The sequence below is a fragment of the Vibrio qingdaonensis genome (genome assembly GCF_026191675.1).
GTDB classification, from domain to species: Bacteria; Pseudomonadota; Gammaproteobacteria; order Enterobacterales; family Vibrionaceae; genus Vibrio; species Vibrio qingdaonensis.
In genome coordinates, this window is the sequence record NZ_JAKRRY010000044.1 from 1 (window position 1) to 43,666 (window position 43,666).

The 43,666-nt window shown below is 45.4% G+C and carries 24 protein-coding genes and 2 pseudogenes; 11 read left to right on the forward strand and 15 right to left on the reverse strand.

The window, feature by feature from the left end; genetic code table 11:
- From MD535_RS22020 to MD535_RS22045, 6 genes are all read right to left on the reverse strand, one after another.
- A partial coding sequence (locus MD535_RS22020; RefSeq protein ID WP_265677239.1) for a VCBS domain-containing protein occupies positions 1 to 3,174 on the reverse strand: 3,174 nt, incomplete at its 3' end.
- Between the two features lie 299 nt (positions 3,175 to 3,473).
- Positions 3,474 to 3,965: an Lrp/AsnC family transcriptional regulator gene (locus MD535_RS22025; RefSeq protein ID WP_265677241.1), complete on the reverse strand. Its 492-nt coding sequence runs from the start codon at positions 3,963 to 3,965 to the stop codon at positions 3,474 to 3,476.
- A gap of 170 nt (positions 3,966 to 4,135) precedes the next feature.
- Positions 4,136 to 4,369, reverse strand: coding sequence for a hypothetical protein (locus MD535_RS22030; RefSeq protein ID WP_265677242.1), 234 nt, complete (start codon positions 4,367 to 4,369; stop codon positions 4,136 to 4,138).
- A 339-nt stretch (positions 4,370 to 4,708) separates the two neighbouring features.
- On the reverse strand, positions 4,709 to 7,765 hold the full coding sequence (locus MD535_RS22035; protein WP_265677243.1) for an efflux RND transporter permease subunit: 3,057 nt from the start codon (positions 7,763 to 7,765) through the stop codon (positions 4,709 to 4,711).
- Positions 7,762 to 8,826: an efflux RND transporter periplasmic adaptor subunit gene (locus MD535_RS22040; protein ID WP_265677244.1), complete on the reverse strand. Its 1,065-nt coding sequence runs from the start codon at positions 8,824 to 8,826 to the stop codon at positions 7,762 to 7,764. Before MD535_RS22040 ends, MD535_RS22035 begins: the two co-directional genes overlap by 4 nt.
- Positions 8,826 to 9,899 (reverse strand): efflux RND transporter periplasmic adaptor subunit, encoded by a 1,074-nt coding sequence (locus MD535_RS22045; RefSeq protein ID WP_265677245.1) that lies wholly within the window; start codon positions 9,897 to 9,899, stop codon positions 8,826 to 8,828. Before MD535_RS22045 ends, MD535_RS22040 begins: the two co-directional genes overlap by 1 nt.
- A 244-nt stretch (positions 9,900 to 10,143) precedes the next feature.
- Here MD535_RS22045 and MD535_RS22050 point away from each other — a divergent pair, with 244 nt between their 5' ends.
- Positions 10,144 to 10,863, forward strand: a complete 720-nt coding sequence (locus tag MD535_RS22050) for a TetR/AcrR family transcriptional regulator (protein ID WP_313897284.1) — start codon at positions 10,144 to 10,146, stop codon at positions 10,861 to 10,863.
- Between the two features lie 100 nt (positions 10,864 to 10,963).
- Here MD535_RS22050 and putP read toward each other — a convergent pair whose 3' ends face one another.
- The 3 genes from putP to putA all read right to left on the reverse strand — a co-directional run bounded on the left by putP (position 10,964) and on the right by putA (position 16,367).
- Positions 10,964 to 12,457 (reverse strand): sodium/proline symporter PutP, encoded by a 1,494-nt coding sequence (gene putP / locus MD535_RS22055; RefSeq protein WP_265677247.1) that lies wholly within the window; start codon positions 12,455 to 12,457, stop codon positions 10,964 to 10,966.
- An 83-nt stretch (positions 12,458 to 12,540) separates the two neighbouring features.
- Complete coding sequence (locus MD535_RS22060) at positions 12,541 to 13,230, reverse strand: aldehyde dehydrogenase family protein (protein ID WP_265677248.1); 690 nt, start codon at positions 13,228 to 13,230, stop codon at positions 12,541 to 12,543.
- Between the two features lie 11 nt (positions 13,231 to 13,241).
- Positions 13,242 to 16,367 (reverse strand): bifunctional proline dehydrogenase/L-glutamate gamma-semialdehyde dehydrogenase PutA, encoded by a 3,126-nt coding sequence (gene putA, locus MD535_RS22065; RefSeq protein ID WP_265677249.1) that lies wholly within the window; start codon positions 16,365 to 16,367, stop codon positions 13,242 to 13,244.
- Between the two features lie 607 nt (positions 16,368 to 16,974).
- Between putA and secD the strand changes: the two are divergent.
- From secD to MD535_RS22090, 5 genes and pseudogenes are all read left to right on the forward strand, one after another.
- Positions 16,975 to 18,267, forward strand: a pseudogene (gene secD / locus MD535_RS22070) (protein translocase subunit SecD); the annotation flags it as partial.
- Between the two features lie 2 nt (positions 18,268 to 18,269).
- Positions 18,270 to 19,172: a protein translocase subunit SecF gene (gene secF, locus MD535_RS22075; RefSeq protein ID WP_265677250.1), complete on the forward strand. Its 903-nt coding sequence runs from the start codon at positions 18,270 to 18,272 to the stop codon at positions 19,170 to 19,172.
- A complete protein-coding gene (locus MD535_RS22080; RefSeq protein ID WP_265677251.1) occupies positions 19,169 to 20,260 on the forward strand; it encodes a calcium:proton antiporter in 1,092 nt (363 codons plus the stop codon). Before secF ends, MD535_RS22080 begins: the two co-directional genes overlap by 4 nt.
- A gap of 62 nt (positions 20,261 to 20,322) precedes the next feature.
- Positions 20,323 to 20,976 carry a DedA family protein gene (locus MD535_RS22085; protein ID WP_265677252.1) on the forward strand — a complete coding sequence of 218 codons (654 nt, stop codon included), beginning with the start codon at positions 20,323 to 20,325 and terminating at the stop codon, positions 20,974 to 20,976.
- Between the two features lie 265 nt (positions 20,977 to 21,241).
- A complete protein-coding gene (locus MD535_RS22090) occupies positions 21,242 to 21,919 on the forward strand; it encodes a hypothetical protein (RefSeq protein WP_265677253.1) in 678 nt (225 codons plus the stop codon).
- A gap of 89 nt (positions 21,920 to 22,008) precedes the next feature.
- Here MD535_RS22090 and MD535_RS22095 read toward each other — a convergent pair whose 3' ends face one another.
- The 3 genes from MD535_RS22095 to pdxH form a co-directional block, all read right to left on the reverse strand.
- The gene (locus tag MD535_RS22095; protein ID WP_265677254.1) at positions 22,009 to 22,674 is read right to left on the reverse strand and encodes an HAD family hydrolase; all 666 of its coding nucleotides are present in this window, start codon (positions 22,672 to 22,674) and stop codon (positions 22,009 to 22,011) included.
- A 205-nt stretch (positions 22,675 to 22,879) separates the two neighbouring features.
- On the reverse strand, positions 22,880 to 23,680 hold the full coding sequence (locus tag MD535_RS22100; protein ID WP_265677255.1) for an AraC family transcriptional regulator: 801 nt from the start codon (positions 23,678 to 23,680) through the stop codon (positions 22,880 to 22,882).
- A gap of 286 nt (positions 23,681 to 23,966) precedes the next feature.
- Positions 23,967 to 24,605 (reverse strand): pyridoxamine 5'-phosphate oxidase, encoded by a 639-nt coding sequence (pdxH, locus tag MD535_RS22105; protein ID WP_265677256.1) that lies wholly within the window; start codon positions 24,603 to 24,605, stop codon positions 23,967 to 23,969.
- A 357-nt stretch (positions 24,606 to 24,962) separates the two neighbouring features.
- Here pdxH and MD535_RS22110 point away from each other — a divergent pair.
- The 4 genes and pseudogenes from MD535_RS22110 (at position 24,963) to MD535_RS22125 (ending at position 31,120) form a co-directional block, all read left to right on the forward strand.
- Positions 24,963 to 26,354, forward strand: a pseudogene (locus MD535_RS22110) (HlyD family type I secretion periplasmic adaptor subunit).
- Positions 26,355 to 26,401: 47 nt separating this feature from the next.
- The gene (locus MD535_RS22115) at positions 26,402 to 27,073 is read left to right on the forward strand and encodes a transglutaminase-like cysteine peptidase (RefSeq protein WP_265677270.1); all 672 of its coding nucleotides are present in this window, start codon (positions 26,402 to 26,404) and stop codon (positions 27,071 to 27,073) included.
- A gap of 6 nt (positions 27,074 to 27,079) precedes the next feature.
- On the forward strand, positions 27,080 to 28,990 hold the full coding sequence (locus MD535_RS22120; protein WP_265677260.1) for a bifunctional diguanylate cyclase/phosphodiesterase: 1,911 nt from the start codon (positions 27,080 to 27,082) through the stop codon (positions 28,988 to 28,990).
- A gap of 15 nt (positions 28,991 to 29,005) precedes the next feature.
- Positions 29,006 to 31,120: a type I secretion system permease/ATPase gene (locus MD535_RS22125; protein ID WP_265677261.1), complete on the forward strand. Its 2,115-nt coding sequence runs from the start codon at positions 29,006 to 29,008 to the stop codon at positions 31,118 to 31,120.
- Between the two features lie 117 nt (positions 31,121 to 31,237).
- Here the strand turns inward: MD535_RS22125 and MD535_RS22130 are convergent, their stop codons facing one another.
- Both MD535_RS22130 and gltS read right to left on the reverse strand, forming a co-directional pair.
- Positions 31,238 to 39,748: a tandem-95 repeat protein gene (locus MD535_RS22130; RefSeq protein ID WP_265677262.1), complete on the reverse strand. Its 8,511-nt coding sequence runs from the start codon at positions 39,746 to 39,748 to the stop codon at positions 31,238 to 31,240.
- 250 nt (positions 39,749 to 39,998) lie between these two features.
- Complete coding sequence (gene gltS, locus MD535_RS22135) at positions 39,999 to 41,225, reverse strand: sodium/glutamate symporter (protein WP_265677263.1); 1,227 nt, start codon at positions 41,223 to 41,225, stop codon at positions 39,999 to 40,001.
- 346 nt (positions 41,226 to 41,571) lie between these two features.
- Here gltS and MD535_RS22140 point away from each other — a divergent pair, with 346 nt between their 5' ends.
- Entirely contained in the window at positions 41,572 to 42,348 is a 777-nt protein-coding gene (locus tag MD535_RS22140) for a DUF4344 domain-containing metallopeptidase (RefSeq protein WP_265677265.1), read from the forward strand.
- A gap of 112 nt (positions 42,349 to 42,460) precedes the next feature.
- Here the strand turns inward: MD535_RS22140 and MD535_RS22145 are convergent, their stop codons facing one another.
- Positions 42,461 to 43,336: an NAD(P)-dependent oxidoreductase gene (locus MD535_RS22145; protein WP_265677267.1), complete on the reverse strand. Its 876-nt coding sequence runs from the start codon at positions 43,334 to 43,336 to the stop codon at positions 42,461 to 42,463.
- Between the last annotated feature and the right edge of the window lie 330 nt (positions 43,337 to 43,666).

Here is a 43,666-nt window from a genome sequence, read left to right on the forward strand (position 1 = left end):
CTCTGTACCGTCAGCAGAGGTCACAATAAAGGACTCAACGAAGGTGTCACCCACATCGAGGGCTTGCACCTGCGTTAAGGTGTTATCGATGGTGTAGGTCCAGGTACCGTCAGCAAGAATAGACAGGCTACCTAACGTGGTGCCCACAGACGTCCCCGCGCCTGCATTAAAGACGTTTTCACCCGCGTCTTCGTCGCTGATAATCAGTTGCTCAGTCGCAGTTAGATTATTGCCCACAACCGCAACGTCTTCGGTGAGTTCCGCAGATTCACCACTGACGATGGTTGCTGAATCATTGCTACCCGTAATCGTAATCACGACGTCTTGGCTAGTGACGGCTCCTTTATCATCCGTCACGCTAACCGTATAAGTAACGTCCTGAACTTGTCCGTCTTTCAAGGCTTGAGTCGCATCAGAATCGTTATCTAGTGTAAATGTCCAGTTGCCAGACACGGGATCAATCACAAACGTCCCAAAGTCACTATCACCGCTGTATGAGAAACTGGCTACTGAGTCCGCATCAACGTCAGTTGCAACAATGTTACCCGTGGCAATATCAACACCAGAAACATTGTCATCACCCGCTTCGATGACAGACCCAGTTACGACACTGGAATCTTCAATCACTGGAACATCATTCGTACCCGTAATGGTAATGGTGACTGTTTCGGTATTCACCGCACCAAACTCATCGGTGACTTTGACCGAAAAGTTAACGTCTTGCTTCTGTCCTTCTTTTAAGGCTTGAGTCTGTACTGAATCATTATTGAGTGTGAATAACCACGTACCATCAGAAGCCACGCTGAGGTCACCGTAATCACTGCTGCCATCATCGGTTGAAAACGTTAGCAATGCATCGCTATCAACGTCAGAGCCAAATAGAGTCCCTGACGCAGTCGGGGTTCCGGCGACTTCGGTTCCGTCATCATTATGACCGGCTTCTGTCACTTCACCAGTAAACGTGCTACTGGAGGTAAATACTGGCTGATCGTTGGTGCCTGTGATAGCGACCGTGATTGTTTCCGTATTCACGGCGCCAAACTCGTCACGCACCGTTACGGTGAAGGTCTCGTTATGCACCTCACCCTCTTTGAGAGCCTGAGATTGGGCGGTATCGTTATCTAACGTAAATACCCATGCACCATCAGGGTCAACCGTCATCGAACCATAGTCGCTACTGCCATCTTCAATAAAGAATGTCAGATTTGCACTGGCATCTACGTCCGAGCCAACAAGCGTACCTGTCGCGGTAGCAACGCCATCCACCAACGTGCCATCATCAAGATGGCCGGACTCTGTCACGGAACCTTGTAAATCACTACTTGATAAAATGGTGGGCTGATCATTGGTGCCAACAATCGTAATTGTCACGGGTTGGGTGACTGACGCACCGACTTCATCCGTCGCAATAACATCAAACACCACAGAGGTTTCTTGTCCCTCACGCAATGCTTGGGTATAAGCAGAAGCATTGTCGAGCTGAAAACTCCAAACTCCAGTTTGAGCATCTATTTCAAAAGAGCCAAAATCACTTTGTCCTTGGTAGGTAAACGTAACGGTACCGTCAACGTCTGATGCGTTAATGGTGTCACTCGCTGTCGAAGTTCCAGTGACCACCGTGCCATCATCTAAATGACCAGCCTCAGTCACTAGCCCCTTTGTCCCGGTCAAATCATCAATAACAGGCGTATCATTGGTGCCTGTAATCGTAATCGAGACGACTTCTCGGCTTACCGCGCCAAACTCGTCAGTAACCGTGACGACAAAATCCAGTTGCTTGGTTTCGCCTTCCGTTAACGCTTGAGTCGCATTCGATTCATTATCGAGGGTAAACGTCCATTTACCTTCACCATCAAACGTCATTTCTCCAAAATCAGTAATGCCATCGATAACTTGATAATCTAATATCGCATCGGCATCGACATCCGTCGCGACTAAAGTACCCGTCGCGACTGAATTACTTGCTGCACCATCACCAGATTCAGTGACCATTCCCGTTGTATCGCCACTCGCACCAAACGTTGGCACGTCATTTGTACCTTCAATAGTGATAGGCAGCGTTTGAGTAACCTGCGCGCCTTTATCATCAGTAACCGTAATGGTGAAGGTTGTATCAACAGAATCCCCTTCTTTAAGGGCTTGTGTTGCAGGAGCACTATTGTCTAAGGTAAACAGCCATTCACCCGTCAACTCATCAACCGTTAATGTGCCGTATTCGTTACTCGCGTCTTGGACACCATACGTAAGCACAGCATCGGTATCATCGTCGGTTGCTATAATTTGACCTTCGGCTGTCGCAAGACCATCGACATTAGTGCCGTCATCCAAACTGCCCGCTTCCACAACATCAGCAGAGCCTACATCGATAATATCGGGGATATCGTTGATTGGGTTGATTGTCAGTAGAACACCGCCCGTCTGAACTGAGTTTTCGGCACCTCGTCCATCGTCCACGGTATATAAAATCTGACCCGCGTCATCGCCGGAAGTGTATTCTTGGGGCGCATCATATTGAAGGGATTCGAACTCAGTTTCAGTGAGCACTTGACCCACTTTTACTGGTGTGCCATCGGCAAGGGTGAGCACACCAAGCTTAGGTAGCTCGGTAATAATAAGCGTTAACGTGTCATTGTTAGCATCAGTGGGAAAGCTTAGATTTAGATCGCCATCTAGTGATTCTTCGTCAAAATTACGAGCATCAAAAACGGTAACAGGTGCGGAGTTTGCGAGAATATCGAGTAACGTATCAGTTTGAGGTTGGTTGAGGTCTTGACTATTCAGTCCAGTAGTTTCAAAAAAGGTTGCCGCTAAAACTTGCTCTTGAGTTGCTTCTACCGTTGTTGCCTCAGAAATACTTGAACTGACAGCGTCGCCTGCCGCAGTGGCTTGGTCTTCATTTTGGGTTGGATCTTGGCCCGTTTCAATTTGCGAAATAATATCCGCAATCTCTTGATTATCCGATGAGTTCAACCGCGTTGATTTAACAACTTGCCCATTTTCTCCGATGACATCAATGCCAGCAAGCTCACTAGAATCTTGACCGTCGACGACTGACAGAACCGCTTCACCAGGCTGAGGTTCAACCCCCTCGGCCAAGACCTTTAGCTGACCTTTTTTATCAAGAACTAAGGTTCCCGTAACACTTGCAAGCCCCAAAAATACCGCAAAACCCATAGCGCGCTCCTTTACACCAAACTCTCGGACAAGAGATCATCGGACAATCAATAACAAAGCAATTAATCAGCTGAAAAACAACGATTTGCCCATGTCGAACTACATGTTAGTTAGTATAGGTAGATCGAATGTCATTTCTAATATATATAACCTTAAATACCAGATTTAGTTACAAATATGAATCAAAGAGTCAGGCTTTCTTATAGGATTCTCAAAAAAGAAATACTGAGTAGCGATAGGCGGAAAAAAAGATCGCGTCCTAATAATTACAAGCGGAGAGAGGTATGGATTTGTATGGACTATGTATTGAGCGTATCAAGTAATTCTGGGTTAACACCAAAACCTGTTTTATGTTCTTCAATCACCACTTCACTGCGTGTTTGAATGACACCGGGCAGCGTTCCCAGCTTAGTCGACATAAAGGATTGATAGGATTTCATATCTTTTGTTCGCACTTTAATCATGGTGTCGAAGTCACCAGAAAGAGAATAGCATTCTTCTATTTCAGGCATTAAATCTACAGCTTTAGCGAATTTATCAAAAATAGAGAAACTGGTCTGATCGAGACGAATATGGATAAAAACTTGGACATCCAACCCTAATTTCTCGGGGTTCAATTCAGCATGATACCCCTGGATAAAGCCTTCTTTTTCAAGTCGCTTTACACGGTCGGAGCATGGGGAGGTAGTGAGATTGACTTGCTTTGCCAATTCCACGATCGGCATACGACCTTTGAGGGTCAATATCCTAAGTATTTCTAAATCAATTTTATCTAAAGCAAGCTGAGCCACGATAACATCTCAAGTAAGTAATTGTTACTTGATTGTAAATCAAATGCTAGCAGGTTAAAAACACCACGGATCACACTCTGCGACTAATCCAATTTAACTACGCTTATTTTTGACAAACGCAGATAGTCGCAAAAGTATGATTGATTTTACAAATACCTTAGCCGTTAACGCTACGCAAGGTTAGCTTGTTGGTTCATCACAGGTTTAGCTTCCACCTGATTTTCTTGGTTGCATACTCGGCAAATAATGCGACGTTCCAATTTGTAATATCCACTGCCATTCACTAGTTGTGACATCAGCTGCTGAAAACTTTGTAAGATAGAGGCACTGTCATTTGGGCTACGTTTCATCACCGCTTTATGTGCCGTTTTCTTTTTGCACGCCGCACAGTAGTTCGTTGGCATTTTGCTGTTCTCCTAGAAGTCTGATCATTTGCTGACCATATTGTGTTCAAGGTCAGCGTGTATAGAAAACGATCATTGCAGAAAATGAGGCATACATTCAAAATTCATGTCATTTATTTGCGAATTTTTGATCAAGATGCCGAAACTTACTTACATATTGCCCGATCTCAACGCTCAACTCTCGAGATAGACGACCAAGTGCGGTGTCGGATTCTGAATCATTCACGCGCTAAATAGCAAAGAAAACAGCTAACCGCCCATCATGTATGATCTGAGAACATAAAAAAGCCCGCGACATGCGGGCTTTGGAATCCAGACAATATTAATACATCATCAATTTTACTGAATCGGCTTAATGTTGAAGAAAATGGCAAAAAGCACTGGGACAACAATCAATGTCAATATGGTCGCAAAACCAAGCCCAGCCATGATCGTCACTGCCATTGAACCAAAAAATGCATCAAAGACTAATGGGATCATACCTAATATGGTCGTTAGAGCAGCCATACTCACTGGCCGCACGCGACTTACCGCGCTATCGATGATGGCCTGATACGGATCCTTACCCGTTGCTAACTCCAAATTTATTTGATCCATCAAGACGATCCCATTTTTTAGGATCATTCCGCTTAGACTTAACAAACCCAGTAATGCTGTGAAACTAAACGGCATCCCAGAAAGCAGTAAACCAAATGCCACACCAATAATGGATAATGGCACGGTCAACCAAATCACCAGTGGCTTCTTAAATGAGTTAAATAGCAACATCGTGATGATAAACATCAGTAAGTAACCCATAGGTAGAGATTTAAACATGCCTTCTTGCGCATCTTTTGATGACTCGTATTCGCCGCCCCATTCTAATGAATAACCTTCTGGCAGCACAATGGCTTCAACTTGTGGTTGAATACGAGCAAACAATGTCGCCGCCGTTTCATCACCCAATACGTCATGATCAGCAAGAACGGTAAGCGTACGCTTTCTATCACGACGTTGAATCAAAGGCTCGCTCCAATCTAACGTGACATTATCCACCACCTGCTCAACCGGAACGTACGTCTGAAGCATCGGACTCCAGATAGAGATATTTTGTAGGGACGAATAATCCACCCGTTCTTCTTCCGTCAAACGGGTAACAATCGGCAGGCGCTGCGTACCATCTCGAAACACACCAATGGCGTTGCCACCAAACGCTAACTGTAAGGTATTCGAGAGATCTTCTTTTGAAATACCAAGCCGACGAGCTTTTGATTCGTTAAATTGAGGCACGAGTTCTTTCGTGCGCTCTCGCCAGTCATGACGAATATTACGCGCCCCTGAATCAGCGAGAAGAATATCTTCAACTTGAACGGCAACATCACGCAATATTTGTGGATCGGGCCCGATGATTCTCGCTTCTATTTTGGAAGCAGGAGAAGGTCCAAATTCCATTAAACGCAGCTGGAACGATGGCGCGGTAAACTCACTCGATAGGGTTTGATCCAGCTTGTCCAATAACGTAAACATATCGTCGCGATTCGTGGCTCGAACCTGCAGCTGAGCATACGCTTCATAGCTCTTTTCTGGTTGATAGGTCAACATGAATCGCTGTAAGCCTTGCCCAACCGATGTCGACACAAAATTCACATCTTCTTGCGATCGAATATAGGCTTCCACTTTTTCAGTTTGCTTCAATGTTTGTCTGATATCCGTGCCTTCTGGCATCCACATATCAACAAAAAACATAGGCGTATTGGAGGCTGGGAAAAACGACTGTTTCACCATGCCAAACGCCATAACAGCAGAAATAAGTAACGCGACCATTCCTATAACGGTCAACCAACGCAGTTTTAACGCCAGCTCCAATGACCAACGAAATACGGTAAATAAAATACCTTTATACGGTTCTACCGGCTCTGAGCCGACCATGACAGTCTCCTCTTTAAGCATTAGGCTTGCTAGAAAAGGCGTTAGTGTCAGTGCTGTAATCCAACTTAAAAATAGTGAAAAGCAGAGCACCCAAAACAATGAGCCCATAAACTCACCCGTTGCATCTTGAGAAAGCCCAATCGGTGCAAATGCGGTAATAGCAATAACGGTTGCGCCGAGTAGTGGCCACTGCGTTTGCTTGGCTATCGCTTTCGCTGCTTCTGTTTTCGTTTTGCCCTGTTTTAACCCAACTAGTATCCCCTCGACCACAACGATGGCGTTATCCACCAGCATCCCCAAAGCAATAATCAAAGCGCCAAGGGAAATTCGATGCAGTTCGATATTATTAATACTCATCAAAATGAAAGTACCAAATACCGTCAAGAGCAATACGATTCCAATAATCAGACCGCTGCGTACCCCCATGGCAAACAGTAGTACAACAATGACAATGGCCACGGCTTGCGCCAAACTGACGACAAAATCTTTTACCGATTTATCGACTTCCGTCGATTGGTTGTAAAAATAATCTAAATTTACGCCCGCTGGTTTAATATTCTCAAGCTCGCTCAATTTCGTATCAATCACGTGACCAACGTCTACAACGTTCACCCCAGATGTAAACGAAATTGCTAAATTAATCGCAGGTTTACCATTAAAGGTAATCACGTTTGATGGCTTTTCTTGGATACCTTTCGATATCTTTGCGACGTCTTTTAATCGAATCAAATTGCCGGTATCTCGGCCATGAATAATGAGGTTTTCCAGCGATTCTACTGAGTTAAGGCTCCCGTTCGGACGAATGGCTAGGTTGTCACCATTAATCATGATTTCCCCAGCAGACTGAACGCTGTTTTGTTGATTAAGCAATCCCGCTACGGTGTTCATGTCAAGGTTAAGCGCCGACAAGCGATTAAGTGAAAGCTCAACAAACAACATTTCTTGCTGATCACCAGAAATCGCGACTTTACCCACGCCATCAACAAGCTCGATTTCTCGGCTTAAATAATCCGCATAACGTTTAAGCTCTACGTAATCATAGCCGTCTCCCGTCAACATAATCATCACGCCGAACACATCGCCAAAGTCATCAATGATTTGCACCGAGTTCACACCACTTGGCAAGTTCGGCTTTAAATCGTTAATCTTGCGGCGCATTTCATCCCAAATTTGTGGCAGCTCATCTGGGCCATAATCCATCCGCATACTGACCATGATTTGCGACATTCCGTCTGAGGATGTTGACTTAATATTATCGATGTATGGCAACTGTCGAATCTGTTTCTCTAATGGATACGTCAGTTCTTCTTCAACTTCCGTTGACGTGGCGCCTGGGTAGGTAGAAATAATCATGGCATCTTTAATCGTAAATGCCGGGTCTTCAAGACGCCCCAGATCCATAAACGATGTGATACCACCGACGGTTAAAATAACGATGAAAAGCCAGCTAATCACTCGGTTCTTAATTGAATATTCCGTAAGACTCATTTCTCTTCACTCCCTTTAAGCGTCACTAACTCACCATCACGAAGCTTTCTCAAACTCGAAATAATCAATACATCCCCTTCCATCACGCCCGAATCGACAATGACACCAAAGCTATTAACCTGATCCACATGCACCAAACTGCGCATTGCCTTGCCATCAATGTGCTTCCACACATAAAACTCAGAAGCAGACGTGCCAGGCTCAAGTGCCGTCATCGGCAATTGATAACCTTGAATTGAACTCAAGCCAGCGGCCACCATGTCAACATGCACACTCACGCTTGCGCCAGGCAATATGGTTTGTTTAGGTTGCGGCATTTGCAGCCAAAGCTCATAGGCTCGAGACTGTGCATCGGGCTCACTCGAGTGCTCTAGATATTGCATCGTAAAGCCATTGTCTCGGTCGGGGAAAAAAGCCAACGGTTGATAGTTATTGCGTTGAGCGTCTGGCGTAATAGACGCCAAGATGTAATCAGAGAGACTTATTTTCACGTAGACTTTGTCAGCCTGGTACACGGACACGATGGTTTCACCCGGGCTGGTATTTTCAAAGCGCTCTTTCAATACATCCGCTACAACGCCAGTAAAAGGCGCTCGTAAGCTGGTGTATTGCAGCTGATGCTGCATGTTCTGATACTTCGCTTTGGCTAACTGCTTATTTGACGTCAACTCATCAAGTTCAGAATTGGAAATCATATCTTTAGCAAACAATTCGGCCCCCCGACGCAGTTGCTTCGTCGCCAATTCAAATTGAGCTTGAGCATCTCGATATTGTTGCTGCAGTTTTTTATCATCTAATTTAGCAACAACCTGTCCTTTCTTAACGGATTGACCGGGTTTAACGAGAAGGTGAGATATTTCACCACGAATACGAAAAGCCAGATTGGTTTGCTCTGCCGTCACAACTTGACCACGAAACTCCCGAAACTGCTTCGACACTGGTTGAGAGACATGGAAAGACGCCACCATTGTCTCCGCGGCATTGCGTGTCGTCACATCGGAGTTGCAGCCTTGTAGCGCAAGTAACGCTAAACCCAGTGTAATGAAAAATACCTTTCTCATTAGATGCCACCCTCGCGAGTCCATAGTTTAACTTGCTGACCTTCCATCAAATTTCCAGCGCCAGCGATCACAACCTGATCACCATGTTGAAGGCCTGCGGTAATTTCACCCAGCTCATTAAGCACCAATTTAATTTGGTGGACCTCTTGCGTCGCAGGTTCAAATATCCAAACTTGGCCTTCACCCTCTTGTTGCGTTATCCAGGCACTTTTAGGAAGCGATATAGCACGGTGAGTGAGTTCACTTTGAATATGAACCTGTCCAGACATCCCGGATAAAATATTAATATTTACTGGCTTGCGTATCGAAACCGACGCCGTATAACTGTTGGTATCTACATCCGGCTGCATCGCAATTTCACGAAATGAGGCTTCAATCTGTTGATTACGGTGACTGTCTAACGTTACAAAGAATCTCTGCTGCTGCAGTTCATCAAATGACATCGATTTCACAACAGGAACGGGAATTGAAAACGTGACATCCAACTCATCACTACTGATTAAATTGAGGATTGGCTGTTTTTCTCCAACCACCTCGTACGCTTTGTGGTAAGTCATTGAAACAACACCATCAAACGGAGCAATAATCTGGGTATAGCCAAGATCAGATTTGGCTTGCTCAAGTGCCGCTTCCGCCGCCTTATATTGAGTTTCTTGCTGATCAAATCTATCGGCGCTAATCAGCTTTTTCTCGACCAGTTGCTGTGCTCGTTTGAGCTGTGAATTCGCCAAGTCAAACTCTGCCTGACGAGCGTCTAGCGCGACTTGGTAATCGGTAGGATCCAGTGTTGCAAGAATTTCTCCCGCTTTCACCGACTCGCCCATTTTGACATCAATTGACGCCACTTGACCGCCTACTTGGAACGATAACTGTGCGCGATCGGTTGCATCAACTTGCGCTAAATAACTATTGATTGGAGCAAAGTTTAGCGCTGGAACCTCAAGCACCTTAACAGGCTTAATGACCGGTTCATGGATTTCAGATTGAGCTTGGTTACATCCCGACAGACTCATGGCTGCCAATACAGGTAACGCAATCAAGGCACTTCGTTTGAATAGACGATAAGTGTTCATAGTATTTATCTCTGATATTGTAATTATACTTTACAGTTGTGCAGTATATGTATAATTTACATCAGATCAACAGTTACTGCACAGTCGTATAGTATAATTTTTTATCGCAGTATCATTCACTTTGGTTATATGAGCATCGTCACCCACGCTCATTAATCATCAGCGCTCATTTATGAACACCTTGTCGGTGAACAGGAAAGTGCAGTACCCTATACCAGTACATCGAAAATAAAAAAGGTATCGAGTGGAGAAGAAAAAAGGGCGTCGTAGTGCCATGGCGGCGGAAGAGACAAAGAATTTAATCATGACCGTTGCCGCAGAAATGTTCTGTGAATTAGGATATGAACGCGTGTCTATTCGCAACATCAGTGAAAAGGCTGGGGTGTCACATAGCCTAATTCGTCACCACTTTGGCAGCAAAGAGAAAATTTGGTATTGCATCAGTGACCATTTGCACGCCTATATGCAAAAATACATCCTACATCTACTCGATGAACTACCAGAAAATACGCCTGCCAACGTTAAGCTTTACCGCTTTTCCGTCGAAATGCTGGCCCATATCATCGTCATAAGACAGCCAATCCAGCTCATTGCTGACGCCATGCGACAAGAAAATGAGTTCTTCGACTATTTTATCGATAGTCATGGAGAAATTGAGAGTGTTGTCAATAAGTTAGTCGATGCTTATAACGTCAGCCATTCTGAAACACCGCTCAACATGGTTGAGTTAAAATGGCAGATGATGATGTACGCCCACGGCGCCGCCTGCATGCTACCCATGCTTAAAGCGACATGGGCTGAAGAAACCCAAGATTTGGATGCATGTTTGGTGAAGCACTGGTCGATGTTTGAAAATCAAGTCGCCTGCCGGTTTGACATCGCTGCGGCCGATCGTCTCACGCCGAGTAAATTGGAAGACCTAGTACACAAAGTAGAATGTGGCTGGAAAGAAACCCCACTTTAAGCGTTGTTGGTTTAGAACTCCCACATCAATACACTAGATACGATCAAAAAAGGCTCCTCTCATTCTGCGATGAGTAGGAGCCTTTTTGTAGAAAGAACGGTTAGTCTAGTTCAACTAAGTTCTTTTCAAAGACATCATGTTGATCTTGTACGTCTTTCGAAGGACCACCTGTTAGCGCACTCACTACGACGATGGCGATTGCTGACAAGATAAATCCTGGAACAATTTCATAAACGTCGAAGATGCCACCGGTGATTTGTTTCCAAACCACGATGGTAATACCACCAACCAAAATACCGGCAATCGCACCATTACGGTTCATACCCGCCCAATACAGGCTTAGCAGTACTGCAGGGCCAAACGCTGCACCGAAACCTGCCCATGCATAAGAGACAAGACCAAGAACCGAGCTATCTGGCGTCATGGCTAGCACCAAAGCAACAATCGAGATAACCACAACCCCAACACGACCAACCGTAACCACTTGCTCTGAAGTGGCTTCTTTATTGATCACTTGCTTGTAGAAATCTTCCGCTAGTGCTGAAGATGACACCAATAACTGAGAATCGGCTGTACTCATGATGGCAGCCAAAATAGCCGCTAGTAAGATACCGGCAATCACAGGGTGGAACATCGCGTTCACTAGCAGCATGAAGATTTTTTCACCATCAGCGAGCACATCCCCACCCGAATTTGTCACATACAGCAGGCCAATCACACCAACCAGCATTGCACCGACCATAGACAGAGCCGACCACACCACAGCAATACGACGAGCCGTTGTTAAGTCTTTATTACTGCGTGTCGCTTTAAAACGGGCAAGAATGTGTGGTTGACCAAAGTAACCCAGACCCCAAGCCACAAGCGAAATAATTGCGATTGCAGATAACGGCTGACCTTTGGTGTCGTTCCATAGGGTAAGTAGTTCAGGATTGATCGCTCTAAGATCGCTGACTACTTGCCCAAATCCACCTTGCATCGCAGCAACTGGGACAATCATTAACGCCGCAGCCATGAGCAGGCCCTGTACTAGATCCGTCCAAGACACCGCAAGGAAGCCACCAAATAGCGTATAAGACACAACACATACCGTGCCAATAATGACCGCTGTGGTGTAGTCCAAACCAAAGACCGTCTCAAACAGTTTACCGCCCGCCACTAAACCAGAGCTGGTATAGAAAAGGAAGAAAAGCAAAATAAAGAACGCAGAAATTACCTGAATCATTTTCGAGTTGTCATTAAAACGACGAGAAAAATATTCCGGTAAGGTTAGCGCGTCAGTAGTAATACTGTAAGTACGAAGGCGTTTAGCACACAGTAGCCAGTTCAGCCATGTGCCTAACAGCAAGCCACCAGCTAGCCAGAATGCTTCAATACCAGCGGCATAAGCGTAACCTGGCAGACCCAGCAATAGCCAGCCACTCATGTCAGACGCACCTGCCGACAAAGCCGCAGGCCATGGTCCTAATGAACGTCCGCCCAAAAAGTAGTCACTTGAGTTTGATGTGCGCTTATAGGCAATCACACCAATGGCAAGCATCATCGCTAAATACGCGATAAAAGTTGTGGTAATAGCAAAGCTATTTTGAATCATTATTATTTCCTCATCCTAGAATTCAGCCTTCACTCTGAATAGTCAAAGTGAAGGCTGATAGGGGGCATTAGCAAAAATACCGTTTAACTACCGAGTTCTAACAAGGTAGCGTTCCCCCCCACTGCTGTAATATTGATCGTTCGGGTTCTTTCTGTAATGAACTTCAATACTAAGTTTGGATCGTGTGACGTTGGCATTGACGTCAGATCCGTTTCAGACACCAACAAACCAATCGCACTAGTACGACTTGCCAATTGATGATTGACCTGCCATAACGTGTCTTCAGAGCCGACCAATCCTACGACTCGAACATCTAAGTCGATAAAGGCATTGGCTTCTTCTAAAGGAACGATATGAACAAGCTGTGATGGCAATTGAGAACGCTCAACCGCCGAAACTAAAAGTTGATTAAAGGTCGTATTGTTTGAGCTAACAATAACGCCATTACCTGCAATTAACGCGGCTGTGATCTGAGCAATGGCCGCAATACTCGCTTGTGCATCTTCGCTTTCAACAATAATAAGCACCACACCACGACCCGCCGCATAGAGCTCATTGGTTTCACCCGTTGGTCCCGGCATTAAATGAGGCGCGCCCAATAGTACATTCGCCTGCTGGATGTGGTACGCCATGACACTCGCTAACGTCCCATTCACTTCATTCATATTACGTTGCAGTGACAGTACGCACTCTCGCTGCTCGGCAAACTCAGTGATGTTCCATTGCTCCCAAGCACTAAAAACATCAGAGAAAATTGTTGTGTTATTGACCATGATTTTTCTCCTTATTTCGATACTTGAATAGCATCAGTAAAACGGTACAAATAGTGTGGTCCACCCGCTTTAGGCCCGGTTCCAGATAAACCTTGACCACCAAATGGTTGCACGCCCACCACCGCACCTACTTGGTCACGGTTGATGTAACTGTTTCCGACACGAGTATGTTTTTCTATCCAACGGTAAGTGGATTCGTTTCGACTGTGGATACCCAAGGTGAGTCCAAAGCCAGTCGCATTAATGCGCTCAACAACACTGGGTAACTCGGCGGCTTTAAAGCGAACAATATGCAGAATTGGACCAAATTGCTCTTCTTTCAAAATAGAAATATCATCAATTTCAAAAGCACTTGGTGCCACAAAGTCCCCTTCCGCACACTCACTGTCTAACGACAATTGCGCCACTTTTTTGCCATGGATTTGCATCGATTCAATATGACTAAGAAGCTTTTCCTTCGCTTTTGTATCGATGACAGGTCCCACATCGGTTGCATGTAAGTAAGGCAGTCCGACCTTTAGCTCCGCCATCGCACCTTGAATCAGGTTAACAACACGGTCGGCAATATCGTCTTGCACGAACAGCACACGTAGGGCTGAACAACGTTGCCCCGCAGAGGCAAACGCGCTGCGTACCACATCACGTACCACTTGTTCCGGTAGCGCGGTAGAATCAACAATCATGGCATTTTGGCCACCGGTTTCCGCAATAAAAGGAACCGGGGCAACTTGACGAGCAGCGAGCGTACTGTTGATACGTTGCGCCGTCGGTGTTGAGCCCGTAAATGCCACACCCGCAATCGCATCGTGAGAGGTCAATGCATGACCAACATCTGCGCCATAGCCGGTAATAAGCTGAATCGTATTCGCGGGGAAGCCCGCTTCAAGCATCAACTCAACAGCTTTAACTGCAATCAAAGACGTCTGCTCAGCAGGTTTCGCGACCACCGTATTACCGGCGACTAATGCCGCTGAAATCTGACCTAAGAAAATCGCCAATGGGAAGTTCCAAGGGCTAATACAAACGAAAACACCACGTCCCTGACGAGTAAAGGTTTTCGATTCACCGTCAAAGCCAAGTAATGATTGAGGCTCAAAGACCTGCGGCTGTTTCGCGTAATAGCGACAAAAATCGACCGCTTCACGCACTTCATCAATAGAGTCGTGAATGGTCTTACCCGCTTCTTGGTGACAAAGTGCAACCAACTCATGCAGGTTATCTTCCAGTGCATCCGCAAGCTTCAACAAACACGCGCTGCGTTCTTGATAACTCACCTTAGACCATGAGGCATAACCTTGATCAGCGATCCGGATCGCTTCGGAAACATGATCATGGTTTGCCATCGCCACCTGACCCACGACAATACGACGATCATAAGGCGCCGTGATCGTATCCAGTGTCGCGCCTTCCTTGATCATGCTTTCGTATAATGAGACGCCATTGATGATCGGCGCCCCTTTCCAGTGCTTACTCAAGAAGGCTTCAACTTTGTGTTCGTACTCTTTCGCTTCCGATTCGATATCGACATTGACGCCTAGGGAGTTCTTGCGATCGGCAAAAATACTCGGCGGCAACTCAATCTGATCATTATGTAGGGTAGTATTGGCATTCAACGCATCGACAGGATGAACCGTTAACGTTTCTATTGGGCAGCGGGCATCCACTAAACGATGAACAAAGCTGCTGTTCGCGCCATTTTCCAACAAACGACGAACTAGATAAGGGAGAAGATCTTTATGGCTGCCAACCGGGGCGTAAATACGAACCGGCTGTTTATGCGTTTCCATGACGTGATCATAAAGGGAGTCCCCCATGCCATGCAGACGCTGGAACTCATAGTCGGTGTGCGGTGCCATCGTGGCAATCGCTGTCACCGTATGCGCATTGTGGCTAGCAAATTGCGGGAAGATATTGCCGCGGACATTGTCGCTTAAAAGAAACCTTGCACAGGCAAGATACGCCACATCTGTCGCTTCTTTACGAGTGAACACCGGGTAAGCATCGTAGCCCGCTTGTTGAGACCACTTCACTTCGCTGTCCCAGTACGCGCCTTTAACTAGACGTAAGGGAACAAGGTCTCCTTGCTGCTTCGCCAATGCGTTAATCCACACCAGTACTGGCAAAGCACGCTTTGAGTAGGCCTGAATCACTACGCCAAATTTTCCCCAACCTTTCGCGACATCACTGCGATAAACTTTTTCAAACAGTTTTAACGACAATTCCAGACGATCGGCTTCTTCTGCGTCGATGGTAATCGCCACATCAAGCTCACGTGCTCGTGTTAGCAATTGCGTGAGCGTGTCACACAACTCGGTCAATACTCGTGCTTCATTCGCCACTTCATAACGCGGATGTAGCGCCGATAACTTAATAGAGACTGACGGCGCTGGGCTAGTATCAAGTCCATACTTATCGCCGCCTACGGCCTCAATCGCCATGAGGTAGTCTTTAAAATACTTGTCTGCATCGGCTTTGGTTAGCGCCGCTTCACCCAACATGTCATAAGAATAGGTAAAACCGCGATCACGCATCTTCTTTCCGTTCTTTTGCGCTTCACTAATACTGCGCCCAAGCACAAACTGATGACCCATGATCTTCATCGCTTGGTACATCGCCTTACGAATCACTGGCTCAGAGAATTTATTCACCAGTTTATTCATTGCTTTAGCAGGGCTTTGTGACTCCTGATCACCCAGTCCTACCACTTTACCTGTGAGCATTAAGCCCCACGTCGAGGCGTTCACAAACACGGAGTCTGAACTTTTCAGGTGTGACTTCCAATCTGCCACACTAAGTTTGTCACGAATCAGCGCATCGGCAGTGGCTGAGTCTGGAATACGCATGAGCGCTTCCGCCAAACACATCAACAAGATCCCTTCTTGGGTATCTAGGCTGTATTCCAATAACAACGCATCAATCATTTGAATAGCATTTTTGTCGGCGCGAATCGCCTTGATCAATTGCGTGGTTTTCAACGGTATTTGTGCGGCTTCGTCACCGGAGGGTGTCGCCAAAGGTAAAAGCTGTTGTAACCATTGTGATTCATCCACCATGTATAGTGGAGAGATCAGTGACCAAAGTTGCTCAAGCGGTTGCTCGGCAAACTCTTTTTTAAGCACATCAGTTGCTGTAAACATGCGTCATCCTCAATCTCGCTCCAACCGCAATAGGCGGTAGGCGTACTACAATGGCAGGGAGTGTATTGTGAGTGCACGACGATTACTTGTCAAAAACTCCGAGCTTTTTGCTGTTTTCTACGCTTATTAACAAAACTAATACAATGTCACATCTCAAAAAACAATATGAGGCGTTATTTTCTGCAATCAAATTAACATATTGTTTCGTTACGAATCTGAGTATTTACTTTAAGGTTGTCGTTGCTCACAAAAAATAACGAATGAAAAATAGTGCTTTTAAGACAACGCTATAGCCTCTGCGGTAATATCTATTAACACTTAATACCGCAACATTTGCCCATTTTGAGACCTCCATCCGGTATACTGCCAGCGAATAAATCGATGCCAAAAACAAGAGTACCGACTGACTTTGCTTAAACGTTGCTATCACCTCTTTATCGCGATAATAATTACAGTGTGCACTTACACTGTGAGCGCGACAGAGTACGCATCATTTGAGACGTCCCCTCACTCTACTGCCAGTGCATCCCTTGCCCTAGATTCGATTCAACTAAATTCGACTCAACTCGCCAACGATACATTAGATTCACTGGATACTGATGACGATGGTTCGGCATTGAACGAGTCGGTTCAAATAAGCCTCTATAACGAGCATGATGTCACCTCGGCACGGGCTTTACTTCGTAGTCAATTTTCGAACTGGGACAGCCGTGTCAGTGGCAGCACTATCACGCTCTCTTTGTCCGATGATGAGAAAGTGTCGCTGCGAAATCTCACCGTCCAACAGAACTTGCAAATCATGCGAGGTCGCATCGCCGAGTTAGGCATTACAGAAGCCTCAGTGCAACGCCAAGGTGAAAACCGCATACGCATTGAACTGCCTGGCGTTCAAGACCCCGCTGCCGCCAAAGACGTGATCGGTGCTACTGCCTCTTTAGCCTTTCACTCGATGCCCACAACACAAACCAGACAAACCCTATCACTTCTCGACCGTGACGGTCATCCGGTCAATGTCCATCGACGCGCCATTTTAGCGGGTGAGCATATTATCGATGCCAGAGCGGGCATTAGCGACATGGGAACCGCAGAAGTCAATATTTCGCTCGACTCTGCTGGCGGCCGAAAAATGTCGCAATTTTCGCGGGCCAACATTGGTCAGCCTATGGCGACGCTCTACAACGAGTACAGTCGTGATGCCAAAGGCGAAAGCCAACAGGTAAGTGAAGTGATTAGTGTTGCCACTATTCAATCTCAACTCGGCAGCCGATTCAGAATCACAGGGGTTGGGAGCATGCAAGATGCTCAAGAGCTCGCGCTACTGCTAAGAGCAGGATCGCTGACCGCCCCTGTCACCATTATTGAAGAAAGAACCATCGGTCCGTCACTGGGGGCTGAAAATGTCCAAAATGGCTTTGCTGCACTTGCTCTTGGGTTGGCGCTCACACTGAGCTTTATTGCTTTGTGGTATCGCCGGATGGGCTGGGTTGCTAACTTCGCTTTGCTGGCCAATATGGTGTGCTTATTTGGACTCATTGCGCTTGTTCCAGGTGCTGTCCTCACGCTGCCGGGCATCGCAGGTATGGTATTAACCGTTGGAATGGCCGTTGATACAAACGTGTTAATTTTTGAACGTATCAAGGACAAGATGCGTGAAGGGAGAACCTTTGCACAAAGCATCGATAAAGGCTTCCACAGTGCCTTTAGCTCAATTTTCGACGCAAACTTAACCACCATGATTGTTGCCATCGCGCTTTACACCATCGGTAACGGGCCAATTCAAGGATTTGCCATCACGCTAGGTCTTGGGCTACTGACTAGTCTTTTCACTGGGGTATTTTTGTCCCGTGCCATCATCAATCTCATTTGGGGGCGTGATCAGCGCCGTGACGTAAGGGTTTAGTCATGAATGTATCTCAATATTCACTCACTCATGTTCGCTACAGTATGTCGGCGGTTTCAGCGCTGCTTTTTGTTGTCGCAACGCTGTTTATTACCACTCAAGGCTTTAACTGGGGTTTGGATTTTACTGGCGGTATTGTCGCCGAAGTTCGCCTTGACGAAGCGTTACATTTAACCGAAATAAAATCCCATCTAGAACAAGCGTTAATGCAAGACGTTCAAGTCGTGAGCTCTACAGAGCCTCGACGATGGATTCTTCGCTATAACCAACTTGGCGATCAAGCACTCGCCTTATCGCCCATACTGGAGTCAGTCAGCCACAATGTGGAAGTGCTCAATAGCAGTATTGTTGGCCCGCAAGTCGGACAAGATATGGTCGAACAGGGCGGCGTTGCGATCTTAGCGTGCTTTGTCTTGACCATGTTATACCTGAGCTATCGCTTTGAATGGCGACTTGCGCTAGGTGCGTTGGTGGCATTGGTGTATGACGTCGTTCTTGTTTTAGGGCTTTTCTCCGTGACTCAAATGGAGTTCAACCTGACCATCCTCGCCGCGGTTTTAGCGGTATTAGGGTACTCTTTGAATGACTCCATCATCATTGCAGACCGAGCGCGTGAACTCTTTAAATCCAAACCCGCGGAGTCAGCCAATACCCTCATTAATCAGGCCGTAAAAGCCACTTTTTCAAGAACACTCATCACGTCAGGCACCACGCTTGTCACCGTATCCAGCCTATGGTTACTGGGTGGACCGGCTCTTGAAGGTTTTGCAATTGCCTTGTGCTTGGGCATCGCCAGCGGGACATGGTCGTCAATATCGATAGGCGTCACTTTGCCTCAGCTCATCGGTATTAGCCCATTACACTATCGCGTCGAAAAGCCCACATCTGAGGAGGTTCTGCCATGACTCGGTTTATCAAGCAGGAGTTGGTTTTCTTACTGGGTCTCCTCACTGTCGTGCTGTTCCAGTTTGGCGGAGAGGGCATACTTCAAACACAAATGCGATCGACAATGGGCTTGGTGCTCACAGCGGGTCTGTTTATAGTCGTCATGGCGGCGATATTTGCAGTCGTGCGTCATTCGGATGCACTAGCGATTAAGCTTGGTGACCCTTATGGGACGCTCATCCTAACCATCTCTGTTATTTTGCTCGAAGTCGTGATGATTTCATCGGTCATGCTCACAGGAGACGCCAACCCAGTATTGGCACGTGACACCATGTTTGCGGTGATCATGACAGTATTAAATGGACTGGTCGGGATTACGTTGTTAATAGGAGGACTCAAATATCACACGCAAAAGTATAACTTGGATGGCCTAAAGTCGTACTTAGTCGCTATCGTGCCGTTAGCGTTGTTGTGTCTTGTACTACCCAACTTCACCAGCGTGGATGAGCTTGGTTCGATGTCGAGTACGCTCACCGTAACGTTAGTACTGGTCTCCATCGTTTTATACGCAGTATTTTTATTCATACAAACCAGCAGCCATACTCACTTTTTTATGGATGAAGATCATCAGGATGAGCATGAGTTCCACGGTCCGCTAGGCAGCAATCTTTATCACTCCCTCATGCTCGTTGGTTACCTGCTGGTGGTGATCTTGCTTGCGAAGAGCTTAGCCATTCCTATTGATGGTACTGTCGGTTTACTCGGCGCTCCTCCAGCCTTAGGCGGTTTAATTGTCGCCATTTTGATATTAGCTCCGGAAGCTGTCGGCGCGGCAAAAGCAGCGCTCAATAATCAACTACAGCGTGCCATGAATCTGTTTTTTGGTTCAGTACTTGCGACCATTGCGTTAACGGTGCCAGCGGTTTTGCTTATTTCCAGCCTCATCCAACAGCCAATTCAACTGGGGCTCGCGCCGGCAGAAATGGTATTACTTGCCACTACACTCGTGATGACAAGTGTCAGTTTTAGCAGCGGACGAACCAATTCCCTTAATGGTGTTGCTCACCTCGTCTTGTTTATTGCCTACATCATCTTGATGTTTGAGTAGTTCCACCCAACACTCTTGTGCTGCCTCAGCACAAGAGTGTTCATATTACGGAGGGGATCCCAATGTTGGATATTTTTGTCGCCATATGGCACCACGATTTCGAAACCTTGCAGCAAGTCAGTTCGTTAAACGGTTTTTTACTTCTGCTCGCTTTGATCTTGCTACTCGAATCAAGCTTTGTCTTCTTACCCCTGCCCGGCGATAGTTTAGTGCTATTCGTCGGTGGGTTAGTCGGCCTTGGCATCGTTGATTTTTACCCGGCTGCCAGCGCACTGTGTTTGGCGGCTTCAATCGGTAGTGTTAACGCCTATTTACAAGGCAGAGTTCTCCACAAAACACGACTTGTTCCCTTTTTGGATCGCGTCTTACCCCATGATGCCTTGCCCAGAGCAAGGGAGTTGCTGCATCACTATGGATTCTTATCACTGTTCATCTCACGTTTCATTCCCTTTGTCAGAGTTCTGACCCCAATGTTAATGGGCTTATCTAAATTAAGTATTTTCCGAACAGTGATCATAAGTATTACCAGCTCAGTCATTTGGTGTTTGGTATTAATGCTATCAGGGAAGTGGTTAATGATTCATCCAAAGCTCAGTAACTATCAAGAATTCATATCTAAAGGGCTACTCGTCATGAGCTTCATGTTAGTTTTGGCGGCTATCTTTGGGCTGTTATATCGTTATATAACGTCAAAAAGCGAACGCGTTAATCTCTAGACATCGCTTTATCTCAGATCCAATTAAATAAGATGGCAGTGGCAATTCTTATCTTTCAGCCCTAATAACGCTAGGGCTGTAGCGTGCCCATTCACGTTCATCCAAACTCTCTTTGTCAGGTTTCAAAAGCCAAAAGTGCATTTCTCTAATTCATCGTCAAGGCCACCCACTCACTTTAAAGTAGCCTTATTCGAAACTACACACATACGACGGATTGCTAAGCACTTCATGGATGAAAGAAAGACTTAACATTCAGAGAAGAACAATGAACAAAGCATTCACAATCACCGCAATTCTAACCACTCTTTTTTCCACGACGGTATTAGCGAACAAACATATCGACTTATCCAACCCGCACGGTCTATACAACAAGTTTTCTGTTGGCTATGGCAGTCATGATTTTGATGTCAATGCTCAATTTTCTAGCCAGGTTAACGACGATTGGAGTTTATTGGGGACTTATCATAGCGACGACAATTTTGCTAACCATGACCTAAGGCTAAATGTCATTAATAAGTCAGGCGTCGGCTACTTCGTTGGCTATGATTATGACGCAAATTACGACAACAGAAATATCAGGGCCAACACTGTAGAAGCAGGGTTACACGTTAATGTCCCACTCAACAAAAATGTTCGCTTAGTACCAGGGATGTCATTGGGTTCATTCGAACATCAGAACATGACGAATAAAGCCTACTATACCCAATTGTCCTTTGGCATGATTTATAACACAGCAAGCAACCTATGGTTTAGTTTCACACCAGAGTATACCTTCAACCTAAACGATATTAAGGAAGACAACGGTCGTCGTGACAATTTGCGAGCATGGGACGTCACCGCGGATGTAGGATACAACATTAACCGTAATCAAGCCGTAGTGTATACCTATCAATACGACGCAGGAGATCACCTTTCACGCTTTACCTATAAAGTGGGTTTCTAAACACCGTAACGAAAACCGTTCCCCTAACGCAGGTAAACGGTACTCATCCTGTCCGTCAGTTATCACTGTCATCTGGGCACTTACCCGTTTTAGGATCGACTCCAATCCAGTACTTTCCAGTGCTCTTGATGGCTCAAGCGCTGTAATTGACGACAAGGGTTAACCAAATACACAAAGTCAGCATACTGACATAAAGGCAGATCGTTAATCGAATCGGTAAAAAAATGAATAGCCTTATAGGTCCGGTTTTGCTCAACAAGCCATTGCTTTAAACGAATGACCTTGCCGTCACGATAGGTTGGAACACCCTCTATCTCTGACGTATAAGTGTTCTTTTCTTTAACCAAATCAATCCCCATCGCCACATCAATACCAATGCGTTGAGCGATGGCGTTAACTAAAAAGCTCACCGATGCAGAAATCATAACAGTATCAACCTCATCGCGCTTAAGGCTAGCAAGCAAAGCTTTAGCCTGAGGATAAAAACGCGGCATAATTTTTTCATCGATACACTGCTCGACCCATAATCCAACCTCTCGATCAGAAATGCCTTTTAATGGTGCTATCGAGAAGCTCAGGTAGTCCTTCATATCTAACTCGCCTTGAGCATAGAGGGCCATTAAGCGAGCATCTTCTTCACGAAAATTAGCGGTTGTCGTGATTTCTTTCTCAACCAAAAACTCATGCCATAGTACCGCACAGTCGACATCAAAAAGCGTTTCGTCCATATCAAAAACATACAAGTCTTGAAGCATTATTCGTTCCATTATCTTCCCGCGAGTGTGACGACATTAGCAACATTGGCGCTAACGAATATTGAACGTAATGCTAATCAATCATTATGACAGCTTGATGTTACCTAGATTTACGTAACTGGAGTGAGGAACATTGAAAAGGGCGAAGGGATAAGTATTAAGTGTTAAAGAGAGTAATGTCGAAAAGATGAACGCTATCGTCAACTCAAAGAAATCGCTTCTTAAACTGAGAAGGGGAGATCCCCTGTAAACGCGAAAAAGCATGAGTAAAAGTGCTTTGACCAGAAAACCCCGTTAACTCGGCCACTTGACCTAAGTTCAAATGCCCTTGCTCAATCAGGCGCTTGGCGGCATCAACCCTTTTATTTAACACATATTGGTGCGGTGTAATGCCAATCTGCTCTTTGAATAACATATGAAATTGGCTTTCCCCCAAGAATACACTTCCCGCTAGCTGCGATACCGATATTTTGTGGGAAAGATGCTGATCGATATAGCGATCAATCTGTTCAAGATCAAAACGAGAATCTCGTAGCGCAGTTTTAAACGCGGAAATATGACGTTGTAGCAATGCAACAACCGTATCATTGCAAGCGCGGCTCAATAACAGATCATCGGGACTATTCTTCATTTCGGCGACCAGCAGCTGTATCAGCTTTTGGATCTGTGTATCGAGTTGGAAATACGTTTTATTCTTAGATAACTCATTGATACGATGTAGTAATTCAGGGTCGTCGTCATTAGGTATAGGTAAATTCAGCACCAAAATATCGGGTTGATCAACCACGCCACCGAAAGCATGATCAAGGCCTGATGTGACAACACACCCCTGACCCGGCCCAACTAAGTTACCCACGCCACCCACTTCAAATTCAGCCTGACCTTTTAAACCAATCACTACCTGCGAATAATGGTGATCATGAGAGTCCATATGAGAAGGTAAACGGACTATTTCTGCCGGTTTTGGGGAAGCATGATCAAGAGGTAAGTTTGATTTATTAGGCATGGTTCAAGGCGCCAGTCATCGCGAGGAAGAAAACGAGAGTATAGCGATTTCACTCGATTTTTGAAAAGGTATTCATAGTCGAATACCAAAATTGACCACCACAAGTGCTAAATTCAAGCAGTTATGGAACACAACAAAGGATCCTTACTTGATCAAGCTTCCGGAACCATGATCATGAAGCCATAAGTTACGGTGGTTGTAATTTGAACTATTTCACGATTTTGATATAAAAAAGCCGCAATAATTGCGGCTAGATATAAAAACAGTTAATGCTCAGCGGAAATAATTAAGGCGCTAAACGCTCGATGTCCCACTGACCCACACCATCTTCTGTAAACAAAAAGCGATCGTGTAAGCGATTTTCTCCGCCTTGCCAGAACTCTATGGACTCGGGTCGAATACGATAGCCGCCCCAAAATGATGGCACTGGAATTTCACCTTTTTCAAACTTCTTCTTTAACTCAAGGTACTTTCCTTCAAGGACACCACGAGCTGAAATTCGGCTACTTTGCTTACTGGCAATGGCGGCAAGTTGGCTCTCTTTAGGGCGCGAAGAAAAATACTTCATATTCTCTAACGTGCTGAGTTTTTCCGCCACTCCAGTAATATGCACCTGTCGCTCCAAAGGATGCCACGGAAAATGTAAACTGACTTTGCTATTGACGGTAATATGCTGTGCTTTGCGGCTACCCAAATTGGTATAAAAAACAAAACCGTTTTTATCGACATTTTTAAGCAACACAATACGCTGAAATGGTTGGCCTGTTTCATCAACCGTTGCCACTGTCATCGCAGTCGGATCCGTTAACTTAGCTTCAACAGCCTGCTCTAACCATGCGTTAAATTGATCGATAGGATCTGCGAGTAAATCCTGACGACGTAACCCACCCTTTGAATATTCACGGCGGATATCTTCGAGTTCCATAACCATTCCTCAACGTTTTTTAGAATTTTGCGCTTATCGCCAGCAGAAAACAACCCTGTATGCGACAACTCATCATCGATTTTTGCTGGTTATCTTCTAGTTTGTCTATATCCGTCATTATAACGGGACAAAACAGACAATATTTCGATATATCATTACTTTGCATTCACAAAAGTAGTACTAAACTCTAGTATGTAGGCTAGTTTAATAAGAAGACTAATAAAATGACACTCAATAACGCTCATCGTTATTGCAAAGTAGATCGAGTCTTCAGTGTACGCCAGTTACAATTTGACAACAGTAGTAATAGTATTAAACGATCGGATAACGTCATCTGATATCAATCGCGGATAGGACATGAATAAAAACGAATACAATAAAGTTTCTAACGCCGAAATCGACTATATAGACGATAAAACCGCCGCGCTGCTACTCAATACACCCACCAGCGCACGGATCATGCTGTGGGTCGTAGTGCTCTTTTTCATTTGCGCTGGTGTTTGGGCATCTTGGGCTGAAATAGATAAAGTGACGGTTGGTCAAGGCAAAGTGATCCCCTCCTCTCAAATCCAAGTCATCCAAAATTTGGAAGGTGGCTTAGTTAAGCAAATTTTAGTCAAGGAAGGGGATACGGTTAAAGAAGGTCAGCAACTGCTGCTGATTGATGATACTCGTTTTCGCTCTGACTTTAGAGAAAGAGAACAGCAAGTCCTTAATCTGACGGCGAATGTACTGCAACTATCCGCATCACTGACCAGTGTAGTCATTAACGAGGACGTGGATAATAAAAACTGGCAGCAGTCGGTCACTTTACAAACCGATAAACTCGCCTTCCCCCCTACGTTTGAATCTGACTACCCAAAGCTTGTTAGCCGTCAACGAGCGGAATATAGACAAGATTTAAATGAACTGCGTAACCAACTTTCCGTTCTTGACTACCAAGTACGCCAAAAACAGCAAGATCTTATCGAAATACAAGCCCGTGTTCGCAACCTAAGACAAGGCTACAACCTAGCAAAAGATGAACTTAACATTACTAAGCCTTTAGCCGATTAGGGGGTCGTCCCTAAAATTGAGCTGCTTAAACTTCAGCGTCAAGTGAACGATACCCGACGCGAGTTAACGTCAACAGAACTCAAGGTTCCGGCGCTAAAATCGGCGATTCAAGAATCCATGCTCAGCCGAATCGATATCGCGCAAAAATTTCGCTCCGAGCAGCAGGAAAAACTCAATCAGGCGCAAGATAAACTCTCTTCAATGACCGAGTCAGCGGTTGGTTTAGAAGACCGAGTAAACCGAACGACGGTAGTTTCACCCGTCAACGGCACTGTAAAAACGCTCAACGTCAACACCGTTGGTGGCGTCATTCAGCCCGGTATGGATTTAGTTGAAATCGTCCCGACCGAAGACACTCTATTAGTGGAAGCAAAAATCGCCCCACAAGATATTGCATTTTTGCGTCCCGATTTGCATGCCATTGTTAAGTTCAGCGCTTATGACTTTACTAAGTATGGCGGTCTCGATGGCGTACTTGAACACATAAGTGCTGACACCACACAAGATGAAGAAGGGAATAGTTTCTATATTGTTAGAGTAAGAACCGAAATCACAAATTTTGGTCAAGGTGAATCGCTACCCATCATTCCGGGGATGACGGCATCTGTTGACATCATTACAGGAAAACGAACGGTTCTCGATTATCTATTAAAGCCGTTAATCAGCGCCCAGAACAACGCATTGAAAGAGTAAAGCGGACTGTGTTAACGGATAAGCGGACAGGAAGTCTGCCAATCAAAATTAAGCACTACCTACTCAGTATCGCAGTGGCGGCGGGGCTATTGCTTGCGGGTCATTCCGGCGCCTATACCAAACAAGAACAAACTTGGATCAACACGGTCTCAAACGTATATGGTGAACGAGCAGGTAAACGTGTCGAAACATGGCGAGCGATCATTGCGGAGTTACAAGGCCAGTCAGAGCAAAAGCAGTTAGCGGGAATTAATCAGTTTTTCAATCAGCTGAATTTTGTGGATGATATCGACTTATGGGGAAAAAAAGACTATTGGGCTACACCTTTGGAGTTTTTAGGTAGTAATGCAGGTGATTGTGAAGACTTTACCATTGCAAAGTATTTTTCATTATTGGAGCTCGGTATTTCAGACAAAAAGCTCCGACTGGTTTACGTTAAAGCCATTGAGCTTAATCAGTTCCATATGGTACTTGCCTACTACGAAACACCTCGCGCTCAACCATTAATTTTGGACAACTTAATTGGTGAGATTAAGCCCGCCTCGAAACGAAATGATCTACTCCCGATATACAGCTTTAACGGTCGAAACCTTTGGGTGATGAAAACCACACAAGGAAAATTGGCTGGCAAGTCGTCGAGACTGAAATTATGGAATGATTTGCGCTCTAGAGAGCGCTCATTGAAGTTAAGGAAACCCAAGGTAAATTACGACGAGTAAACAATTATGACACTATACAGACAGCTAGTGGTTAGCATGATAGCGGTATTTATTCTGCTCTTAACGTCGGTGTTTATCATCGAGTTTAACACCACAAAAAACTTCCTTGAGCAGCAGCAACGTTCAGAGGTACACAATACTATCAATACCGTTGGTCTAGCACTTGCTCCGTATTTGAAATCGCAAGATACCGTTGCCGTCGAGTCCGTCATCAATGCTTTATTTGATGGCAGTACCTACTCGACCGTCCGTTTGGTCTTCCTAGAGAATGAACAGGAAATCGTTCGCAGCTATCCGATTCAGCCCAACGGTGTTCCTGAATGGTTCACTAACCTAGGGATCTTCAATCCCATCCACGACTCTAGAGTTGTCACCAGTGGCTGGCTGCAGCTCGCTGAGGTGGAAATAATCAGTCACCCTGGTAACGCCTACGCAGAGCTTTGGGGGGCGCTAAAACATCTCGTGATCGCTTTCATTGTTATTTTCATCTTCGGAATTGTGGCAATATCCTTCATTTTGCGACGAGCACTAACCCCTCTAAGAGCCATTGTTCAAAAGATGGAGCAGGTTGCCCACAAACAATTTGGAGCGCCTCTGAAGCGCCCTAACACCAAAGACCTTATCGCTGTGGTCGATGGTATTAACAGTATGTCATCGCACGTAGAAGAGTCATTTAAACAGCAAGCTAAAGAAGCGCAAAAGCTCCGAGAGCGCGCCTATATGGACCCGGTCTCACAGCTGGGTAACCGAGCGTTTTATATGGGTCAGCTTAACCAATGGCTATCTGAATCCTCTCTTGGTGGCGTCGCTATTCTTCATGCTGAATTCATTAAACGAACGTACAAATCTGCCGGCTACGAAGCCGGAGATGGTCAAGTGAAAGAACTCGCCGACTTACTATCTCTGAGTATTAATATTCCCAACGCTGTGATCGCTCGGATATCCACGGATGAATTTGGTTTTGTCTTCCCCAATATTGATGAAAGTGAACTCAAATTAGTCGCCAGCAGCATAGTGAGTTGCGTGCAAGACCTCAACTCCGACCCGACTGGGCTGAGCAAAGCAAAATCGGCATTAGGGGTTGTGTTTAATGAGGAGCGTAAAAACTCAACGCAATTGCTGTCGGTGTTAGACAATGCGTTGACGAAAGCCAAAGCGGACCCGGCGTTAGATTATGGCTATGTCACCACAGAAACGACTGGCGCGATTCTTGGTAAGCAGCAATGGCGCAATATGGTTGAAGAAGCGATTAGTAATGATTGGGTCACCTTCCGTTTTCAGGCTGCGAATAGCAGCTGGGGCGAGACCTATCACCGAGAAGTCTTCTCTGCGATTGAAAAAGACGGTGAGCGTTTTACCGCTAATCAATATCTGCTTGCCCTTGAACAGCTTAATGCTAGCCACATTTTTGATGAACACGTTATTGTTTCGGTAATCGATAAGCTAGAGAAACAAGAGATGCCGGATCCTATCGCCATCAATATCGCGCCAACCAGTATTGCCGAGCCTAGCTTTATACGCTGGATATCTCAAACGCTGGCCAAGCATCGTAGCATTAATGACAAGCTTCATTTTGAGATCCCAGAGACGTGTTTCATCAATAACCCTCACCATACGGCCTTGTTCTGTAATGCTCTACGCAATGAAGGCGCTAAATTTGGGGTTGATAACTATGGCCGAAATTTCCATTCATTAGAATACATTAGTGAGTTTAGACCTGATTACGTCAAACTCGATTATCTCTATACACATCAATTGGATGATGAGAAACAGAAATTCACACTCACGTCAATTTCTCGAACCGCACACAATTTAGGTATAAAAACTATCGCCTCTCGAGTGGAAACGCAAACTCAGTTAGATTTCCTATCTGAACATTTTGTGGATGTATTCCAAGGCTTTATCGTCGATAAATAACAAGGTGCCGATAGCATGAAAGACCCAATACTGAATTCGCTGATCTACATCAGCCGATACTATGGGCTTGCCAACTCTCCCGAAGCGCTGGTGAATGGCTTACCACTGTCAGAAGGTAAATTAACGCCATTCCTACTCCCTAGAGCCGCCGAGCGGGCTGGGCTAGTCGCGAAAGAAAATCGTTCAACACTCGACGGTATTCCGTCCATTGTTTTTCCCGTCATTTTATTGCTAAAAGGCGGTGATGCTTGTGTCTTGAACAGCATTGATTCTGAGAACAACGAAGCAGAAGTGATCACTCTCGAATCAGGATTAGTCCCCATATCGGTTCCCCTAGACGATCTGATTGAACAGTTTATTGGTCGATACTTTCTGGTAAAAAAGCAGTTTCGCTACGACGAACGCTCACCAGAAGTACTTAAAACCCGTGAAGGGCACTGGTTCTGGGGCACGATATGGGAATCAAAACACATCTACCGCGATGTCTTAATGGCATCGCTAGTCATCAATATATTCGCCGTTGCCGCCCCGCTTTTTACCCGCTTGGTTTATGACAAAGTGGTTCCCAACCTTGCATTTGAAACCTTGTGGGTACTCGCAGCCGGGATTTTTATCGTCTTTGGTTTTGATCTTGTCCTCAAATTAATGCGAAGCTATTTTATTGATGTAGCAGGAAAAAAGTCCGATATTCTTATTTCATCGAAGCTCTTTAGTAAGGTGATGGGGATTCGAATGGAGTCGCGACCGCCATCTGTTGGTGCTTTTGCTCGTCATCTACAAGAGTTTGAATCCATCCGAGAATTCTTTACCTCAGCCACCATCGCTTCACTGATTGATCTGCCCTTTGCGCTGCTGTTTTTAGTGCTCATTTGGTTAATGGCTGGCAACTTAGTGATTATTCCCATTATTGGCGTCGTCATTTTAATTATTTATTCGTTACTTATTCAAGCACCGCTACGACGAGCTATTGAAGAGGGCTCGCGCCTTGCTTCACAAAAATACGCCAACCTTATCGAAAGCTTAGCAGGCTTAGAGACAGTTAAAATCTTCGGTGCTCAAAGCCAGTATCAATACCGCTGGGAAGAAGCCGTCGCGCATATGGCGAACTGGAATATTAAGAGCAAACGTATTACCGATGGCATCCAAAATACCGCAGGGTTTGTCCAACAATCGAGCAACGTCGGCATGGTGATTCTTGGTGTCTATCTTATTTCAGATGGCAATCTCACTATGGGGGGGCTTATCGCCGCAACCATGCTGAGTAGCCGCGCTATTGGTCCTTTGGTTCAGCTCTCATTGCTTTCGACTCGCTACAATCAGGCAAAATCGTCAATGACGATTATCGAGCAAGTCATGGCAATGCCTGATGAACAAGAGGAAGGTAAACGCTATATCCACCGCCCAATTATTCATGGAAAAATCGAACTGGATCGCGTGACATTCCACTACCCAGATTCACCTATGGCGTCTATCCGAGATTTAAGTCTAACGATAGAGCCGGGAGAAAAAGTGGCGATCATTGGTCGTATTGGTTCAGGTAAAACCACCCTAGAGCGGCTCATTATGGGGCTTTACCAACCCACAGAAGGCCACGTTCGAATTGATGACACAGACATTGCACAGCTTCACCATGTTGACGTGAGACGCAACATTGGCTGTGTTCCTCAGGACTGTAACTTATTCTTTGGGTCTATCCGTGACAATATTACCCTAGGCCGCCCTCTGGTCGACGACAGAGACGTTATGGATGCGGCAAACCGAGCTGGTGTGACCGTATTCACCCAGCAAGATCCTGCAGGCTTAGAGCGACAAGTTGGCGAAGGGGGGTTATTGCTGTCTGGAGGACAACGACAAGCGGTCGCTATTTCACGTGCGTTCCTTGCTCGCCCCCCTATTTTGATCATGGATGAACCCACTAGTGCAATGGATAACCGCTCTGAATTGCACATTAAAACGCAGCTCAAGCAACTCAAACCAACAGAAACACTGGTGCTCATTACCCATAAAACCTCAATGCTTGATGTCGTTGACCGGGTGATTGTTATGGAAAAAGGCGCCATTATTGCTGATGGGCCGAAAGCGCAAGTTCTCAACGATTTAAGACAAGGTAAAGTGAAAGCCGCCAGTTAAAATAATCAACTCTGCATCGAGTAAATGGTATCCATAAAAAGCCGCAGTCAAACTGCGGCTTTTTATTACTTTTTTACCAAATTAAATAAAGCGGTTATCGATACTCCCCGCTCGGCATTAACTATCATGGATAATCACGATATTACTCAAGATACTGTTATCTACCCCAGTCACACCCTCAAGCTCGATAGTGACCGTTTTCCCATTACCTTTATCAATATTAATTAAGGTATTACCATCCTCTTCCGTCACGGCGATGGTGTTATTATCAAGCAAGCTTTGCAGCGTATCGTCATCATCAAATAAGTCGACGAAGTCGATCACATCGCGATTGCCCGCTTCTTGCGAGAAGTCAGTAATCACGTCATGGCTGCCGTCCAAATCAGATTCTGTCCATTTGAACGTGTCATCACCTAAGCCGCCCGTTAGTACATCTGATCCCTGACCACCGATAATCAGATCATCACCATCAGTACCAGTAATCACGGTCACCCCATTACCGCCTTGCACTGCATAATCAACACTCTCTGCATCAAGGACATTACCGTTTGGAACAATATTGACATCAACCGTCGCCGTTTCAACGCTAGCTAGCCCATCAGAATCAACCGCACTGTATTCGAATTGGTCCGCGACTTCGGCATCCACCACTTCAACAGACTGCAAAACAAATCCCGCTTTTTTGTCATTGCCATCAACGGCAACAATACGCATTTCATCAAAGCCTTGCTCCGAGGACACGGAAATCGTTGCTTGATGATCAACTATCGTATCATTGTTCATCTGAACGGGAGTGTTGCTGACTAGATCGCCTCCAGCGTAGAGGTAGACAAATATATTCGACTGCCCTCCTCCATTTGCACTAGCACTGAATTGTCCCGTAAGACTACCAACACCCACCAAGGCTCGAGTCATTAAGCCTGCGGTAAACTTAATAGACATGTACTCTTTTTCCTGAGCTTCCGTCTCTTTCCCTTGGCCATTTTCATCAGCTCGCTTGGTATAGTAACCTCGTTGCTTAGCAGCGCCAGCACCATCAAATGCGATACTTTCAAGTTCACTATTCACATGAGGTTGTGAACCACCATAAGTGCCACCACTAATGGCTAGTCCTTGCTCAAGAAGCGCGGTCAAGTCTGACTCATACTCTGCCGTAGTCGCATCAAAACCCACATCTATGTCGTAATACACATCGACGCTATCTTCTACCAAGTCACCACTATCTAGGTCGAAGCGGTCTCCCGAACCACTCAAGAAATACAGCTGCCCAAATTCGGGCTCACCTTCAATCTTCACGAAGGTTTGCTTATCGTCGCTGGCATCATCTTCAAGATCTGTTACCCATTCTGAAAAATTAAGTGGAATCGTGTCGTCTTCAGCAAAAAACTCGAAGTCTGTCACTGATGGTTCAGTATTAGGAACCACATTCGGGTTCGGCACGACAGTCAAATTAATGACCTCCGACACCGTTTGATCCGTTGTGGGATGAGTGCTGTCATTCTCTGAGGACGTTGCTTCAATAGTAATAGGATACACACCAACATCATCAACTAAAACCTGTAGAGCCTCCAAGTTTTGCCATTGGGAGACATCGGCTTCAAGTGACACTCCTACCTCGAGTGTTTGAATGCCATTGGTCACAATAGAACCTTCTGGTAACCCTTTTAATACCAAACTTAATGACTCTGAACCATCCACATCAATTAAAGAAGCCGCGATGTCGCTGATATCAATATAGCTATCTTCATACCCATAGTTATTTCGAGTACTCAGGGAAATATTGTCTAACAACGCCCCGTAACTATCGACCTGCTCAGATTCAAACAATAGGCGATAATTGCCACTTTCTGGAGTCTGAAAGACAATGCTTTCCGAGTTCCACGCTCTATCAACGCTATCGTCGAATTCATACAATTCACTGCGAACGTCTTGATCATCGACCAAGAAGACTTTCACTGGTGAGCCATTGACTTGTCTTGCCGCGATATCGAAAGTTAAATGATAAAATGCGCCAGCTTTACCTTCAAAATCAGTAAATAACGAGTCGTCAGTATTACGTCGCCCTTCAATTTCAAAAATGTGGTTGTCTTTGTCTTGTGACTGGTTGCCTAAATAAACCCCTTCTCGTCCAACCTCACTTACAGAACTTGAGTTTTCAGTTCCCCAAATACCGGTTGACCCATTCGCATTAAGTTCAGTATCAGAAACGTTTCCACGCCAAGAGCTGCCACCTAAGCTAACATTCTCAAAATCAATGGAAGCTAAGATGACTTCACCAGAAACACTCAATACTGGTAAATCCGTTACTGGCTTAACCGTCACCTCGACGGTCGTCTGTTCAACCAACAAATCGGCGGAATCAAGTGCGTCAACCTGCAAAGAAAAATCAACATCACTATGCAAACCTGGCTGAATAAACAATTGTGCCAACTGAAGCTCATTCAACATAACAGCATTATCAACGACCGTTAGTTCATTAATGCCATCATAAATCTTCGCCCCGTCAGGAATACCACTAATCTCGACTTTCGTCGCATCGCTGCCTGTTGGTAAGCTTATCGCTAGGGCGATTTTACTGTCTTCATTACCGATCGCAGGCGCGGCAACCACATCTAATACACTGACCATTTCAATCGTTGAAATAGCGGTATTAGACGGCAGGCTTTGCTCATCAAACGTCGTAATTTCTATCACCCGATTGGTAAGGTCTGGTATTTGACTGTCATTGGCAAACTGTATGAGTTTAAGTGCGGCTTCATAATCATCAGCGCTCGCATTGCCATACAGGGAGATTTTAATCGCGCCAGAGCCCAACGTTTCACTGGAGTAAGCAATACCGCTCAACAGTGGGTTGCTAGACGCAACCACACTAAAACTATCCCCTGAGTGAGGATTCGTTAGAATCACTTCAGCCAAAGAAATGATGTTATTTTCGTCAAAAACGTCGACATCATTATCGACCACACCAATCGCACTGTCCCCTTCAGTAAATACCGACGCAAAGCCAGTCCCTGCTTCGCTAGCATCAAGATCCAAGATTGGTGCTGCGTTATTAATACGCTCATCAGCAATCGTAACGACCGATTCTTCACTCTCAGCACCATCGGAATCTACCGCTTGATACGTAAAGCGATCATTCAAGGCCGTTTCTAAGTATCTTAACTCCCAATTACCCGGACCGTCGGTACCCACACTAACTCCGGTGATCAACAGCCCTTCTTCAATGTTCAGATCATCCACTGAAAAGCTCAATTCGTGAAATAACTCTTCATTACCTGATGTATCTTTTTGTACATCGGGGATATAGTCCACAGTAGAGCCGTCGCTGAGCATCACTTGGATCGTCACGGCTGATTCATTACTATCGCCAAGCCCGCTATAGAAATAGCCGCCCATACCATCTAACCCTAAATTGATATGTGTTGCAGGTCGGTCTGCAAAGCCGATAGAAAGCAACTCCCCCTGATTGATGCCCTGACCACCACCGATACCTATCCCATGACCCACATGGTTATCTTGCACGTCACCCCGGTATTGCGTGAGGTTACCGCGATTACTACTAATAGTCACCGCATCACCATTTTCTAACTCAAGAGATCTATTTTTGTTATCGACCTCATCACCCCAGTTATAAAATGTCTCTTGAGTACTCTCAAGATCACTGTCTGTCGGGATAACTCTAGTCCCTAGAATAAACCCTTGAGCATCTTCATTCGCTTGGTAAGTAATTTTCGTTGGGTCGAAATTATCACCGTTATCCACTTGAGTTTGAGTGATCTCCACGCCGTCGTAATAAAGCGACCCACCGATAGGAAGTTCGGTAATTTTGACGTTTACCTGCTCGCCATTAATATCGTCCTCAATATCTGAAATATGATCGCTGCCCGCCCCTTCAATTGAGCCTACACCCGTATCAAAACTCACACCTACCGGATCATTACCTGAAATGGTAAAGCTAAAGTCTTCAGACTCGGGAGGCGAGTTTACCGAGATAACATCAATCGTTGAAATCGCGACGTTAGAAGCTAAATCTTGATCATCAAACACGGTCACTTCAATCTCACGAGGCTCCGTATTTGGGTCTTCACTATCATTTTCAAATTCAAGTTGTTTGAGCGCCGCTTCATAAACATCCGCGTTCGCCTCACCACTAATAGTCAGTAATAACGCCCCACCTACTGTGCTAGTCGTTATGCTAAGCCCGGTTGGTAACACACCATTTAACGATAACGAATCATTGGGCTGCGGGTTTGTGAGTCTGATTTCGGCTTTGCTGATAACATCAATATCGTCAGTGATAACAATATCGCTATCAACGACCATAATGGGGGTATCTCCTTCGGTAAAGGTTGCGGTATACCCCGAGCCACCTTCACTGCCGTCTAAATCTAACGTTGGTGCATTGTTATCGTTATCTCCACTCGGCACACCGCCAATTTCGCCATCGTCAGAAATCGTGGCATCAGCAGTAACGCCAACGACCCCATTGGTCGTCAGCCCTGCTGGCTCGGTGATTTTCAGTGTAAAGTCTTCATCCTGCTCATAGTGTTCATCATCCAAAATACCAACGTTAATATCGATACTTGTCACCCCTACTGGGATTTCAATCTCACCGTTCACAATGACAAGCGGTACATCAGCATTGCCGTTGTTATAAGTCGCTGTCGTAGTGCCGAAGTCATCGCTATTGGTATCCGTATCTAAACGCGAAAGCGCTATGGTTAACGGCACATCTGAGGCGTGGCTTAATTCCAGTTCAAAGCCGATGCTACCCGCATCTTCGCTGACCTCACCACCACCAGATAAAGACAATGAAATAGGGTCATTATCAAGGATACTGCCAGCCGCTGACTGACCATCAATGAGCAAGGTAAAGCTTTCATCGCCTTCGTAGCGATCATCATTAACCGTGGGTAATGAAACGGTAAATTCATCCACACCCTCAGGAACTTCAAGCTCTCCTGAGACTGCGTTGTAACTCACCCCGTTGCTAAACGTCATACTGGAAGGGTCAACATCGTTGATTGAGGCGGTATCACCACTGGTACCAAATTCAATATCAAAGAACGTTTTAACGTTGGTCGTGCCATCTAAAGTGACTAAGTAGGATAGATTTTCGCCTTCTATAACACTATCCGCATCAAGATTAAGTTCAACACTTCCAACACCAATCGGTGCTGGATTCACTAACACATTAACGGTCGCAGTATCAAAACCACCCTTATCATCCGTGATTTGATATTGGAACTCAGTCCGTCCAGAGAAATCTTCTGGTAGATCAAAGATAACGTTATCACCTTCAATCCGAGCATCCCCTTCGGTCTCACCAAAGACGTAAGTAATACGCACACTATCGCCGTCCACATCGCTGTCATTGGACAAGATTTCAGAAAGTGGGATGACGACAGGTTCGTCATGATCAAACACATAAGCGCCGGCCCCGACAATTTGAATGCCTTGCAAAAAGTAATCTGAGGAGTCCGTGCCGCGAGCAGGCCCGCCAGTAAAATCAACCGATTCGAACACGAGAGTGTCAAACGCCGAACCATTGGTTTCAATATCGAAGCTGCCTTTATGACCAGAGTCATTATAAAAATGATCACTGGCAACCAATGTGCCTCCTAGGTATGCCGACCATTTGCCTTGTTCATGGCTGCCAGCCCCACCTTCATTAGCAAAAAGGTTGGTCACCGAGAAAGCCCCGTCGACAGCAGGCTCTTTAAGCGTAATAATCAGCTGCTCGGACGCTTCTTCATCTCGGTTATGTTGGATTTGAGATTCCGGACCCGCGTTCGTCGTTCCATCAGGAATACCGATTCGATCAGAACCATCAATGCTGTAGCTGACCGTTTCACCATCATACTTGGCAACGATGCTTTCAACGTCATTCCAACCTTGATCGCCACTGCCCATATCCCCTTGAATTAGGGTATAGCTCTCGGGATCATCCACCGCGTCGGGATTCTGGTTGCTTCTTTGATCATCGATAGTCACTGTCGACTCTTGGCTATACGCACCATCGGAATCCAGCGCTTTATAATCAAACGAGTCTTCCAGAGCGACGTCTAAATAGCGCAGTTCCCAATTACCATTCCCCTCAGTACCAACGGTCACTGTTTCAATCAATAAACCTTCTGCTCCGGGGATATCCGCAGTAGAAATACTCAAATCAAAGTCCAAATCCCCATTACCTGATGTGTTTTTCTGATATGGGTCAAGCTCAACAGTGGAACCATCACTCAAGGTAACCGAAATAAGAACGGAGGACTCATTGCTATTGTTTAAGTTTTCATTAAAAAAGCCACCTAATCCATCAAGACCAAGACTAATGGATGTTGCCGGTCGATCTGAGAAATCAATGGTAATGGTTTCACCTTGATTAATGCCTTTGCCACCACCAACACCCAAACCGAAGCCAACATGATTCGCACCAGGATCACCACGGTATTGAGTTAAATCGCCCCCTGAACTGGTAATCGTAATAGTGTCATCACCTACCGTCAGCACTCGCTCTGCCGGAGTATTGCCTGGCTCACCCCAATTCAAGAAGTCACTTTGACTACTCTCTTCCTCTGCCAGCCCTTGCGGATCTTTAATCCCCAAAGTAAACCCTTGAGCGCTATCATCAGGAAGATATGAAATATTATTTGGATCAAACGGTGTCCCTTCCACCGCCCCCTCAACATGAAGATCGGCCTCTACGATCTCTCGTACGCTAACCCCATCGTTGTAGAGTAAGGTTCCGCCGATCGGAAGTTCAGTGATCACAACAGACAGTGCTTTGCTGTCCGTCGTACTGCGATCATCTTCGTTATCAGAAATATGATCAGATCCTCCCCCTTCTATCGGCCCTTCTCCGGTATCGAAATAGACTGGGGTTGCAGCGCCGTTAGTCACGGTAATCGCGAAATCTTCAGATTCTGGATCGTCATTTAAACCATGAACGGTTATCGATACCGTTTGTGGCTCACTTAGGCTTCCTTCGTTATCAACCGCGTAGTATGTAAACTCGACCACTTCTGATTCGCCGCTAGTAAGCGATTGGAAGTCTTCACCCGGATCAAAACTGTACGAGCCATCGGCGTTAAACGTTAGGCTACCTTTATCGGCAGGCACATCGTTTTGCAGCGCGTATGAGGCGATGGTGCCGTCAATGTCGGAGGCCTCAGGGACATTACGTGAAATGGACGTATCTTCATCCGTCATTTCATCCGCAGGCAACGCCACAGGCTTGTCGTTGATACCCGTCACCGTGATGGTGATGGTTTGTGGCTCGCTCGCTAAACCTTCATTATCCAACGCGATATAAGTAAAGGTGACGTCTTCGGAATCGCCATTGCTGAGGCCTTGGAAATCTTCGCCCGGATCGAAACTGTATGATCCATCCGAGTTAAACGTCAGGCTGCCTTTATCAGCAGGCACGTCGTCTTGCAGGGCGTATGAGGCGACGGTGCCGTCAATGTCTGACGCCTCAGGGACATTTCTATTAATTGACGTATCTTCGTCGGTCATTTCATCCGCAGGCAGCGCGACAGGCTTGTCATTGATGCCTGTCACCGTGATGGTGATGGTTTGTGGCTCGCTCGCTAAACCTTCATCATCCAAGGCAATGTAGGTGAACGTGACGTCTTCGGAATCGCCATTGCTCAAGCCTTGGAAGTCTTCGCCCGGATCGAAACTGTATGAGCCATCCGAGTTAAACGTTAGGCTGCCTTTATCGGCAGGCACGTCGTCTTGCAGGGCGTAAGAGGCAATGGTGCCATCCACATCAGTGGCGTCAGGCAGAGTGGCAGACAATACCGAGTCTTCATCCGTTTCAACATCATCATCAAAAGCTACTGGCGCATCATTGACTTCATTGATAGTGATTTCAACATCGGCAGACTGGAGCGAATTAGGCGCATCACGACCGTCATCAACGCTATAACCTAGGCTCCCTGCCTCTTCGCCTTCGTTGTAATCTAACGGGGCATCATATTGCAGGTTAGCGAGTTCATTTAACGTTAGCTCATCGCCAACAGACACCTTAGAACCATCCCCTAACGTAACGGTTCCCAAAGCAGGAATGTTAGTAATCCGGATAGTAAGCACATCGTTATTAGCATCGGTTGGTAACGTGATCGCTAGAAGATTATCTTGAGATTCTTCATCAAAGGTTCGAGAGTTGTTGAATACCACAGGAGCAGAATTAGCTAAGAATTGGAGCAGAGTGAGCGATTGTGTATTAGATAAGCCCTGTGCTTCTAGCCCCGACGTATCAAACTGAGTTTGAGCAATAGTTTGCGTGTCATCGCGGATAATATTCCCCGATAAGGTAGGACTAGAACTGCTCGCTTCACCTGCCGCAGGGGCTTGTTCTTCAGATTGAGTAGGGTCGGCACCCTCCTCAACTTGAGCAATTATCTGTTCGACATCCAGATCAGCAACATCAATTTCTTGTGCTGTGTTGTCTTCAGAAACAAATTGGACACTAAGATCATCACCAATTTCAGCGTTATCTAAGACATCGATAATCACATCCCCGGGACGTGGCGTGGCACCGTCTGGTAACAAAGCTAATTTACCAGCGCTGTCGAGTACTAACGTACCTGACACTTGCACTAACCCAATAAGAGACAATACACTCATGATTCACTCCTTGTATTGCTCCTTTGCTCACAGAAGCAATATCGTATTTCTACCTAGTCAGCTCTAGTTATAATAATTGTTTGAAATAAAAATAAAGCGACGCTAAGCCAAAAAGGGCTTTAACGTTTCCTTTACATTTAAATACCAGACCAAGTGTGTATTGGAAACCTTTCTATTGATTTTTTTAACATTGTCTCAAAAACGAAAAAAGTCTCGCATTTGCGAGACTTTTTTAAATGGTGAGTTGATATTAGCCGACTAAAGTAATGAACCCTTGAATTATTATAAGGTTAACAATATCAATAAAAAATGCGCCTACAATAGGGACAACCATAAAGGCTTGAGGAGAAGGGCCAAATCGATTAACGATTGATCCCATGTTCATTACCGCCGTTGGCGTTGCCCCTAATCCGAAGCCACAGTGGCCACCTGCTATCACCGCACCATCGTAATTGCCACCCATGACTTTGAATGTTACGTAATAGGCGAAAAAGCCAAGAATGACCGATTGTACTCCCAGTATAATCAAGAACGGTATTGCTAAATCGAAAATATTCCAAAGCTGTAAACTCATTAGAGCCATGGCTAAAAATAGTGATAAGGACACCGTACCGAGTATATCAACTGTTTCTGCATCGACCTTATAAGCTTTTGATACTTCGCAAATATTAGTAATAAAAACACCGACAAAGAGTGCGTAAACAAAGTCAGGGATCATCAACCACGACACTTCAAAGCTATTTACCCACGCATGCAAATACTTAGCACCAGTCACACATAACAATAGTATGAATAGCACTTCAACTACTTTCTTTGCCGTAACACGGTCCCGCTCGTACTCATTGTAGGTAACCAACTCCGGGAAGCGTTCATGAGTATCGTTACCACTGCCATATTCAGATTCAAAATTGTTTTTATCAATTAATCGCTGAGCAACCGGACTGCCGATAATACCACCAATGATCAAGCCAAACGTCGCTGATGCCATTGCGATTTCAAGTGTGTTACTGATACCAAAAGTTTCGGTAAAGGTTTGAGCCCAAGCAGCCCCCGTCCCGTGCCCCCCAGATAAGGTAATAGAACCTGCTATCAGTCCCATCAAAGGCTCTAGCCCGAGTGCTGTCGCCATTCCAACACCGACACTGTTTTGCACGATAATATAAGCTGACGCCACCGCTAAAAATAGGAATACCTTCGCCCCCCCTTTTAGCAGCTGCTTATAATTAGCAGCAAGACCCACCGTACTAAAGAACATCAACATAAATGTCTTCTGCAATGGCAAAGAAAACTCTAAGTTAGTCCCGTTAAAATGCAAAACTGTGATGATAAAGGCCACAATTAAGCCACCAACAATGGGTTCTGGAATGTTGTATTTTTTTAGTGTCGGGAACTTACTATTGATAATATGTCCAAGAAAAAGAACACTAATTGCGATCAAAAAGGATTCCAACGTTCCAACAGAGATAGTGTTGCCCATATAACCTCTCTATATGTTTATCGCTCATCTTCCTTAATGAGGTTAGATTAAATTGTATGCGTGTAGTAAGAATTTAGGATAGATAACGACAATAACCACGTCACCCAACAACCTTGTTCGGTTTATCCTACTCTCTTTAATGGGAATGTAACTTGAACTCAAGGTATTGATGCACAAAGCAGCTTTGAGCAAATACGCATCAGCTTATACCGAAAATGGCGTCTATACTGAGCGAGACAATATAGTCAAAAAAGATAACTACACAGCGCGAATGTTAAGGTGGCGGATTATAGCACATGACATACCCGACACCTAATCGCCCTATATATAAGGATAATAGTTGACCATGAAACCCCTTATACTAGCCGGATTGCTGTCCGCTAATTATGCCATTAATAGCAATGCAGCCATTAACTTTGAATTTGAAACAGCGACGACGAGCGATGACATCCATGCTCAAAAGGTCCTTAAAGAAAGTGAGTTAACTACGCTTGTTTCTGAACTATCCGACAACTATTTTCGTTTCGAGCAACCACTGACCATCATATATGGCAGTGATGACGGACCATTGTATGACCCTCAAAAACATTCGGTGCTCATCCCCTACCAGTTTTACACCGATTCGCTCAACTATTTCATCAAGCATGATTATGAAAAAAAATTTGGCAAGCCACCTGAGCAAGGTGCCATCGATACTATGCTACACACATTACTTCACGAGGCAGGTCATGCTTATGTCGCTGACCAAGGTATCCCAATCCTTGGCAAAGAAGAGGATGCCGTCGACAATTTTGCGGCTGTTCTGATGATTAATTACGTTGAGGGCGGCAGTGATGCTGTTGTCAGCGCCGCTGACATGTTCTCATTTGAGTCAGAAGAGCGTCCCGAATATTACGAGGTATCTGAATATATCGGTGAACACAGCTTTGATTTGCAGCGTTACTTTAGTGCACTATGCCTTGTTTATGGAAGTGACCCAGAGCGCTACTCGTCACTACTTGATGAAATCGAGGAGGATTACCGCGACGAAAGAAAAGATGTTTGCCTACAAACATTCACACAAGTTGATGAAAATTGGCGACACGTGCTGAATATAGAGAATTCTGAAAGCGATAATGAATAGCCACTCAATATTGAAAAGATGCTAGACCGCTTGCGTAGCATCTTTTCAAGTAAGCGCTATGTCCTACTATTGTCTCTTACGATCGATAGTGTTTAGATTTACATTGTAAAATCTAGCTTTCAGCATCACTTCTTACAGCCTTGAGCAGCACAGAGGTATCTGAACGTCCTTCTCCTTGAGCCGATAGTGTTTGGTAACGCTCTATCGATTGTTGAGTCAATGGTAGCGTTATCCCCTGACGCTGAGCTTCATCAAGGCAAAAGCCCAGGTCTTTTATCATCCAGTCTATAGCGAAGCCAAAATCAAACTTATCTTCTGCCATTGTGTTTGCTCGATTTTCCATCTGCCAAGATCCCGCAGCACCATTTTTAAGACAATCGACTAAGGCAGGTATGTCTAGACCACTCTTTTGAGCCAACAGTAGCCCTTCCGATAAACCAGTTAATACACCAGCAATACAAACTTGATTAACCATTTTTGCCCGCTGCCCCTGCCCTATGCTTCCCATCAGAACCGACGAACGACCATACGCGTTAAATACTGGTTGAAGATTGGAAAAAACCGCCTCGCTGCCGCCACACATGATGGTCAAAATGCCATTTTCAGCGCCTGCTTGCCCTCCAGACACTGGCGCATCAATAAACTCTATATCGTGTTCTTTAGCCGCCAAGCCTAACTCTTCAGCCAGTAGTGCTGACGTCGTGGTATGATCAATAAGAGTTGCACCACGCTTCATGTTGGCAAGTGCACCATTCGCTGAGGTGGTCATTTGACGAACATCGTCGTCATTGCCCACACATACCGCAACGACATCCGCATCCTTGACACAGTCCGCCACCGTTTCCGCATAGCAGCCATCGTATTCCTCTGCCCAACGGCGCGCCTTTTCAATCGTACGGTTGTAGACTGTGACTTCAAAACCGGATTTGACTAGGTGCCCTGCCATTGGGTATCCCATCACGCCAAGACCAATAAAACTCACCTTCATTGCTATCTCCTTTATTTTTATCGAATCCACTGCCGCAGTAAGCAAATGAGACGTCTTTCCATAAGCTCAACGTGAATTTCTTTTCATTAGTAGGTCTTTGTACACGAAAAATCGCCAACAATCACTACAAGCCCTCTCATAGCGCACATGAAGAAAGCTTGATCGCGCCAATGTCACAATTAAATTAGAATTATGTCATACCAATAGGAAGAATGATCAAGGCGAGATGATCCAATACCTTTACTGCCATGATCATCGTTCCATAGCAGTAAAAAATTATGATAAAAAAGCAGGATAAACAGAAAGATAGGCATAAAAAAGCCCGCGAGT

What these genes read in the sequence shown, in the direction of transcription:
- MD535_RS22085 (WP_265677252.1), top strand. Translation starts at nt 20,323, where the DNA reads ATGTTGGATATTTTTGTCGCCATATGGCACCACGATTTCGAAACCTTG.
- MD535_RS22125 (WP_265677261.1), top strand. Translation starts at nt 29,006, where the DNA reads ATGAAAGACCCAATACTGAATTCGCTGATCTACATCAGCCGATACTAT.
- MD535_RS22145 (WP_265677267.1), bottom strand. Translation starts at nt 43,336, where the DNA reads ATGAAGGTGAGTTTTATTGGTCTTGGCGTGATGGGATACCCAATGGCA.
- MD535_RS22100 (WP_265677255.1), bottom strand. Translation starts at nt 23,680, where the DNA reads ATGCCTAATAAATCAAACTTACCTCTTGATCATGCTTCCCCAAAACCG.
- MD535_RS22090 (WP_265677253.1), top strand. Translation starts at nt 21,242, where the DNA reads ATGAACAAAGCATTCACAATCACCGCAATTCTAACCACTCTTTTTTCC.
- MD535_RS22040 (WP_265677244.1), bottom strand. Translation starts at nt 8,826, where the DNA reads ATGAGAAAGGTATTTTTCATTACACTGGGTTTAGCGTTACTTGCGCTA.
- MD535_RS22030 (WP_265677242.1), bottom strand. Translation starts at nt 4,369, where the DNA reads ATGCCAACGAACTACTGTGCGGCGTGCAAAAAGAAAACGGCACATAAA.
- MD535_RS22140 (WP_265677265.1), top strand. Translation starts at nt 41,572, where the DNA reads ATGAAACCCCTTATACTAGCCGGATTGCTGTCCGCTAATTATGCCATT.
- MD535_RS22080 (WP_265677251.1), top strand. Translation starts at nt 19,169, where the DNA reads ATGACTCGGTTTATCAAGCAGGAGTTGGTTTTCTTACTGGGTCTCCTC.
- secF (WP_265677250.1), top strand. Translation starts at nt 18,270, where the DNA reads ATGAATGTATCTCAATATTCACTCACTCATGTTCGCTACAGTATGTCG.
- pdxH (WP_265677256.1), bottom strand. Translation starts at nt 24,605, where the DNA reads ATGGAACTCGAAGATATCCGCCGTGAATATTCAAAGGGTGGGTTACGT.
- MD535_RS22060 (WP_265677248.1), bottom strand. Translation starts at nt 13,230, where the DNA reads ATGGTCAATAACACAACAATTTTCTCTGATGTTTTTAGTGCTTGGGAG.
- putA (WP_265677249.1), bottom strand. Translation starts at nt 16,367, where the DNA reads ATGTTTACAGCAACTGATGTGCTTAAAAAAGAGTTTGCCGAGCAACCG.
- MD535_RS22045 (WP_265677245.1), bottom strand. Translation starts at nt 9,899, where the DNA reads ATGAACACTTATCGTCTATTCAAACGAAGTGCCTTGATTGCGTTACCT.
- MD535_RS22095 (WP_265677254.1), bottom strand. Translation starts at nt 22,674, where the DNA reads ATGCTTCAAGACTTGTATGTTTTTGATATGGACGAAACGCTTTTTGAT.
- putP (WP_265677247.1), bottom strand. Translation starts at nt 12,457, where the DNA reads ATGATTCAAAATAGCTTTGCTATTACCACAACTTTTATCGCGTATTTA.
- MD535_RS22130 (WP_265677262.1), bottom strand. Translation starts at nt 39,748, where the DNA reads ATGAGTGTATTGTCTCTTATTGGGTTAGTGCAAGTGTCAGGTACGTTA.
- MD535_RS22120 (WP_265677260.1), top strand. Translation starts at nt 27,080, where the DNA reads ATGACACTATACAGACAGCTAGTGGTTAGCATGATAGCGGTATTTATT.
- gltS (WP_265677263.1), bottom strand. Translation starts at nt 41,225, where the DNA reads ATGGGCAACACTATCTCTGTTGGAACGTTGGAATCCTTTTTGATCGCA.
- MD535_RS22035 (WP_265677243.1), bottom strand. Translation starts at nt 7,765, where the DNA reads ATGAGTCTTACGGAATATTCAATTAAGAACCGAGTGATTAGCTGGCTT.